Source organism: Ruminococcus sp. FMBCY1, assembly GCF_023921805.1.
In the GTDB taxonomy this organism is placed as follows: Bacteria; Bacillota; Clostridia; order Oscillospirales; family Acutalibacteraceae; genus Ruminococcoides; species Ruminococcoides intestinale_A.
Window position 1 is genome coordinate 634,382 of the sequence record NZ_CP074197.1, and the last position, 57,671, is coordinate 692,052.

53 protein-coding genes, 1 tRNA gene and 2 pseudogenes (2 of these 56 running past the window's edge) are annotated in these 57,671 nt (G+C 39.8%); 25 read left to right on the forward strand and 31 right to left on the reverse strand.

Annotated features, from left to right (window positions below; genetic code table 11):
* Both ilvA and KGF34_RS02940 read right to left on the reverse strand, forming a co-directional pair.
* Positions 1–1,124: the 5' portion of a threonine ammonia-lyase gene (gene ilvA, locus KGF34_RS02935; RefSeq protein WP_249377381.1), read on the reverse strand. 70 nt of this gene lie to the left of the window's left edge; 1,124 of the gene's 1,194 nt are visible here — the first part of the coding sequence; it begins with the start codon at positions 1,122–1,124; its stop codon lies beyond the left edge, outside the window.
* A 186-nt stretch (positions 1,125–1,310) separates the two neighbouring features.
* Positions 1,311–2,456 (reverse strand): lysylphosphatidylglycerol synthase transmembrane domain-containing protein, encoded by a 1,146-nt coding sequence (locus tag KGF34_RS02940; RefSeq protein ID WP_252559748.1) that lies wholly within the window; start codon positions 2,454–2,456, stop codon positions 1,311–1,313.
* 211 nt (positions 2,457–2,667) lie between these two features.
* On the opposite strand from KGF34_RS02940, the gene KGF34_RS02945 reads away from it, so the two are divergent.
* Complete coding sequence (locus KGF34_RS02945) at positions 2,668–3,105, forward strand: hypothetical protein (protein WP_022234262.1); 438 nt, start codon at positions 2,668–2,670, stop codon at positions 3,103–3,105.
* Positions 3,106–3,119: 14 nt separating this feature from the next.
* Positions 3,120–3,524 carry a CBS domain-containing protein gene (locus KGF34_RS02950; RefSeq protein WP_022234263.1) on the forward strand — a complete coding sequence of 135 codons (405 nt, stop codon included), beginning with the start codon at positions 3,120–3,122 and terminating at the stop codon, positions 3,522–3,524.
* Positions 3,525–3,712: 188 nt separating this feature from the next.
* Here the strand turns inward: KGF34_RS02950 and KGF34_RS02955 are convergent, their stop codons facing one another.
* Genes KGF34_RS02955 through fabF form a run of 3 tightly spaced genes read right to left on the reverse strand, consistent with a single transcriptional unit; the run spans position 3,713 to position 7,052 of the window.
* Positions 3,713–4,126, reverse strand: a complete 414-nt coding sequence (locus tag KGF34_RS02955) for a thioesterase family protein (RefSeq protein WP_252559749.1) — start codon at positions 4,124–4,126, stop codon at positions 3,713–3,715.
* An 11-nt stretch (positions 4,127–4,137) separates the two neighbouring features.
* A complete protein-coding gene (locus KGF34_RS02960; protein ID WP_252559750.1) occupies positions 4,138–5,799 on the reverse strand; it encodes an AMP-binding protein in 1,662 nt (553 codons plus the stop codon).
* A gap of 26 nt (positions 5,800–5,825) precedes the next feature.
* On the reverse strand, positions 5,826–7,052 hold the full coding sequence (gene fabF, locus KGF34_RS02965; protein WP_252559751.1) for a beta-ketoacyl-ACP synthase II: 1,227 nt from the start codon (positions 7,050–7,052) through the stop codon (positions 5,826–5,828).
* A gap of 195 nt (positions 7,053–7,247) precedes the next feature.
* Between fabF and KGF34_RS02970 the strand changes: the two genes are divergently transcribed.
* Both KGF34_RS02970 and KGF34_RS02975 read left to right on the forward strand, forming a co-directional pair.
* The gene (locus KGF34_RS02970) at positions 7,248–8,156 is read left to right on the forward strand and encodes a LysR family transcriptional regulator (protein WP_022234267.1); all 909 of its coding nucleotides are present in this window, start codon (positions 7,248–7,250) and stop codon (positions 8,154–8,156) included.
* A gap of 168 nt (positions 8,157–8,324) precedes the next feature.
* The gene (locus KGF34_RS02975) at positions 8,325–9,536 is read left to right on the forward strand and encodes an iron-containing alcohol dehydrogenase (RefSeq protein ID WP_022234268.1); all 1,212 of its coding nucleotides are present in this window, start codon (positions 8,325–8,327) and stop codon (positions 9,534–9,536) included.
* A gap of 168 nt (positions 9,537–9,704) precedes the next feature.
* Here KGF34_RS02975 and KGF34_RS02980 read toward each other — a convergent pair whose 3' ends face one another.
* Positions 9,705–11,615: a ferrous iron transporter B gene (locus KGF34_RS02980; protein WP_252559752.1), complete on the reverse strand. Its 1,911-nt coding sequence runs from the start codon at positions 11,613–11,615 to the stop codon at positions 9,705–9,707.
* A gap of 27 nt (positions 11,616–11,642) precedes the next feature.
* Positions 11,643–11,888 carry a FeoA family protein gene (locus tag KGF34_RS02985; protein ID WP_249377373.1) on the reverse strand — a complete coding sequence of 82 codons (246 nt, stop codon included), beginning with the start codon at positions 11,886–11,888 and terminating at the stop codon, positions 11,643–11,645.
* A gap of 192 nt (positions 11,889–12,080) precedes the next feature.
* Between KGF34_RS02985 and KGF34_RS02990 the strand changes: the two genes are divergently transcribed.
* The 3 genes from KGF34_RS02990 to KGF34_RS03000 are packed head-to-tail and all read left to right on the forward strand — an operon-like array spanning position 12,081 to position 14,857.
* Complete coding sequence (locus KGF34_RS02990; RefSeq protein WP_252559753.1) at positions 12,081–12,785, forward strand: N-acetylmuramoyl-L-alanine amidase; 705 nt, start codon at positions 12,081–12,083, stop codon at positions 12,783–12,785.
* A gap of 12 nt (positions 12,786–12,797) precedes the next feature.
* Positions 12,798–14,162 carry a DNA repair protein RadA gene (radA, locus tag KGF34_RS02995; protein WP_195410209.1) on the forward strand — a complete coding sequence of 455 codons (1,365 nt, stop codon included), beginning with the start codon at positions 12,798–12,800 and terminating at the stop codon, positions 14,160–14,162.
* Positions 14,159–14,857, forward strand: coding sequence for a DUF6873 family GME fold protein (locus KGF34_RS03000; protein ID WP_252559754.1), 699 nt, complete (start codon positions 14,159–14,161; stop codon positions 14,855–14,857). The genes radA and KGF34_RS03000 overlap by 4 nt, the downstream gene beginning before the upstream one ends.
* A gap of 133 nt (positions 14,858–14,990) precedes the next feature.
* Here KGF34_RS03000 and KGF34_RS03005 read toward each other — a convergent pair whose 3' ends face one another.
* Positions 14,991–15,992: a tyrosine recombinase XerC gene (locus KGF34_RS03005; protein WP_252559755.1), complete on the reverse strand. Its 1,002-nt coding sequence runs from the start codon at positions 15,990–15,992 to the stop codon at positions 14,991–14,993.
* A gap of 558 nt (positions 15,993–16,550) precedes the next feature.
* Between KGF34_RS03005 and KGF34_RS03010 the strand changes: the two are divergent.
* The 4 genes and pseudogenes from KGF34_RS03010 to KGF34_RS03025 all read left to right on the forward strand — a co-directional run.
* Positions 16,551–17,594 (forward strand): annotated as a pseudogene (locus tag KGF34_RS03010) (ABC transporter ATP-binding protein); the annotation flags it as partial.
* 374 nt (positions 17,595–17,968) lie between these two features.
* Positions 17,969–18,760 (forward strand): ABC transporter permease, encoded by a 792-nt coding sequence (locus tag KGF34_RS03015; RefSeq protein WP_252559756.1) that lies wholly within the window; start codon positions 17,969–17,971, stop codon positions 18,758–18,760.
* Complete coding sequence (locus tag KGF34_RS03020; protein ID WP_022234277.1) at positions 18,760–19,554, forward strand: ABC transporter permease; 795 nt, start codon at positions 18,760–18,762, stop codon at positions 19,552–19,554. Before KGF34_RS03015 ends, KGF34_RS03020 begins: the two co-directional genes overlap by 1 nt.
* A gap of 21 nt (positions 19,555–19,575) precedes the next feature.
* A complete protein-coding gene (locus tag KGF34_RS03025; protein WP_252559757.1) occupies positions 19,576–20,649 on the forward strand; it encodes a spermidine/putrescine ABC transporter substrate-binding protein in 1,074 nt (357 codons plus the stop codon).
* A 144-nt stretch (positions 20,650–20,793) separates the two neighbouring features.
* Here the strand turns inward: KGF34_RS03025 and aguB are convergent, their stop codons facing one another.
* The 11 genes from aguB to KGF34_RS03080 form a co-directional block, all read right to left on the reverse strand.
* Positions 20,794–21,672, reverse strand: coding sequence for an N-carbamoylputrescine amidase (gene aguB / locus KGF34_RS03030; protein WP_252559758.1), 879 nt, complete (start codon positions 21,670–21,672; stop codon positions 20,794–20,796).
* Positions 21,669–22,808 carry an agmatine deiminase gene (gene aguA / locus KGF34_RS03035; protein ID WP_252559759.1) on the reverse strand — a complete coding sequence of 380 codons (1,140 nt, stop codon included), beginning with the start codon at positions 22,806–22,808 and terminating at the stop codon, positions 21,669–21,671. Before aguA ends, aguB begins: the two co-directional genes overlap by 4 nt.
* Positions 22,809–23,936, reverse strand: coding sequence for a carboxynorspermidine decarboxylase (gene nspC, locus KGF34_RS03040; RefSeq protein ID WP_195410204.1), 1,128 nt, complete (start codon positions 23,934–23,936; stop codon positions 22,809–22,811).
* 4 nt (positions 23,937–23,940) lie between these two features.
* Positions 23,941–25,200 (reverse strand): saccharopine dehydrogenase family protein, encoded by a 1,260-nt coding sequence (locus KGF34_RS03045; protein ID WP_022234282.1) that lies wholly within the window; start codon positions 25,198–25,200, stop codon positions 23,941–23,943.
* A gap of 24 nt (positions 25,201–25,224) precedes the next feature.
* Positions 25,225–26,079: a polyamine aminopropyltransferase gene (gene speE, locus KGF34_RS03050; RefSeq protein ID WP_022234283.1), complete on the reverse strand. Its 855-nt coding sequence runs from the start codon at positions 26,077–26,079 to the stop codon at positions 25,225–25,227.
* Between the two features lie 58 nt (positions 26,080–26,137).
* A complete protein-coding gene (locus KGF34_RS03055) occupies positions 26,138–27,586 on the reverse strand; it encodes an aminotransferase class I/II-fold pyridoxal phosphate-dependent enzyme (RefSeq protein ID WP_022234284.1) in 1,449 nt (482 codons plus the stop codon).
* Between the two features lie 452 nt (positions 27,587–28,038).
* Positions 28,039–29,820 (reverse strand): bifunctional homocysteine S-methyltransferase/methylenetetrahydrofolate reductase, encoded by a 1,782-nt coding sequence (locus KGF34_RS03060; protein ID WP_252559760.1) that lies wholly within the window; start codon positions 29,818–29,820, stop codon positions 28,039–28,041.
* A gap of 19 nt (positions 29,821–29,839) precedes the next feature.
* Positions 29,840–30,598 (reverse strand): HesA/MoeB/ThiF family protein, encoded by a 759-nt coding sequence (locus tag KGF34_RS03065; protein WP_252559761.1) that lies wholly within the window; start codon positions 30,596–30,598, stop codon positions 29,840–29,842.
* Positions 30,599–30,680: 82 nt separating this feature from the next.
* A complete protein-coding gene (locus tag KGF34_RS03070) occupies positions 30,681–32,435 on the reverse strand; it encodes a 1-deoxy-D-xylulose-5-phosphate synthase (protein WP_252559762.1) in 1,755 nt (584 codons plus the stop codon).
* A gap of 126 nt (positions 32,436–32,561) precedes the next feature.
* Complete coding sequence (locus tag KGF34_RS03075) at positions 32,562–35,063, reverse strand: heavy metal translocating P-type ATPase (RefSeq protein ID WP_252559763.1); 2,502 nt, start codon at positions 35,061–35,063, stop codon at positions 32,562–32,564.
* Between the two features lie 9 nt (positions 35,064–35,072).
* Positions 35,073–35,375: a metal-sensing transcriptional repressor gene (locus KGF34_RS03080; protein ID WP_022234289.1), complete on the reverse strand. Its 303-nt coding sequence runs from the start codon at positions 35,373–35,375 to the stop codon at positions 35,073–35,075.
* Positions 35,376–35,778: 403 nt separating this feature from the next.
* Here KGF34_RS03080 and KGF34_RS03085 point away from each other — a divergent pair.
* Positions 35,779–35,863, forward strand: a tRNA-Leu gene (locus KGF34_RS03085).
* 543 nt (positions 35,864–36,406) lie between these two features.
* Here the strand turns inward: KGF34_RS03085 and KGF34_RS03090 are convergent.
* Entirely contained in the window at positions 36,407–38,089 is a 1,683-nt protein-coding gene (locus KGF34_RS03090; RefSeq protein WP_252559764.1) for a sigma-70 family RNA polymerase sigma factor, read from the reverse strand.
* Between the two features lie 449 nt (positions 38,090–38,538).
* The gene (locus KGF34_RS03095; protein ID WP_118144336.1) at positions 38,539–39,027 is read right to left on the reverse strand and encodes a DnaJ domain-containing protein; all 489 of its coding nucleotides are present in this window, start codon (positions 39,025–39,027) and stop codon (positions 38,539–38,541) included.
* 529 nt (positions 39,028–39,556) lie between these two features.
* On the opposite strand from KGF34_RS03095, the gene KGF34_RS03100 reads away from it, so the two are divergent.
* The 9 genes from KGF34_RS03100 to KGF34_RS03140 all read left to right on the forward strand — a co-directional run bounded on the left by KGF34_RS03100 (position 39,557) and on the right by KGF34_RS03140 (position 46,571).
* Positions 39,557–40,312 (forward strand): hypothetical protein, encoded by a 756-nt coding sequence (locus KGF34_RS03100; protein ID WP_252559765.1) that lies wholly within the window; start codon positions 39,557–39,559, stop codon positions 40,310–40,312.
* Positions 40,302–41,024, forward strand: a complete 723-nt coding sequence (locus KGF34_RS03105; RefSeq protein WP_252559766.1) for a DUF87 domain-containing protein — start codon at positions 40,302–40,304, stop codon at positions 41,022–41,024. Before KGF34_RS03100 ends, KGF34_RS03105 begins: the two co-directional genes overlap by 11 nt.
* A 350-nt stretch (positions 41,025–41,374) precedes the next feature.
* Positions 41,375–42,193 (forward strand): helix-turn-helix transcriptional regulator, encoded by an 819-nt coding sequence (locus KGF34_RS03110; protein ID WP_252559767.1) that lies wholly within the window; start codon positions 41,375–41,377, stop codon positions 42,191–42,193.
* A gap of 106 nt (positions 42,194–42,299) precedes the next feature.
* Positions 42,300–42,641 (forward strand): hypothetical protein, encoded by a 342-nt coding sequence (locus KGF34_RS03115; protein WP_147639990.1) that lies wholly within the window; start codon positions 42,300–42,302, stop codon positions 42,639–42,641.
* Between the two features lie 132 nt (positions 42,642–42,773).
* Positions 42,774–44,078, forward strand: a complete 1,305-nt coding sequence (locus KGF34_RS03120) for a replication initiation factor domain-containing protein (protein ID WP_252559768.1) — start codon at positions 42,774–42,776, stop codon at positions 44,076–44,078.
* Between the two features lie 142 nt (positions 44,079–44,220).
* Positions 44,221–44,679 (forward strand): hypothetical protein, encoded by a 459-nt coding sequence (locus KGF34_RS03125; protein WP_252559769.1) that lies wholly within the window; start codon positions 44,221–44,223, stop codon positions 44,677–44,679.
* Positions 44,672–45,106, forward strand: a complete 435-nt coding sequence (locus KGF34_RS03130; RefSeq protein ID WP_252559770.1) for a hypothetical protein — start codon at positions 44,672–44,674, stop codon at positions 45,104–45,106. The genes KGF34_RS03125 and KGF34_RS03130 overlap by 8 nt, the downstream gene beginning before the upstream one ends.
* Positions 45,103–45,279, forward strand: a complete 177-nt coding sequence (locus KGF34_RS03135; RefSeq protein ID WP_252559771.1) for a helix-turn-helix domain-containing protein — start codon at positions 45,103–45,105, stop codon at positions 45,277–45,279. The genes KGF34_RS03130 and KGF34_RS03135 overlap by 4 nt, the downstream gene beginning before the upstream one ends.
* Before the next feature lie 86 nt (positions 45,280–45,365).
* Complete coding sequence (locus KGF34_RS03140; RefSeq protein WP_252559772.1) at positions 45,366–46,571, forward strand: site-specific integrase; 1,206 nt, start codon at positions 45,366–45,368, stop codon at positions 46,569–46,571.
* Between the two features lie 188 nt (positions 46,572–46,759).
* Here KGF34_RS03140 and KGF34_RS11720 read toward each other — a convergent pair whose 3' ends face one another.
* From KGF34_RS11720 to KGF34_RS03180, 10 genes and pseudogenes are all read right to left on the reverse strand, one after another.
* On the reverse strand, positions 46,760–47,560 hold the full coding sequence (locus KGF34_RS11720) for a DUF4368 domain-containing protein (protein WP_337566078.1): 801 nt from the start codon (positions 47,558–47,560) through the stop codon (positions 46,760–46,762).
* A 9-nt stretch (positions 47,561–47,569) separates the two neighbouring features.
* A pseudogene (locus KGF34_RS11725) lies at positions 47,570–48,403 on the reverse strand (recombinase family protein); the annotation flags it as partial.
* Between the two features lie 132 nt (positions 48,404–48,535).
* Positions 48,536–48,697 carry a hypothetical protein gene (locus KGF34_RS03150; RefSeq protein ID WP_252559774.1) on the reverse strand — a complete coding sequence of 54 codons (162 nt, stop codon included), beginning with the start codon at positions 48,695–48,697 and terminating at the stop codon, positions 48,536–48,538.
* The gene (locus tag KGF34_RS03155; RefSeq protein ID WP_289780781.1) at positions 48,697–49,548 is read right to left on the reverse strand and encodes a ParB/RepB/Spo0J family partition protein; all 852 of its coding nucleotides are present in this window, start codon (positions 49,546–49,548) and stop codon (positions 48,697–48,699) included. The genes KGF34_RS03150 and KGF34_RS03155 overlap by 1 nt, the downstream gene beginning before the upstream one ends.
* Positions 49,545–50,939, reverse strand: a complete 1,395-nt coding sequence (locus KGF34_RS03160) for a relaxase/mobilization nuclease domain-containing protein (RefSeq protein ID WP_252559776.1) — start codon at positions 50,937–50,939, stop codon at positions 49,545–49,547. Before KGF34_RS03160 ends, KGF34_RS03155 begins: the two co-directional genes overlap by 4 nt.
* Positions 50,900–51,073: a hypothetical protein gene (locus KGF34_RS03165; RefSeq protein ID WP_252559777.1), complete on the reverse strand. Its 174-nt coding sequence runs from the start codon at positions 51,071–51,073 to the stop codon at positions 50,900–50,902. The genes KGF34_RS03160 and KGF34_RS03165 overlap by 40 nt, the downstream gene beginning before the upstream one ends.
* 282 nt (positions 51,074–51,355) lie before the next feature.
* On the reverse strand, positions 51,356–51,490 hold the full coding sequence (locus tag KGF34_RS11730) for a hypothetical protein (RefSeq protein ID WP_289780772.1): 135 nt from the start codon (positions 51,488–51,490) through the stop codon (positions 51,356–51,358).
* A gap of 7 nt (positions 51,491–51,497) precedes the next feature.
* Positions 51,498–51,806 carry a hypothetical protein gene (locus KGF34_RS03170; protein WP_252559778.1) on the reverse strand — a complete coding sequence of 103 codons (309 nt, stop codon included), beginning with the start codon at positions 51,804–51,806 and terminating at the stop codon, positions 51,498–51,500.
* A gap of 1 nt (position 51,807) precedes the next feature.
* A complete protein-coding gene (locus KGF34_RS03175; protein ID WP_252559779.1) occupies positions 51,808–52,743 on the reverse strand; it encodes a ParM/StbA family protein in 936 nt (311 codons plus the stop codon).
* Positions 52,744–52,747: 4 nt separating this feature from the next.
* Positions 52,748–52,984, reverse strand: coding sequence for a cysteine-rich VLP protein (locus KGF34_RS03180; RefSeq protein WP_227176779.1), 237 nt, complete (start codon positions 52,982–52,984; stop codon positions 52,748–52,750).
* Between the two features lie 282 nt (positions 52,985–53,266).
* Here KGF34_RS03180 and KGF34_RS03185 point away from each other — a divergent pair, with 282 nt between their 5' ends.
* The 4 genes from KGF34_RS03185 to KGF34_RS03200 all read left to right on the forward strand — a co-directional run.
* Positions 53,267–54,403: a DUF6076 domain-containing protein gene (locus tag KGF34_RS03185; protein ID WP_252559780.1), complete on the forward strand. Its 1,137-nt coding sequence runs from the start codon at positions 53,267–53,269 to the stop codon at positions 54,401–54,403.
* The gene (locus tag KGF34_RS03190; RefSeq protein WP_252559781.1) at positions 54,400–55,278 is read left to right on the forward strand and encodes a hypothetical protein; all 879 of its coding nucleotides are present in this window, start codon (positions 54,400–54,402) and stop codon (positions 55,276–55,278) included. Before KGF34_RS03185 ends, KGF34_RS03190 begins: the two co-directional genes overlap by 4 nt.
* A gap of 88 nt (positions 55,279–55,366) precedes the next feature.
* Complete coding sequence (locus KGF34_RS03195; RefSeq protein ID WP_252559782.1) at positions 55,367–55,576, forward strand: helix-turn-helix transcriptional regulator; 210 nt, start codon at positions 55,367–55,369, stop codon at positions 55,574–55,576.
* A 54-nt stretch (positions 55,577–55,630) separates the two neighbouring features.
* Positions 55,631–57,671, forward strand: the 5' portion of a protein-coding gene (locus KGF34_RS03200; protein ID WP_252559783.1) for a type I restriction-modification system subunit M. The gene runs 719 nt beyond the window's last position; 2,041 of the gene's 2,760 nt are visible here — the first part of the coding sequence; its start codon is at positions 55,631–55,633; the stop codon falls past the right edge of the window.

Here is a 57,671-nt window from a genome sequence, read left to right on the forward strand (position 1 = left end):
TCAAGTACAATTCTTAGGTAACAGCCGTTAATATCAGTACCCTCGCTTGCACGCTCGTGGTGGATAGAAATAACATTTCCGCCCTTTTCAGCGATAATATCGGCTACCTGCTTGAGCTGACCCGGTTTATCCTGAAGTTCAATGCAAAGTGTCTGTGATCTGCCCGATCTTAAAAGACCACGCTTAATTACTCTTGAAAGAATAGTAACATCAATGTTGCCGCCCGAAATTACGCAAACAACTTTTTTGCCCTTTACAGGAAGTTTGTTGAACATTACAGCTGCGAGAGGTGCAGCGCCTGCGCCCTCGGCAATCATCTTCTGTGATTCAATAAGTTTTAAAATAGCAGATGAAATTTCATCATCGGTTACGGTTACAATGTCATCGACATACTTCTGAACATACTTAAATGTGTGCTCACCCGGTTCTTTAACCTGAATACCGTCAGCAACAGTTGATACCTTGTCAAGATGAACAGGCTTACCTTGTTTGATTGACTCGTACATTGACGGAGCACCCTCTGCCTGAACACCGTAAACCTTGATGTTAGGGTTAAGGCTCTTGATTGCGCAAGCAACACCCGAGATAAGTCCACCGCCGCCGATAGCACAAACTACAGCGTCTGCGTCAGGCAATTCTTCAAGAATTTCAATACCGATTGTACCCTGACCTGCAATTACATTTTCGTCGTCAAACGGATGAATAAAAGTATAGTTATGTTCGTCACGAAGCTCACAAGCCTTATTGTAGGCATCATCATACACACCCGGTACCATACAAACCTCTGCGCCGTAGCCCTTTGTAGCCTCAACCTTAGAGATCGGAGCGCCGTCAGGCAAGCAGATAAGTGATTTAATACCGTATTTTGTTGCGGCAAGCGCAACACCTTGAGCGTGATTACCTGCCGAGCAAGCAATAACACCACGCTTCTTTTCTTCTTCTGTGAGCTGAGAAATCTTATATCCCGAGCCTCTTACCTTAAACGAACCAGTAATCTGCAAATTCTCAGGCTTAAGGTAAACTTCGCAATCATCGCTGATAGCGGTTGCCTTAACAAGCGGGGTAGGGATAACTACATCTTTAAGTACATAAGATGCGTGATAGATTTTATCAAGTGTAACCATATAAATCTCCTCTTTCACTCTTATTACTTTATAATTATAAATCAGAATTGAACCAAAAACAAGTTTTTTTGCAATATTCTTCAAAAAATATTGCATATTTCTGCCGCAATTATTGATTTGATTTACATAAAAGAAAGTTCGGCACATTATCATTGCTTTTTAATGTGCCGAACAGTAAAATTATGCTTATTCTGTTTTTATTTCTTCAAATTTGTTTTCTTCGGAAAGTTCATTTTCCTTAATGGCGTCATCTATTCTTTTGCCCTTTGTAAGGTAAGAGAACGGAGCGGAAATCAATATTGCGCCATAATATGTAATAAATCTCCACAACAGGATTGCAGGCTTAATTTTGTTTGCAAGTCCCACAACAAAGAACGGGCCAAAGTACATTGTAAACGCAAGCTCTGCGCCGCCGGATGCACCCGGCAGAGGCACAAGGTTTGAAGTAAAGAGTACAAACGACTGAATACAAATTGTATCAAGAAAATTAAGCGGAACCTGACCGTGCTCAACGGCAATGCTGTGCATATCAAAAGAAAGATATACAAAATACGGAACAGAGAGGATAGCAATTACTTGCAGTGCAACGAGAGCATAAAGCAACATCATACGCTTTTTATTTTCATAAAGCAGTTTGTTGCCTGAATGGAAAAGCTCAACCTGCTCTTTAAGCGATTTCACTTTTTTATCCGGATTTTTGATAAATTTGAATTTATGTAAAATTTTATCTATAAACTTAATAATTTTGCCTGTAATTTTCGGACTGAACGATACAACCAAAAACAAAACGGTAACAACTGTTTGGGTCAAAAAGCCGAGTACGATAAACAGGGTAGACCATATATTGGTAAAAGCCGCTTTAAAATAATCAAACTTTATTATAATGGCGAGTACGCTGAATACTCCCGTAACAATCTGATAATAAACAAATTTTTGCGTCATACACGCCGAGCCGAACCCGACTCCGACTTTCATTTTTGAAAGAAGATACAACTGCATAGGTTGTCCGCCTGTGTTGGACGGAGTGACAGCACCGAAAAAAACACCGACCAGCGCAACTTTGAGAGCGTCAATAAATCTGAAATCGGGATATTGTATTCTAATAAGTATCTGCGTTACAATACTGTCTATAACTATATTCATATCAAATGCGACTATGCCTGCAATTATCCATCCCCATATAAAACCATCAGGTGAAGAAAGCAAGTCAATCATTCCGTTTTCGGAAACGCAGAAAAAGACTATAAGATAAAAGGTAATGCCAAGAACTATTATATTAAAAATAAGCTTTCCGCTTATTCTAAAGCGTTTTCGCTTTTTCTCGGTGCTCAAGAAATCTCCTCCAAAATTTTCTATTCACAAAAATGTGTACTTTAATATAATACAATCTTTTTTCTGAAAAATCAATTTACAATTCTGTCACTTATGCACTTTTGTTGTAAAAAATATATATTTTGCGATAATTTGTAGAATAAAGCACTTGAGAATTATCAAAAACTGTGATAGAATTAATAAAAACAAACAATATATTTAGGATGATTTAATGCAATTTTTTAATTTTTACGGAATACCCGTTATTGCGGCTTTATTTATAATTTGGATGATTTTCAGATGTATTGACAAAAAGTACAAGCCGCCGAAAGACACGGTAAACAGAGGATTAAAAGCATTTGAACAAATCGGCGGTTTTGCGGTAATCTTCTGTATGGTATGCGGATTCGGAATACAGGGTAAAGGATTTTTGTCGGAAACAATGCGCAACTTTTGGATTGTTTCAACGGTATTTTTAATTTTGCTGCACATTGTAAGTTGTATAATGTTTTATCGCAGCAGAAACCACACACTGCATATGATGACGGCAATTTTTCCGAGTATAATTTTTATTCTTACAGGCTTGCTTGAGCAAGACCCGCCGCTTTTATTGTTTGCAATTATATTTGCAATAGGCAAAATATATATGACCGCCAAATCTGAAAGTTAATTCGGTGAAATAAAATGAACATTGTAATGCTATTAAAGCCAAAAGAAACAGTGGCTTATATTTATGAAGACAGCACCATAAGACAGGCACTTGAAAAAATGAAAGCGCACAGCTACACCGCAGTACCTGTTATTGACGAATACGGCAAGTATGTCGGCACAGTCAGTGAGGGCGACTTTTTATGGTACATAGTCGAAAAGCAAACGCAGGGTATGAAATCGCAGGAAAAGTATTTTGTGCGTGACCTTATCCGCACCGACTTCAACCCGTCTGTAAAAATAAGCGTTGATATGAAAGAGCTTTACGAGAGAGCCTTGAATCAGAACTTTATCCCTGTCACAGATGATTCGGGAGTATTCATAGGCATTGTAACCCGTAAAGATTTAATCAGCCACTTTGTTGACAAAAGTAAATTATAAAGTCAAATCCAACTTAAAATCCATACTGAACAACAAACCCTCTGTAAGTTTTTGCTTACAGAGGGTTGCTTATTTTATCGGTTCTGTTTTATGTCGGTGCTTTAATGAATTGTGTTTTGGCAAATTTTTATAATTACTTGACAAAGCATTACGCTAAGCAACAATTCAACAAACCTTTAATAAAGAACTTATATTAAATTTTGCAATGTTTCGTACAAGTTTGCGTCAGCTTTTTTAATAGGCATAGGTTTGTTTGAGCGGTTTACACAGCAATGTGATGTTTTGCCTACTGTTGCGAGAATGTCGGTATCAGCAAATCTGATTTCGTATTCAAATTCCATTTTTGCTGCCGACATCTTAGTAAGTTTTGTTGTGATGTAAACCTTATCGTCAAATTTCAACGGCACAATGTACTTTGCATATGCGTCAACAACGGCAATAGAAACACCTTTATCCTCAAGTGCTCTTACATCGCAGCCGATTTGCTCCATAAAGTCACATCGTGCTTCCTCAAAGAACCTGATATAATTTGAATGATGGACTATGCTCATCATATCGGTTTCATAGTAATTGATTCTTCTTGAATATGGTTTTATCTGCAAAAAATCACCCTTTATTTTTTAATAAGCAAACCGTTTTTCAAATCTTCTTTAGCCTGCTGTCTTATTTTGAAGTGCTGCTTTTTACCTGTCGCCGTATGTGGCAATTCTGTCACAAAGCGGTAATATCTCGGAGCCTGATACTTTGAAATGTCAGGGGAATTTGCGCAAAATTCAAAAAGCTCCTTGGCAGTAAGGCTTTCGTCCTCGGGAATAACATAGGCTGCAACGCTTTCGCCACGAACACTGTCAGGCACACCCGTTACTATACATTCCGAAACTTTAGGGTGCTTATTGATAGCCTCTTCGATTCTTGCAGGGTAGATATTTTCGCCCTTGCTGATAATCATATCATCTTTTCTGCCCGAAATTGTGATAAATTGATTTTCGTCCCAAGTGCCTACATCGCCTGTGTACATCCAGCCGTCGGCAAATTTATCCTTTGAGGCTTTTTCGTTGCCTACATAGCAATAGGTTGTCTTACCGGGGCACTTAATAATTATTTCGCCCTCTGTCTTGCCGTCACAAGGAACAGTATCATCGGGATTTGCTTTTCCCTCATCGTAAACATTTACGATTCTTACCTCATCATCGGTACATGAACGACCTGCAGAACCTGCCATTTCAGGTAAATCATACGGGCGTAAAAATGTATTCCAAAATGTTTCTGTTGTGCCGTAGCCGTTAAAAATATTAGGTGTAAGCACATTCTGAAAACGAATACAAGCCTCTTTTTCAAGCGGACTGCCCATAGTTATTATACCCTTTAAAGAAGAAATATTCTTAGGGTGCTTTTCCTGTCGGCTTGCAAGCAGAGTGAGAATTGACGGTACACCTGTTATAAAAGTAATCTTATTGCTCTCTACATATTCAAGGCAGGTCTTAGGGTTAAAATTACGCAGAATTACAATACATCCGCCTACATACAAAGTAGGGGTAGGGCCGCCCGAATGTAAACCGCCACGGTGGAACCACGGCGTCATATTCATTGTAATGTCGGTAGGGTTGAGCGGGAAATGCATAATTACATCGTGTGCCGAAAGCACTTCGTTTACATTGTTGAGCGGAACACCCTTTGGTGTGCCTGTTGTGCCCGAAGTCTGCAAACGAACAACCTCATCATATATATGCGGCTCAAAATCAACAGGCGGATTTTCTTCGGAGGCATTTTTTATATAGTCCTCAAAAAGAATATGTCCCTGTGGAAGTTCGATTTCTTTACCGGAGTTGTTTACGGCGATAATTACCTTTGGAGTATGAGAAGTGATTTCAAGAGCCTTTACAACTGTATCAAGGATTTCTGTGTCATACACATATACAGTAGGTTTGTTGTGACCGATGATTTCCGCCGTTTCGCCCGGAGAAAGATTAAAGTTTACGGGATTACCGATAGCTCCGAGTTTTTGCGGTGATATATATCCAAGCAAAAATTGTGTAGAGTTAAAAAGCTGCATAAATACAACATCGCCCTTTTTAACACCGTCTGCTTTCATGGCATTTGCAAACTTATTTGCAGCTGTGTTTAATTCTGTATATGTCCACTTTATGTTATGGGCAGGGTCAATAACAGCTGTTCTATTGCCAAAACGGCGAACATTTCTCATAAAGCCGTTAAGCCATGTAAATTCGCTTTCAAATGTTTTTACAAACATATCTGTATCATAAGTAAACTGCATAAATTTCTCCTTTATATCGTTAGGGATTATCCCTTGTATCTGCCTACAATAATGCTTGAATTCTGTCCGCCGAAGCCAAATGCGTTCGACATAGCATAATCTATTTCGTCTTTCTTTGCTGTGTTAGCGACAAAGTCTATTCCGCTGCACTCGGGGTCAACTTCATTTAAGTTGATTGTCGGAGGAATTACTCCTGTTTCAATAGCCTTTACACAGGTAATAACTTCTGTAATGCCGCCTGCGCCCATCATATGGCCTGTAGCGCCCTTAGTTGAACTTACATACGGAAGTTTGTCACCGAACACACTTTTGATTGATGCGGTTTCTACAGTATCGCCCTTATTTGTAGCTGTGCCGTGAGCGTTTACATAACCTATCTGTGATGCGTCGATATTTGCCTGTGCAATAGCCTGTTTCATACAAGCAATAGCACCTCTTCCTTCCGGATGCGGAGCTGTTACATGGTAAGCATCATCTGTGTTGCCGCAGCCGAGAACTTCGCCGTAAATCTTTGCGCCTCTTGCAAGCGCGTGCTCCTCGGTTTCGAGAACAAGCGCACCGCCGCCCTCTCCGATTACAAAACCGTCACGGGTAACATCAAAAGGTCTGCTTGCGGTAGCGGGGGAGTCGTTTCTGCGTGAAAGTGCCTTTGCGTTTGCAAGCGAATAAATTACGAGCGGGCAGAGAACCGACTCAGCACCGACAGCGAGCATTACATCGGCTTTGCCTGTCTGCATACACATACAAGCTGTGTTGATTGCATCGCCGCCCGATGAACAAGCTGTGCTTACGGTAAGGCTCGGACCTTGAATATTGTGGTCGATTGCTATATTTGCAGCGGCAATGTTGCCGAGAATTTTAGGAATAAATCTCGGTCCTACCTTTTTATGTGCAGCACCCGAAAGTGCGTCTTGAGTGAACGCAATTGTAGCAATGCCGTTCATAGCTGTACCCATTACAATACCTGTGCGTTCAGGTTCAATTTCAAGGTTGCTCTGCTTTAAAGCCTCCTCTGCAGCAATATATGCATACTGCATAAACGGATCTGTTTTTCTGATTAAGTCTTTCGGCATATAATCCGACGGGTTAAAATTCTTTACTTCGCCCGCAATCTGAACCGCAAGTTCAGATGCGTCAAAACTTTTGATTGTGTCTATACCGGACACGCCTGCTGTGATATTTTCCCAGTAATTATCTACACCTATGCCGATAGGTGTAACTGCGCCCATACCTGTAATAACTATTTTTTTCATAACTGCTCCTTGCCGCATAATTATTTATAGTATTTGATTATTATTTGATTTTTGCATACTATTATGCTATACTCAAATTATAGCAGAAAGGAAAGAATTGGTCAACTAAAGTTTTAATGTAATTATTTATCGATTTTGACTTATTTATTCACTTCCTGCATAACAAGATACAATTAGCGAAAGGAAACTTTATTTATGGACATAAATCAGTTAAAGTGCTTTATCTCTGTGGCACGCACACTTAATTTTTCTGAGGCTGCAAGGCGTAATTATGTTTCGCAGTCAACAGTAAGCCGATATATAATAGACCTTGAAAAAGAATTTGGGGTACAGCTTTTTATACGCTCACACCGTGATGTTCTCCTTACAAACGAGGGCAAGACTTTGTTGCCGTACGCAATAGAAATTGTAGAAACCTTGAACAAAGCCACATCTATAATAAAGCAGATGCATGACGGAGGAAAGGGAAGAATTACGGTTGCGTGCGACCAAACCTCTTTTTCGTTTCCGACAAAATGCATAAAAGAATTTCGCAATCGTTATCCCGATATTACGGTTGATGTAAAAGAACTTGACGGTTCGGAAAACGGCAATGTACTCGGCGGCGATTATGACTTTTGCTTTATGCCGAGGGATATGCTGCCCGAAAGCTCATCTGTCGAGTCTATAGTAACCCACAGCGAACAGCTTTATGTAATTGCGGACAAAACAAATACTGCGGCAAAGCAGAAAAATATTTCTATGGCTGACCTTGCAAACGAAAAACTTGTACTTCTTTCTGAAAATGTTTCTCCCATACTGTATATGGAGGTTATGGATTTATACCGCACTTTTCATATTTCACCCAAAATCACAAATACATTTGACGATGTAAAAAGTATGTATATGGCAGTGGCGGCTGGTATGGGAATTTCTATTGTTCCGAGTTCACTGCTTAATTTTTCATCGGACAAAAGCTGTTCAAGCATACCGCTAAGCGATGCTGACACAAGCATTTCTTATGTTATGGCGTGGAGTAAATCCGCTACCAATCCCGTTGCAAAGCATTTTCTTGAGCTCGTAAAAGAGTATGCAAACGATGTTGATAACATTTACGGGTTATAATGTGACTGTTCTGTGATTATATATAATAATATTTGTGATGTAATAAAAACTTTTCTATATTTTCACATAAATTTTACTTAAAAACCCTTTACTTTGGAAATAAAAGGTGTTATAATATCGTTAGTCAATGAAAAAGTGACTAATATTTCCTATTAGGGGGTCATAATAATGTACAGATTCACATTACCAAGAGATCTTTATCACGGAAAAGATGCTCTTTCAAGTTTAAAAACACTCGAAGGCAAAAAAGCAATTGTAGTAGTAGGCGGCGGCTCAATGAAGCGTAACGGTTTCCTTGACAAGGCTGTTGATTATTTAAAAGAAGCAGGAATGGAAGTTAAACTCTTTGAGGGTGTTGAGCCTGACCCATCTGTTGACACAGTTATGAAGGGCGCAGCCGTTATGAGAGAGTTTGAGCCTGACTGGATTGTAGCAATGGGCGGCGGCTCACCGATTGATGCGGCAAAGGCTATGTGGGCATTCTATGAGTATCCTGAAATCACATTTGAGGATCTTATCACACCGTTCAGCTTCCCTAAATTAAGACAGAAAGCAAAATTCTGTGCTATTCCGTCAACTTCCGGTACAGCTACAGAGGTTACGGCTTTCTCTGTAATTACCGACTACGACAAGGGTATCAAGTATCCGCTTGCCGACTTCAACATTACTCCTGATGTAGCTATTGTTGACCCGTCACTTGCTGAAACTATGCCTAAAAAGCTTACAGCACATACAGGTATGGATGCTATGACACACGCAATTGAGGCATATGTATCTACTCTTAACTGTGATTATACAGATGCTCTTGCACTTCACGCAATTAAGATGATTCACAACGACCTTAAAAAGTCATATGACGGCGATATGGACGCTCGTGATGCTATGCACAATGCACAGTGCCTTGCAGGTATGGCATTCTCAAACGCTCTTCTCGGTATTGTTCACTCAATGGCTCATAAGACAGGTGCTGCATTCTCGGGCGGTCACATTATTCACGGCTGTGCAAATGCTATGTACCTTCCAAAGGTAATTAAATATAATTCAAAAGATGCTACAGCAGCCGAGCGTTATGCACAGATTGCTAAATTCATCGACCTTAAGGGCGAAACAACAGAAGAACTCGTTGACGCACTTATCGCAGAACTTCGCTCAATGAACGATCAGCTTGACATTCCGCAGGCTATTAAGAACTACGGTCCGGGCGGCGTTAAGGCTGATGTAAGCATTATCGACGAAAAAGAGTTTATGGATAAGCTCCCCGAAACAGCTAAGAATGCTATCGCAGACGCTTGCACAGGCTCTAACCCTCGTCAGCCAAGTCAGGAAGAAATGGAAAAACTCCTTAAGGCTTGCTACTATGACCTCGAAATTGATTTCTGATTAATTTCCGATTAATTAAACAATAAATTTTTTCATTATAGTCTCCTTTTCTTTATACTTAATCTATGAATTCTAATTATAATATTGTTTTCATTTGATAACCTCAAAGCCTGCCCTTGCATAATGTAAGGGCAGGCTTTCTGTTTGGATTTTTTAAATTAAGTTGATTTACATAATATGAGAAATCAGATAGCAAAGAGCTACGCCAATCATTGTCGGCATAACTATCGAAAACATCGTCCAACCCATACTACCAGTTTCTTTTTTAATTGTAAGGCAGGTTGTGGAGCAAGGGAAGTGGAAGATGCACATTACTATTGTACAGATTGCCGTTGTAAGCGTCCAGCCGTTTTGCGTAAGCAATGCAAAAAGTTCCTCATAACTTGCAAAATCAGTCAGCGTACCCGTGGAAAGGTACGACATAATTATAATCGGTATGACAGTTTCATTTGCAGGAAAGCCGAGTACAAAAGCCATTATAATTACACCGTCAAGACCTATGGCTCTGCCGAACGGGTCAAAAAAATCCGTACAATACGAAAGCAGTGAGCTGTCAGCAATATAGATATTTGCAAGTAGCCATATCAGCGCTCCTGCCGGAATTGCTACTATAACCGCTCTGCCAAGTACAAACAAGGTACGGTCTAAAAACGAGCTGACTATAGTTTTTAGAATTCTCGGCTTGCGGTACGGCGGAAGTTCAAGCGCAAAAGCCGAACGCTCGCCGCTTAACAGCGTTACAGACAATATTTTAGACACAAACATTGTCATCATAACCGCAAAAAGTATCAGTAAAACAAGGATTAACGCTATGCTTATTGAACTTGCAAACACGCAGGCACTGCCCGAAAAGAATATTGTAATCAGCGCAATAAGCATCGGAAATCTTCCGTTGCAGGGCATAAAATTATTTGTAACTGTCGCAATCAGTCTTTCTTTAGGTGATTCTATTATGCGACAGCCCGTAACTCCGCAGGCATTACAGCCGATTCCCATTGCCATAGTCAAGCCTTGCTTGCCGTGCGCACCGCATTTTGAAAAGAATTTGTCAAGATTAAACGCTATCCTCGGTAAATAGCCAAAGTCCTCTATCAGCGCAAACAGCGGAAAAAATATCGCCATTGGCGGCAGCATTACCGCAACCACCCAACTGAGTGTCGTGTATATTCCGTTTATAAAAAAGCCTTTTATAAAATCGGGTGCATTAAAAAAATCGAATACATATACCAAACCGACTTTTATATATTCAAACAGTTCGCTCAAAAGACGGCTCGGATAATTTGCGCCGACCGCAGTTATCCAGAAAAGCAAACCGAGCAAAAGTATCATAATAGGTATTCCCGTAATTTTAGAAGTAAGTATTTTATCAAGCTTTTTAGTTTTTTCGCTTATGTTTTCACCGCATTTTTTTATACAGCGACTGCATATTTCCTTTGACCGAGCGGCAAGAAATTCAGTGTTTTCTTTGTGCTTTTCCTTATTAAAAATATCTATTCCGTCATACAGCCTTGTAACACGAAAGCATTTTGTTTTTTCGGTGCAGACATCGTAAATTTTCTCTCGTATTTTTTCAATATCGCTTTTCTTTGTAGCATTGGTGCTTATAACAGGTATGCCGAGATTAAGCGACAGCTCATCTTCATCAATAACAAAACCGTTTTTACAACATTCGTCGCTAAGATTGAGGCACAGCACCGCTTTTTTTGTTACCGAAAGAACCTGTAGGGTAAACGAAAGATTCCGTTCAAGCACGCTTGAATCAATTACAATAACCGTGCAGTCAATGTCATCTCTGACAAGAAACTGCCGTGAAACTTCTTCTTCGGGTGAAAAAGAAATCATAGAATATGTGCCGGGTAAATCGACGATGGAAAAACTTTTGTCTTTGATTTTTGTGCACCCTTTGGCATACTCAACGGTTTTGCCCGTCCAATTGCCCGTGTGCTGTTTCATACCTGTAAGAGCATTGAAAATCGTGCTTTTTCCGACATTAGGATTGCCGGCAAGTACCACATTGTAGTCTGTATTGTCGCAAATTTTTCCGTTTGCCTCTGTTTTACGGCTGTTTCTTGTCAGCAAATAAAAACCTCCCAACTTTTTAATTATTTATGCGTAATCCCGATTTAGGCGTACCGTAATTTTACTGCAATCGCTTTCTCTAAGCGCAATTACCGTTCCTTTTGACAAATACGCTGTCGGGTCGCCAAACGGACTTTTCATTATCGGCACGATTTTCTCACCCTCTGTTATGCCCATATCAAAAATTCTGTTTTTTATGCCGTTGCCGCACTCAATACTGTCTATATAAACCTCGCAATTCAGCGGAATTTTGTCAAGAGTTGTTTTTTCCATTAACTTCACCTGAATTTTCTGTACATCGCATATAGGTGTGCGCCGTACTTACATTTTGATTACTAACAGAGTATTCAGACAAAACTATATAGTTACAATTTTAGTTTTGCCTTTAAAATTTACATTGCCTATGTTATAATTGTTATAAGCAATGCACTCCGCACATAAAAATAAAACGGGGTGTTCGGCTTTATGAAATTTAAGAAAATCTTGTATTTTACAATATGTTTTATTCTTATAATCGCTTTTGTTTTCCTGATTACAACGGCTTATTTTCGCCTTAATATACTGACGAGTGAAAATAATGTCAGCGAAAACACGCATACTGTAATAATCGACGCAGGTCACGGCAGTGAGGACGGCGGCGCTGTAAATGATAACAATGTGGTGGAAAAAGACCTTAATCTGCAAATATCCGTAAAACTTGCGGATATGCTTACACTGTTCGGCTATAAAACAGAGCAAATCAGAACAGAGGACAAATCCGTATATACGCAAGGCGAAAATGTGCGACAGCGCAAAGTTTCCGATATGAAAAACCGTCTTTCTGTATTTAATTCAAATCCCGAAAATGTGGTAATCAGTATTCATCAGAATAAGTTTACCGAGAGCAAATACAGCGGAACGCAAGTTTTTTATTCACCTAACAATCCGCAGAGCGCCGATCTTGCGGAGAGTATCAGACAATCTGTAAAAACTATGCTCCAGCCTGACAATGAAAGGGAATGTAAGAAAGCGGATAAAAGCATTTATCTTTTAAAAAATGCGACTGTGCCCGCCGTAATTTGTGAATGCGGATTTATCTCTAACGAAAGCGAATGTGCAAAATTGCAGGACGATACCTATCAACAAAAAATGGCTTATGCGATAGCTGTCGGACTGATGAATGTTTATTAAAGGAAGTTTAATATGGCAAAAATTAAAAGTGTATATATATGCTCGCAGTGCGGCTACGAATCACCGAAATGGTACGGAAAATGTCCGACCTGCGGCGAATGGAACACAATGGAAGAAGAAATCAAAGAAAGCGTGAAAGCTGCGCCTGCCGTAAAAAGAAAGGTAGCTTCTGCGGTTTCTTCTCCTTATTCAATTACGGAAATCACCACAGAAAACGAGCACCGCTACGATACGGGCTGCGGCGAACTTAACCGTGTGCTTGGCGGCGGCATTGTAAAGGGCAGTCTTATTTTGCTCGGAGGTGATCCGGGTATCGGCAAATCAACCGTGTTACTGCAAATCTGTCAATATCTCGGCAACTCAATGAAAGTGCTTTATGTGTCTGGCGAAGAATCGCAAAGACAGCTTAAGTTAAGGGCAAACCGACTCGGTGTAAATTCTCCGAATCTTTTTGTAATGACCGAAACCGATGTAGAAGTAGTGTGCGAACAAATCCGTGCTGAAAAGCCCGATATAGTAATGATCGACTCAATTCAGACAATGAATCTTACAGAATTAAGCTCCTCACCGGGCAGTGTAACGCAGGTCAGAGAATCGACAAACTGCCTTATGCGCACGGCAAAGTCGCTTGATATTCCAATGTTTGTGGTAGGTCATGTAAACAAAGAGGGTTCCATTGCGGGTCCGAAAGTGCTTGAGCACATCGTTGATACCGTACTGCACTTTGAAGGTGACAAGCAGATGTCATGCAGAATTTTAAGAGCAGTCAAAAACAGATACGGTTCTACAAACGAAATCGGCGTGTTTGAAATGACCGACACGGGACTTGTGGAAGTGCCCAATCCGTCTGTAATGTTGCTGTCGGGCAGACCGAAAGGCGTATCGGGTACTTGCGTAACCTGTACAATTGAGGGTTCTCGTCCTATTCTTGCGGAAGTTCAGGGACTTGCAACGCAAAGCGGCTACGGCAACGCTCGAAGAATGGCAACGGGCTTTGACTACAACCGACTTTCGCTTTTGCTTGCCGTGCTTGAAAAAAGAGCGGGATATTATTTTTCAAACAATGACGCTTATATAAACATTGTCGGCGGTCTTAGAATTGACGAACCTGCCATTGACCTTGCGGTCGCAATGGCGCTTATCAGCAGTCTGAAAGATGTTCCGATTGACGAGAATGTTGTAGTGTTCGGCGAAATCGGTCTTGCCGGCGAAATCAGGGCGGTTTCTCAAGCTCAATTAAGAGTAAACGAGGCTGTAAGGCTTGGATTTACAAAAATCATTCTTCCGTATCACAATCTGAAAGCCGTAAAATGTGACGGTGCAGAGCTTATCGGAGTTAAAAATATAAGACAGGCCTTTGAGGCAGTCAGCATATGAGCGCCTTTGTAATGTCCGACGAGTACCCGAAACTTTGCAAAGCAATTGAAAATTTTGGGTACGATATTATACCGTCGGATAAAATTTTACAATTTAATATACCCGAGCAGCGGCACATTGATATGCAAATGCTAAAAATCAACAACGATATTTTTCTGCTTAACGAATGTAATAATTTAAAAAGACTTCTTGAAAACAAAGATTATAATATAATTCTTTGCAAGAATAATATTAACGGTAAATATCCGCATTGCGTGGCACTTAATTGCCTGTATATCAGCGGAAAATTATACGGCAGGGAAGAGGCTATAGATGTTTCAGTCAAAAATTACTGCAAGGAAAACGGCATTGAGATAGTCGATGTAAAACAAGGTTACACACGCTGTTCAACTGCGGTTATCGGTAAAAACAGCGCCATAACCGCCGACAGCACAATCTATAATGCGCTTACCAAAAACGGAATTGATGTTCTGAAAATCGACAGCGGAAGCATAAGACTTGACGGATACGATTACGGATTTATCGGCGGTGCGTGCACAATGATTGATGACGGTACTGTAGCGTTTTTCGGTGATATAAAAACTCACCCGAACTTCCGAAAAATCGAAAGATTTTGTATAATTCATAATGTAAAAATAATTAATTTAGCAGAAAATAAACCGCTTACAGATGTAGGCGGCGCAGTAAAGATATGACAAGCCCCGGCTTTGGAAAAATCAAAGTCGGGGCTGTTTTTTTATTAGCGTCTTTATCAAAAGTTGTGGTAAATTATGGTTTAGATTAAATAATTTTAAAATTTAGGTCAACATTATAACTCGTAATAAATTTTTATTGCTTTTCATCAGATTTTTTATTGGATTTTTGCTTTACCTTAGACAAAGGATTTTTCTCGGCGGCATTTTTCATCTGCTCGGAACTTAAGTGGGTGTAAATCTCGGTTGTGCCGAGGTTTTCGTGACCGAGCACATCTTTTAGCACTCGTATGTCAACTCCGCCGTACTGATACATCAGTGTTGCCGCAGTGTGCCTTAGCTTATGACAGGAGTAGCCCTGTGCATTCAGACCGATTTTTTCAAGATATTTGTACACCATAGCCTGTATGGTTTTTACGCTCATTCTGCGGTGATTCCGGCTGATAAACAGCGCATATTTGTCCTTAACGCCGTCAACAGGCCGCACCCGCATATAATTTTCGATTGCGGAAACGCAGGCGGAATTAAGGTAAATAATTCGTTCTTTGTTGCCCTTGCCGACAACACGCATAGTGTCATCCTGATGAATGTCCGTGTAATTCAAAGACGCCATTTCAGACACACGCAAGCCGCAATTTAAAAACAGCGTGAGAATACAGTAATCACGCTCCTTATAATCACCGTCGACTGCATTCAGCAATTCAAGACTTTGCTCAAGCGTAAGATACTTTGGCAAAGATTTTTTCTTTTTGGGAACTTCAAGCTGTTCAACAGGATTGCTGTCAAGCACGCATTTTTTTGTTGCGAGATAGTTAAAATAACCCTTAAGGCTCGAACATTTACGGGCACGGGTAACATTTTGATTTTTGCGCTCACGCTGAATATAATTCATAAATTCATATGCGTCATTCAATGTGACGGTTTTCACAAGTTCAAGGTCAACATCAGAAATCGAAATGTTCTCAAATTCAGAATCATTCGGAACAAGTCCACGCTGTAATTTTATAAATCTGAAAAATGTACGCAAATCTATGTAGTACTCATCAACGGTTTTCTGTGATTTTCCTTTGACCGTCTGCATATAAAACAAGTAATCCTTGATTATCTGCGGCGCTTCATCTATGAAAGAAATACTCATTTAAATGCTTCACCTTTCCCCTCAATTATACAAAACATTGATTTTGTATAATTAGCTATATTTTTATACAAGGGTAGAAAACCTGTAATTTGATTACAGATTGCAGGTCTTCTACCCACTTTACTTACACATTATTATATCATATGACATATAAAAAGCAAAGCGTTTTCTCAATTGCATTTTACATATCTTCTGCGTTGTAAATAGATGCGACCATCTGTACTTTTTCTCCCGGTACCGTCAGTTCCGGATATATGCGAATTGCCTTCTTCTTACACTTGACAAACTATATCCGTATTTTCTGCTTCTCTTTTTTATTGGTTCACATCATTTTAACACACACAATAAAAGCGGTATTTGCAAAAATATAATAATTGACTTTTACTGCAAAAAAGACTATAATTTACTGGTATGCTTTTGTCTTTACAATATTGCTACAGTAAATTGTAGGGGCGGACAGTGTTCGCTTGGTCAAAGCTTTTGCCAATTGTCACTCTCCGTCCTTTAGTTATGCAATAAATACAGCATATTAGATTTTTTATGAACAGGGGTGCGTGAATGGAGCAGTCAGGAAAAAATACCATTATATCTTTAAGGGATATATTCGTCCGATTTGACGGAGAGGTAATATTAAACCATATAAATCTTGACTTTAAAGACAAGGAATTTATTACTATTCTCGGGCCGAGCGGCTGCGGAAAAACCACTACCCTAAGAATTATCGGCGGTTTTGTCGAACCTGAAAGCGGAGATGTTCTCTTTGACGGTAAAAGAATCAACGGCACACCGCCAAACAAAAGAAATGTTAATACGGTCTTTCAAAAATATTCGCTTTTCCCACATCTTAATGTGTTTGACAATGTCGCTTTCGGTTTAAAACTGAAAAAACTACCGAAAAACGAAATTAAAGAGCGTGTTTCAAAAATGCTTGCGGTTGTTGACCTTAAAGGATATGAAAAGCGAGCTATCACAAAACTTTCGGGCGGTCAGCAGCAGCGTGTTGCCATTGCAAGGGCTTTGGTGTGTGACCCGGAAGTTATTTTGCTTGACGAACCGCTCGGTGCGCTTGACCTTAAGCTAAGAAAGAGTATGCAGATTGAATTAAAAGAAATTCAGCAAAACTCTCAAAAAACTTTTATATATGTAACACACGATCAGGAAGAGGCTCTTACAATGAGCGATACCGTTATTGTAATGAACAACGGTGTTGTTGAGCAGGTTGGCTCACCTGAAGATATTTACAACGAACCCGTAAATGCGTTTGTTGCGGATTTTATCGGCGAGGCAAATATTCTTAACGGCACAATGCTCGGCGACTGCCGTGTAGAAATTCTCGGCAAACAACTTGAATGTGTTGACAAGGGCTTTGGCGAAAACACACCTGTCGATGTTGTAATCCGTCCCGAGGATATTGAAATTACAACTCCCGAAAAAGGTCAGCTTGCAGGCACTGTAGTAAAATCAACATTTAAGGGTGTTCACTACGAAATGAGCGTAATGTGCGGCAAGTGTGAAATTCTTATTCACTCTACCACATCAGCCGAAATCGGCAGTCAGATCGGTATGCAGGTAATTCCGTTTAATATTCAGATTATGAATAAACTCCTGCCGTTCTATAATAATGAAATCGAAGTAACGGTTTCTTCCGCAAACGAAGACGAAAATACATTCAGCTTTGAGTTTGAAGACGAAACCATTGAAGTGCCAAATCATTATTTTAAGGAAGGCACAAAGTTAAAAATCATTCTTCCGCCGGACGCACTTTCACTTGCGGGTGACGGCAACGGTGACCTTACGGATTTATATATTGAATCTGTTATTTATAAGGGCGAACATAATGAGATTATCCTTGAGTCGGACACACGAAAATGGCTTATGCTAAGCGACACTGACGAACAGGTGGCCACTTATGTACCGCTCTCGTTTGATTTTGATAAAGCGAAATTTGAAGTTTTATCCGATAAGGAGGGCTAAAGATGAAATCACGCAAGCCCTCTATTCCCTATATAATTTGGATGGCAGTATTTACAATGATACCGATGATAATGGTCGGTATTACAGCTTTTACAGGCAAGAACGGCGGATTTTCGTTTGAGGCTTTTGAAAAGGCTTTCTTTTATAAAGAAGTATTTTTAAGGTCGCTTTGGATTGCATTAATATCAACCGCAATCTGTTTGCTTATTGCTTATCCGCTTGCTTATATGCTTACAAAAATGAAACCGTCAACGCAGAATTTTGTAAATATGCTTTTGATGATTCCTATGTGGATGAACTTTTTGCTTAGAATATACGCATGGGTTACGATTTTACAGTCAAACGGTCCGCTCGATACAATTTTATCATTCTTCGGAATACACGGTACATACCTCGGAAATTCGGGTGCGGTTGTGCTCGGTATGGTTTATGAGTATCTTCCGTTTATGATTCTTCCGATTTACACCGTAATGAGCAAAATAGACAACGGTCTTATTGAGGCGGCTCAAGACCTCGGTTCAAACGGATTTCATGTGTTCAGCAAAGTTGTGCTTCCGCTTAGTATCCCCGGTGTTATTTCGGGTGTAACACTTGTTTTTGTTCCGTCGGCAAGTACATTCCTTGTAGCGCAGTACCTCGGCGGCACAAACGATATTATGATCGGTGACATTATAGACAAGGTGTTCTGGACAGACCAAAGTACGGGTTCAGCGATTTCGCTGATACTGATGGTATTTATCCTTGTGTTCCTTGTGCTTATGAATTTCTTTGGAGATGAGGAGGCGATTGCATAATGAAAAACAAGCATATTGCCTCAAAGATATATACAACGCTTGTGATGTTGTTTTTATATCTTCCGATTTTTGTACTCATTATATTTTCGTTCAACGAGGGTAAAACTACTGTATGGAAAGGCTTTTCGTTCAAATGGTATGAAGAACTTTTCAGAGATGATAAAATTATAAACGCTCTCGGCAATTCACTTATAATTGCCGTACTCGCATCAATTTTCGCAACCGTACTCGGCACTGCCGCCGCTATAGGAATAAGCAATTTCAAAGGTAAAAAAAGACTGCTTATACAAAGTGCGTCTAACATTCCGATTATCAGTCCTGACATTGTAATGGGCGTATCGCTTATGCTTTTATTTACATTTTTAGGTGTTTTATTTAACTTTGAAATGGGTTTTGTTACCGTGCTTATTGCTCATATATGTTTTTGCGTTCCTTTTGTAGTGCTTAATGTTATGCCAAGAATACACAAGATGGACCAAAGCATTTATGATGCGGCGCTCGACCTCGGTTGTAATCAATGGCAGGCTTTTTACAAGGTGGTAATTCACGAGCTGATGCCGGGTATTTTCTCCGGACTTTTAATGAGCTTTACTTACTCTCTTGACGATTTTATAATCACATATTTTACAAGAGGCGCAAAGTTTCAAAACTTATCAATTGAGATCTACTCAATGACACACAGAAGAATATCACCGAAAATCAATGCACTTTCCGCACTTTTGTTTTTAGCGGTACTTATCGTTATGATACTTATAAATATTCGTGACAAACACGAGGAAAAGGTGAAAAAATAAACTTAATAAGGGAGATTGAAAATGAAAAAATTTGGCTGTGTTGTTCTTTCTTTACTCATCGGTACAGCGGCTTGCAGTGCAATGGCAGGCTGCGGCAAAAGCTATGATGGTGAAGTTAATGTATATAACTGGGGCGACTACATTGCAAACGGCGAGGACGGTACGCTTGATGTAATTGACGAATTTGAAAAAGAGTACAACATCAAGGTAAACTACACCACTTACGAAACCAACGAAGAACTTTACAATATGCTTAAAAACAGCAATGTAAGTTACGATGTTATTATTCCGTCAGATTATATGATAAGCAAGCTCATAAGCGAAAATATGTTGCAGGAACTTGATTACAGCAACATTCCTAACAAAGATAACCTTATGGAACGCTTTAAAAATCTTTCCTGCGACCCTGAGGGTAAATACACTGTTTGCTACACCTGGGGCGTTACATCAATGGTTTATGACAAAACAAAAGTGGCAACAAAACCAACTTCATGGGAATCACTTTGGGATAAATCGTTAAGCGGCGACATTCTTATGTTTAACAACAGCCGTGACGCTATGGCAATTGCAATGCAGCTTTGCGGCATTAATCCTGCCGAATGCACAAAAGAAGATGTTGACAAGGCGGCGACAAAGCTTTCCGAACAAAAGCCTTTGCTTAAGAAATATGTAATGGATCAGGTTTTCACAGAAATGGAAAACAGTCAGTCGGCAATCGCACCGTACTACGCAGGCGATATCGTTATGATGATGGAAAATAACGAAGATTTGGACTATGCAATGCCCGAAAACGGCTCTAACCTTTTCTATGACGCAATGTGTATTCCTACTTGCAGTAAAAACAAAGAGAATGCCGAAAAATTCATTAACTTTATGCAGTCACCTGAAATTGCGGCAGCTAACTTTGAATATCTCTACTACGCAACACCTAATCAGAAAGCATATGACGAGTATCTTGACGAGGATATAAAGAATAACGAACTTATCTTCCCGAGTGACGAATATCTCGACAAATGTTATGTATTTACGAATGTACCCGACGATGTTTACAGCTATATGCAGGAACAGTTCGTAAAAATTCAGGCGGATAAATAATCAAAATCAAAGCAAACAGAGCAGACTTAAAATTACAGTCTGCTCTGTTTTTATGTTTGTATGATTTTGTTATGTATCAAAAATTAAATCAGCATTTTACTTTTTAATATTCTGTCGCATATCAAGCACATATTTTTCTCCTAATCACTTTTCGGTTATTACCTTATAGCAATCCGGGCGTCTGTCACGGAATATTCCCCAGCCGAGTCTGTTTTGAAAAACCTCATCAAGGTCAAACTCTGCTGTAAGCACGGTTTCTTCATCTCTTGACGCAGATTTAATAATCTCTCCCGTTTCGTTTGTAATGAAAGATGAGCCGTAAAAAACAAGTGAGGAGGTCTGATTGCCGTTTTCGTCACAAGGGGTTACATCTTCCCTGCCTATGCGGTTTGCCGCAATTACGGGAATTACATTCGCCGCAGAATGTCCCTGCATACATCTTCTCCAATGCGGCATACTGTCACACTCAAGTATAGGTTCTGAACCGATAGCAGTCGGATAGAAAATCAATTCAGCGCCGTTTAACGCAAGCGCTCTTGCGGTTTCGGGGAACCATTGATCCCAGCAAATGCCTACACCGATTGTACCGAACTTAGTTTTAAAAGTTTTGAACCCCGTATCACCAGGAATAAAGTAAAATTTTTCCTGATAATAATGGTCGTCGGGAATGTGAGTCTTACGGTATAAACCCAGAATTTCGCCGTCCGCATCAATTACCGCAGCACTGTTAAAAAGGCGGTTTTCGTCACGCTCATAAAAGCTGACAGGAATAACAATTTCAAGTTCTTTCGCAAGTTTTGCAAAATGTTTTACAGCATCGTTTTCAAGGGTAGGCTTAGCAAAATTGTAGTAGTCATATCGTCTTTCCTGACAAAAATACTGTCTTTCAAACAGTTCGGGGAGTAAAACAATATTTGCGCCGTCTTTTTTTGCCTGTCGCACAAATTTTTCGGCATTTGCTATATTCTCCCAAACATCGGTTGTACATTTCATCTGAACCGCCGATACCTTAACTTTTCTCATATTTTACCTCCCTTATCGGTAAACGGAATTTGTTGTGTAATGCAATGAATATTGCCTCCGCCGACAATAATATCTCTTGCATAAATCGGAATAATTTTTCTGCCTTTGCAAACTCTTTCAAGAATTTCTGCGGCAACTCTGTCGCTTTCGGCATTTTCACCGCCGAATTGAGGCAAAATCACAGCGCCGTTGCAAAAATAAAAATTAACATACGATGCCGCAAGCCTTTCTCCGACTTCTCTTGTGTCCTCTCCGTCCTCGAATATATATCCTTTTATATCGTTTTCGGTAACTGTCACGGGAATTTTCGGAACAGGCAGTTTATGAACCTTAATCTTTCTTCCTTTATTGTCGGTTGAATTTTCAAGAATATCAAGGCACGCTTTTGATATTGCATATTGCGGGTCATTTTCATCATCACACCACGCAAGTACAACCTCGGCGGGAGCGACAAATGCGCATATGTTATCTATATGCCCGTTGGTTTCGTCATTATAAATACCCTTTGGCAGCCAGATCGTTTTATTTATACCGAGGTATTTATTTAGCTTTTCTTCAATCTCGGTTTTTGTCAGCTGCGGATTTCTGCCTTTGCTTAACAGACATTCTTCTGTTGTAATGAGCGTGCCCTCTCCGTCAGTATGAATTGAGCCGCCCTCAAGCACAAACGGATGTGCGTCATACAACGGAACGCCAAGCGTTTTGCAAAGTTCATATGGAATTTTATCGTCATTCTCCCAATTTGCATACAGACCGTCATATTCGCCGCCCCATGCGTTGAATTGCCAGTCGATGGCACGAATTTCGCCGTTATTGTTTACAACAAAAGTCGGGGCGGTATCCCTTGCCCATGCATCATCGGAATTTATATTCAAAACTTCCGCATTTTTAACACCTTCAAGGCAAGCCTTTGCGTGAGCAAATTTTTTGTCGCTTGCAAGCACAAATACCTTTTCAAACTCCGCAATTTTTCCTATAATTTCCGCAAAAACCTTTTCGGCAAATTTTGCCTCATAGCACCAACTTCCGGGTCTTTCGGGCCAAATCATAACGGTGGCGGAATGTTTTGAAAATTCAGCAGGCATAAAAAAGCCATCGTCAGTCGGAAATTTGTTTTTTATATACTCAAAGCTCATTTATGAAAGCCTCTCTTTAAAATCGTTGTACGAAAATTCTTTTATAACCTCGCAGTTATCTTCATTATGCATAAGCACAATTGACGGCAGCGGCATACCGTTAAAGGTATTGTTCTTTACCATTGAGTAAATCGCCATATCCTCAAAAATCAGTCTGTCGCCGATTTTAACTTCACTGTCAAAGCTGTAATCGCCGATTACATCGCCTGCAAGGCATGTACAAGATGACAAACGATAAGTAAACGCTTTTTCATTAGGCTTACCGCTGTTTTTGAGCGGCGGCCTGTACGGCATTTCAAGAACATCAGGCATATGACAGGCGGCAGATGCGTCAAGAATCAGAATATCAAGTCCGTTGTGAACAATGTCCATAACCTCTGTAATAAGATAGCCTGCATTCAGTGCCGCTGCCTCACCGGGTTCAAGATAAACTTCAACATCGTATTTATTTTGAACATACTTTATAAGGTCAACAAGCGCCTTTGTATCGTAATCATCTCGTGTAATATGATGTCCGCCGCCAAAGTTGAGCCATTTTGCGTTATAAAAATACTTGCCGAACTTTTCTTCAACTGCCTTAAAAGTAGACACCAAATCATCTGAATTTTGCTCGCACAATGTGTGAAAGTGAAAGCCCTCAACTCCGTCAAGCAAATCTTCTCTGAAATTTGCCTTTGTAACCCCAAGTCTTGAACCGTAAGCGCACGGGTCATAGATTTCGTGCCCCTCTTGTGTGGAAAATTCGGGGTTAAGTCGTATGCCTACGCTTACATCTGCATTTTGCCATTTATCCCTGTATTTTTCAAGTTGAGAAAATGAGTTAAAAACAATATGACCGCAGATTTTTAAAATCTCTTCAAAATCATTCTCCTTAAAAGCAGGTGCGAAAATGTGCGTTTCTTTTCCGAAACATTCGTGACCGAGTTTAGCCTCATAAAGCCCGCTTGCGGTTGTTCCCGACAGATATTTGCTCATAAGCGGATACACGCAAAATGCCGAAAAAGCCTTTTGAGCAAGCAGGATTTTACAGCCTGTTCTGTCTTGAACGCTTTTTAATATTTCAAGGTTTTTTATCAGCTTTTGCTCATCTATAACATAGCAAGGTGTTTTTAATTCTGTAAATTTCATCGGCTTACTCAACTGTTACGGGATTTTCGTCAACAACCCAAGGAAGACCGAATTTATTAAGTGCCTCCATATACGGATCTGGGTCAAACTCCTCAACATTATAAACACCAGGCTTTTTCCACTGACCGCTAAGAACAAGCGACGCACCGATCATAGCCGGCACACCTGTTGTGTATGATACAGCTTGCGAGCCGACCTCTTTATAGCACTCCTGATGGTCGCACATATTGTAGATGTAAATTGTCTTTTCTTTGCCGTCCTTAACGCCTGTAAAGATACAGCCGATATTTGTCTTGCCCTTAGTGCGTGGACCGAGAGATGCAGGGTCAGGCAAAAGAGCCTTTAAGAACTGAATCGGTACAATTTCTCTGCCCTCATACATAACAGGCTCGGTAGATAGCATACCGACATTCTCAAGGCACTGCATATGTGTAAGGTAGCTCTGTCCGAATGTCATAAAGAAGCGAATACGCTTTACATTCGGAATATTTTTTGCGAGTGACTCGATTTCCTCGTGGTGAAGCAGGTACATATCCTTTTCGCCCACACCGTCAAAGTTATACACTCTCTTAATCTCCATAGGTTTGGTTTCAATCCACTTGCCGTCTTCCCAATACGAGCCGTTTGCGGATACCTCACGAAGATTGATTTCAGGGTTAAAGTTTGTTGCAAACGGATAGCCGTGGTCGCCGCCGTTGCAGTCGAGAATATCTATATAATGGATTTCATCAAAATAATGCTTGAGCGCATATGCTGTAAATACGCTTGTAACACCCGGGTCAAAGCCTGTACCCAAAAGTGCTGTGATACCTGCTTTTTCAAACTTTTCTTTATATGCCCACTGCCACGAATAATCAAAGTAAGCGGTAAAGCCAAGGTCTTTGCAGCGTTTTTCATAAACAGCTTTCCATTCGGGGTCTGTTGTGTCCTCCGGTTCATAGTTTGCCGTATCAATGTAGTCTGTTTTGGTTTCAAGGCAGGCGTCCATAATTGTTAAATCCTGATACGGAAGTGCGAGGTTTAATACCGCATCGGGCTTGTATGAATTAATAAGAGCCACAAGTTCATCCTTACTGTCGGCATTTACCTGTGCGGTTGTAATAACCGTTTTTGTTGTGTTTTCAAGTTTTGCTTTTATAGCGTCACACTTTGATTTTGTCCTGCTTGCAATGCAAATTTCTGTAAAAACATCGCTGTTCTGACAACACTTGTGAATTGCAACACCTGCAACACCGCCACAACCGATAATTAAAAGTCTGCTCATTCTGTTTTCCTCCAATATATAAAATTATTTTTCTTCTTCTGCAAGTAAATCTTCAACATATTTCGGCAGCATAAATGCACCTCGATGAAGATTGGTCGTATAATACCAAGTTTTTATGCCACGCTTGTTCCATCTTTTAGCGTCAAGGTCTTTGAGCGGATGATACTTTTTAGATGCAAAGCCAAACAGCCAATAACCTGCGGCACAGGTAGGAATATGTGCCTGATACACACGGCTTATCGGAAATGAGTTGTACACTCTCTTGTGCATAGCCTTACAAGCACCCTCGTCCTCATCATAGAACGGACTGCCGTGCTGATATACCATAATTCCGTCATCCTTAAGTGCCTTGTAGCAGCTGCCGTAAAACTCTTTTGTAAAAAGTCCCTCAGTGTGTCCGAACGGGTCTGTAGCGTCATTTATAATTAAATCATATTCGTTATGACTTGTTCTTAAAAACCTTAAACCGTCCTGATAATATATATTTACTCTTTTATCTTCAAGACCCTTTGAGTTGTCGGGGAAATATTCCTTGCACACCTCAACAAACATCTCGTCAGGCTCAACAACATCTATAACTTCAATCTCTTCATAATGTGAAAGCTCTCTGGCAACACCGCCGTCGCCGCCGCCGATTACAAGCACCTTTTTTACATTCGGATGAACCGCCATAGGCACATGAACAATCATCTCGTCGTAGGTGAACTCGTCTTTCTCACTGAAAATCACATTACCGTCTGAAGTAAGAAATCTGCCAAACTCCACAGAATCAAAAACATCGATTCGCTGAAAATCGCTCTGACCGCTGAATAGCTGTTTTTCAACTCTTATAGAAAGCTCAACATTATCGGTATGTCTTTCAGAAAACCAAAATTCCATATAAACACTCCTTTGGTTTGTTTTTTACAAAACGCATTATTAGTAACCTTAAAAAACTTTATTTCAATACATTAAGTTTTTCAATATACGGGTCTTCCGTACCCTGCATTGAGCAGCCTTTTGCTTTTGCATAATTAATATACTCTATAATTTCATCTGTAATCATTTCACCCGGGGAAAGAATCGGTATTCCGGGCGGATAGCACATAACAAATTCACTGCAAATTCTTCCTGCCGTCTGTTCAATCGGCAACATTTCTTTGTCTGCATAAAACGCATCTCTCGGTGTTGCCGATACAATAGGCGGAATGTACTCCATACTAAGCATTTTTGCATTGTCCTTTGAATAAAGCCTTTTAATATCGGCAAGCGCACCTACAAGTCTTTCAATGTCCTGTATTCTGTCGCCGATTGAAATATAGGCAAGTATGTTGCCTATATCGCCGAATTCTATCTGAATATCGTATTCGTCACGCAGTAAGTCGTAAACTTCAATTCCGGCAAGCCCTATATCTCTTGTGTAAACTGAAAGTTTGGTTACATCGTAATCAAACACGCTGCTGCCATTGTTAAGCTCTCTGCCGTAAGCGTAGTAACCGCCGATTTCGTTTATCTCGTTTCGGGCATATTCAGCCATTTTCATTACTTTACCGAACGACTCTTTTCCTCTCAAGGCAAGGTTCCTTCTTGAAATATCAAGACTTGACATAAGCAGATAGCTTGCACTTGTGGTTTGAGTAAGATTTATAATTTGAGCCACATACTCCCAGCGTACATTTTTGTTTGTAAGCAGCAATGAGCTTTGCGTAAGACTTCCGCCGGATTTATGCATAGACACCGCCGCAATATCTGCACCTGCCGCCATAGCCGATACAGGCAAATCTTCACCGAAATAGAAATGTGTGCCATGAGCCTCGTCTGCAAGCACTTTCATACCGTGAGCATGCGCAAGTTTTACAATTGCTTTTAAATCGGACGCAATACCGTAGTAGGTCGGATTATTTACAAGAATAGCAACGGCATCGGGATTTTCTTTGATTGCGTTTTCAACTTGAGAAAGTTCCATACCGAGCGCTATTCCGATTTTTTTGTCAACATCGGGATTTACATATGCAGGCACCGCACCGCAGAGCACAAGAGCATTAATAACGCTTTTGTGCACATTTCTCGGCAAAATAATTTTATCGCCTGCTTTGCATACAGACCAAATCATACTCTGCACTGCGGAAGTTGTACCTCCGACCATAAAAAATGCATGACCTGCGCCGAATGCATCCGCCGCAAGCTGTTCCGCCTCCAAAATTACCGATACGGGGTGACAGAGATTATCAAGCGGCTTCATTGAATTTACATCAAGACCTACGCATTTTTCGCCGAGAAGTTCAACGAGTTCGTGATTTCCTCTTCCTCTTTTATGTCCCGGCACATCAAAGGGTACTACCCTTTGTTTGCGGAATTTTTGCAGAGCCTCATACAAGGGGGCTTTCTTTTGTGTGTTTATATCCATTTACATTACCCTTTCGGCTTATCAAAAATAATGCAACAAAAAACAGGCGGCACAATGCACCACCTGTTTGATTAACGGATATATGATTTATTTTCTGTAGCTTATGCTGACAGTTAATAGAAGAATTCCGTTTTCAGAGCTAATGTAGCAAATATACCGTTCTGCTCTTATTGACCGTTTCACAAGTGATGTGCTGTTGCACTGATGATAAGTAATCGACTTATAAAATTTGAGCTTTTAACTCAATCAATAATGTGGCTTGCGCCACGCTCGGCAGCTGACCCGCCTGTCCGTATGGGCTTAACTTACATATGCAAGTGGTCATATATTTGCATGAAAACAGAAATCTTTTTCACGCTAAATTAAGTAAGATATACTCTTACAACAAATTTATAATAAACCAAAACTAATATTTTGTCAAGAAATTTATAGGGTTTTACATAAATTTTATCTTAGAGTTCCTCTATAATTCTTTTGAGCAAATATGTTCGGTTAAACGGGAAAGAAAAATAATAACCGTCCGCAAAATCTCTTGTAGCCGCAATCATTTCTTTTGCAAGTTCAACACCTACATTTTCGCCGTCTTCACGGTCGGCATTTTCGGGATAACGATCAATAACTTCATCCGTAACATTAACTCCCGAAATTTCGTTTTTCATAAAAAGAGCATTTTTTCGGCTGACCAACGGCATAATTCCGCACAAAATTCTTGCACCCGTTTCTTCTTTTACTCTGCGCAAACGCTCGGCATCTTCTGCTGTAAATACAGGTTGAGTAAGAAAAAATTCTGCGCCTGCCTCCATTTTCTTTTGCACACGCTTAATTTCCGATTCTATTCTTCGTCTGCTCTGATTTATAGCGCCGCCGTAAGTGAGCGGACTGTCTTTTAATGCCTCGCTGTTCATTTCATCGGCAATGCGCATAAGACCCACGGAGTCGAAATTAAACACAGACTTTACTACTTGTCTTGCCATAACGGGGATAGGGTCACCTGTTATGATAAGAAAATTATTAATGTCGTTTATACTTGCGCCAAGAAAAGTTGAGCGCATGGCAATGGCGTTTTTGTCACGGCAACAGATGTGCGGCATAACTTCAAAACCCGTTACATTCTTGACTTTCTGCGCCATAAGCACAGAGTCGATTCTTGTTCTGCCCGAAGGAGAATCGGGAAATGTAAGTACATCTACTCCAAGACCTTTGAGCATATGTGCTGCCTCAAGCAGTTTTTTATCATCTGCGCCGAAAGGCGGAGCAAGTTCTACCGCAATAAGTTTTTTATCTTTAATTGTACCGTCGGCATTTCTGAAAAAGCTCTTTTTTATAACAGGCTTTTCGTTTTCGTTGTTTGCGGAAGTTTCATCCGATTTTACGGTAGGTGTAAGGTCAATGGTTTTTGCAACTTCTCTTATGTAATCAGGTGTTGTACCACAGCAACCGCCTATAATATCCGCTCCGAGCAAAGCCATACCATTTACCTTAGACGCAAAATATATCGGATTATCAGCATATTTTACACGGTTGCGCACAAGTAAAGGATAACCGGCATTTGGCATAGCCGTGACAAAACAATTGTTGTTAAGATTAATTCTTGACAATATCTGCTGCATATGGGCAGGGCCTACACCGCAGTTAAGACCTACGGCGTCAACGCATTTTGAAAATGCAGTTTCACTAACAAGCCTTTCCGCGCTTTCGCCCGCCTCACTGTAACCGTACTGATTCACGCAGAACTGCACAATTATAAACGGATTACATTCCTCTTTAATTCTCTTTATTGCAGGCATAATATGTTCGGACTGTGTAAAGGTTTCAAAACATAAAATATCTGCGCCTTCATCTATAAAAGTTTTCGCAATCTGATAGTATTCTTCTTCCACAGCCTCAAAATCAGGCTGAAAAACTGCGGGAAGAGGACCGATATTGCCTGCGATAAATATTTCTTTTCCGCTCTGCTCAACCGCTTCTTTTGCAATTTTGTAAGCCGCTTTTATATTTTCCTTAACCTGTTCGATTGAGCAGTCAAGAGAGTATGTATTGCTCGCAAAAGTGTTGGTTCTGATAAGTTTTGCACCGCTGTTTATATACTCGGTATGAATTTCCGATATTCTCTGCGAAGCGGTAATATTTGCATATTCGGGAATATCGACCGTTTTATATTTTTGGGAATAGTATGTGCCGAAAGAGCCATCTGCAATCAGCTTGCTCTTTTTAAGGTATTCTCTGATATTCATAATTTCTCCTATATTTTTATTATGCCTGCTTTGCGCAAGCCTTGCAATTCGGGTTTTGTTTCGGGAGTTTTATTTTGCGAAAAGACGCATTTAAAGCATTGTAAATAAGCATATAACCGCATAAAAGTTCACCCTTTGAGAGTAAAAACTTTATTGCCTCCATTGCCTGCAAACTGCCTGTTACTCCGCAAGCCGCACTTATAACTCCTACCTCCTTTGGAAGAGGTACATCGCCCGCTTTCGGTTCTTCTTCAAAAACACACCGGTAGCACGGGGATTTGTGCGGAATATATGTCATAAGCTGACCCTCAAAGCCCACAACTCCTGCATGACAAAACGGCTTTTCTGCCTTTACACAGTAATCGTTTATCAAAAATTTACTGCTGAAATTGTCGGTACAGTCAAGCACAAAATCATAGTCTGAGATAAGCTCGGCTATATTTTCACTGTTCACATATGTTTTGTAGGTTTTGACATTAACATCGGGATTCAACTTATTTATTTTTTCCTTAGCCGATTCAACTTTTGCTTTGCCTATATCGGCACAGTTATGTATAACCTGTCTTTGCAGATTAGACACATCAACTTCGTCGGCGTCTGCAATGCCAATTGTGCCTACTCCTGCGCTTGCAAGATACATAAGCGCAGGTGAGCCAAGACCGCCCGCACCGATTACAAGTACGCTTGAAGAAAGCAACTTTTTCTGTCCGCTCTCCCCTATCTCTTTCATTACAAGCTGTCTTGAATAGCGTTTGTTTTGTTCGTAGGTTAAATTCATAAAAACTCCTAAAATAAAAATCAGGGCAGAAAAACTCTGCCCTAATATTTTAATACTATTTAATTGCAATTGTCAACTTAAATCAGATAAAATCTTTAATATCCTCGCAAATCTGCTCTTTGGTGAGATGATTTTCGGCAAGAACTTCATTATAGTCATATCTGTCGAGAAACTCTTTCTTTAAGCCGTAGTTAAATACTTTGACATCCGATTTACCGTAAAATCTTGCAATTTTTTCTCCGAAACCGCCGTTAAGAATACCGTCCTCAAGTGTAATTACAACATCGTGAGTTTTTGCAAGTTCTGCAAGCAAGTCTTCGTCCGTACCTGTAATGTAAACAGGATTTACAACGGTAGCGTCAATACCGTACTGCTTTTTAATTTCATCGGCAACACTTTCACCGAGCTGATAGAATGTGCCGAGTCCGAGAATTGCAACCTTGCCGCCTTCTTTGGTGACGCTGTATTTGTTAAGGTTGTCAAAGTCAATCGGTTTGTAATTCGGATTTGAAACAACTCCGTTGCCCGGTACTCTGATTGCAACAGGGTACTTTCTCTGCGACATACTCCATTCAACCATAGCAAGATATTCTTCCTTGCAAGTAGGTGCAAGATATACAAGGTTCGGAATATTTGAAAGCATTGCAATATCGTAGATACCGAGGTGAGTTACATCGTTCATACCGAATACTGTCGCAGCAAAAACAATAATTGTAACAGGGTTTGAATTAATACATAAATCCTGTGAAATCTGGTCATATGTTCTCTGTATAAATGAACTGTAAACACCGTAAACAGGTTTAGCGCCGTTTTTTGCCATACCCGAAGCAAGAGCAACTGCGTGCTCCTCGGCAATGCCTACATCAATAAACTGCTTGCCTGCAATGTCACGCTTGTCCTTTGTAAAGCCTGCAACTGTAGGTGTGCCCGAAGTAATAACAGCAACGCTCTTATCGTTCTTCATCTTATTAAGAAGATAATTTACCGTAATATCATCATAGCTTTCGCCGTCAAATTCAAATTTAGATCTGCCTGTTTCAATGTCAAACGGCATACACCAGTGCCAATTCTCTTTGTCCTTTTCGGCAGGAGCATAACCCTTACCTTTTTGTGTGCAAATATGAACGACTACAGGGTGGTCAATATCTTTTACGCTTTCAAAAGCTGAAATAAGCTGTTCAATATCGTTGCCGTCCTTGACAAATACATAGTCAAGTCCCATTGCCTTAAAGAGGTTACATTCGGCTTTACCGCCCGTATCTCTTAAAAGTTTGAGATTTTTATAAAGTCCGCCGTGATTTTCGGCGATAGACATATCGTTATCGTTTACAACAATAATAAAGTTGCCGTCAAACTCGCCTGCATAGTCAAGGCCCTCAAGAGCCTCACCGCCGCTTAACGAACCGTCGCCGATTACGGCAATTACATTTTCCTTGCCGCCGTTTAAATCTCTTGCCTTTGCAAGACCCGACGCAAGGCTGACAGATGTTGAGGTGTGACCGATATTAAATAAATCGTGCTCGCTTTCGTCAGAATTTGTATAGCCTGAAACATCGTCATACTTATCTTCAAAAATGAATGCGTCTTTTCTGCCTGTAAGAATTTTGTGGCAGTAACTCTGATGCGATACATCAAAGACAAACTTGTCAACAGGTGAATTAAACACATAATGCAATGCTATAATAGCCTCCGCCATACCGAGGTTAGGTCCGAAATGGCCGCCATGAATACTAAGCTTTTTTATGAGGACAGTACGCATTTCCTGTGCAAGCTGTTTCATTTCTTCCGTATTGAGTGCTTTTACATCTTGAGGTGAATTAATTTTTTCAATATACATAATAACATCTCCTGTAAATTTTATAAAGATATTATAACTGTTAAAGCTGACTTTAAGTCAATAGTTTTTTTAAATTTTTTGCAAAAAATTTGCAGATGCCGTTTAAATCGACATCTGCAAATAAAATTATGAAATTGAAATTACATTGTATCCCTGGTCTTCGACAGTTTTCTTGAGTACATCGTTTGAAACTTCTGCGGTAAGTGTTACAACAGCTGTGCCTTTTTCGTGGCTTACTTCTGCCTGACTTACCTGTGTAAGTCCCTCAAGACTTTGTTTTACTCTGCCCTCGCAGTGTGAACACATCATACCGTCAATTTTCATTGTCTTTGTCATAGCATTATCATCCTTTTTTGATTTATATTTTATTTTTCTGTCTTTCTTTGGATTTGTAATGTCAAAGAAATTCAGCCTTAGAGCATTGGTTACAACGCAGAAACTCGACAGGCTCATTGCCGCTGCACCGAACATCGGATTAAGCTGCCAGCCGAGCAACGGAATCCAAACGCCTGCCGCAAGCGGAATACCGATAACATTATAGATAAATGCCCAGAAAAGATTTTCGTGGATATTTCTTAATGTTTTGCGGCTAAGTCTTACCGCTGCGGGAACATCCGTAAGTTTGCTCTTCATAAAAACAACATCGGCGGCATCAATTGCAATGTCCGTACCCGAACCGATTGCCATACCTATATCCGCTCTTGTAAGCGCAGGTGCGTCATTTATACCGTCGCCGACCATAAGAACCTTGCCCTGCTTTTTGAGTTCGGCAACAACTTTTTCTTTAACGTCAGGCATAACGCCTGCAATAACTTCGTCAACACCTGCAAGTTTTCCTACAGCCTTAGCTGTTCTCTCATTATCGCCCGTGAGCATTACAACCTTAATGCCCATATTTTGTAATTGTTTAATAGCCTTTGGACTTTCCTCTTTTATTACATCGGCAACGGCTATTATTCCTAAAAGCTTGTTATCGAGCATAAAGAACAGCGGTGTTTTGCCCTCTTCGGAAAGTTTGTCGGCTTTGCTTAATATATCGTTTGAAATACCGATAATTGAAGAAATATATTTCTTACTGCCGCCGATAATCCTTTTACCGTTGTATTCGGCAGACAATCCGTTACCCGATTCAGCCTTAAAATCTGTAACTTCATACGGATTTAAAGAAAGTTCCACCGCTTTTACGATTATCGCTTTTGCAAGCGGATGTTCACTTTTGGCTTCGATTGAATATGCATATTTTAAAAGTTCATTTTCTGTGATTTCAAACGGAATAATATCGGTAACCTTTGGTTCGCCCTTAGTGATAGTACCTGTCTTGTCAAGTACGGCAATTTGAGTTTTACCTGCCTCTTCAAGAGATGCTGCGGTTTTAAAGAGAATACCTTTTCTTGCGCCCATTCCGTTGCCGACCATAATAGCAACAGGTGTGGCAAGTCCGAGTGCGCACGGGCAACTGATTACAAGAACCGATATACCTCTTGCAAGCGCATAACCTACAGTCTGACCGCACAAAAGCCAAACCGCAATGGTAATAAGGGCTATCACGATTACTGCAGGAACGAATACACCCGAAACCTTATCGGCAATTTTAGCTACGGGAGCTTTGGTTGCTGCAGCGTCGCTTACCATTTTAATAATTTGAGAAAGCGCAGTGTCTTCTCCTACAGCCGTTGCACTGCATTTAATAAAGCCTGATTTATTGATAGTACCTGCCGAAACAGTGTCACCGACAACTTTATCGACAGGAATACTCTCTCCTGTAAGAGCCGACTCGTCAACAGCTGTACTGCCGTCTGTGATTTCAGCGTCAACAGGAATACTCTCACCCGGACGAACAACGAATACATCGCCTTTTTTCACCTTATCAACAGTTACTTCGGTTTCTTTGCCGTCAATCAACAAGGTTGCTTTTTTAGGTGCAAGGTTCAAAAGTGCCTTGAGCGCATTTGTCGTCTTACCTTTTGAGTGAGCCTCAAGCATTTTGCCCACCGTAATCAGCGTAAGAATCATTGCCGCCGACTCAAAATAGAACTCGTGCATATAACTCATAACAAGTTCAGCATTGCCTTTTACCTGTGCATCGGTCATTGCAAAAAGTGCATATACACTGTACACAAACGATGCACCCGAGCCAAGCGCAACAAGCGTGTCCATATTCGGTGAACGGTGAATCAGGCCTTTAAATCCGTTTATAAAAAATTTCCGGTTTATAACCATTATTATAACGCAGAGCAAAAGCTGAGCAAGTCCCATTGCGATATGATTATCCGCAAAAAACGCAGGCAACGGCCAACCCCACATCATATGCCCCATTGAAATATACATCAATACGACAAGAAAGCCGACAGAGGCAATAAGTCTGTGCATAAGTACAGGAGTGTCTTTATCTTTCAATTGATCGGTTTCGGCAGACTGTTTTTTCTCTGCGCCTGCCACACTCGCACCGTAGCCTGCTTTTTCAACGGCTGCGATTATGCTCTCGTCACTTGCACTGCCCTCTACTCCCATAGAATTTGTAAGCAGGCTTACCGAGCAGGACTGTACGCCCTCAACCTTTGAAACCGCTTTTTCAACACGGGAACTGCAAGCAGCACAACTCATTCCCGTAACATTAAATTTTTTCATCAAAAGCACCTACCTCATAAGCTTTTGCAAGGTTGCGACAAGGTCGTCAATTGTTTCGTCCTTACCGTTGCGAATATCCTCCGCCACACAGGTTTTGATATGATTTGCAAGCAGCTCTTTATTAAATGAATTGAGCGCCGCATTAACGGCAGAAACCTGAACCAGAATATCGGTGCAATAGGCATTTTTCTCAAGCATACCTTTAATACCCCTTATCTGCCCCTCTATGCGGTTAAGACGATTGATGAGAGCCTTGTACTCTTTCTCGCTTCTTTGCTTTGTTTTATTACTGTGACAATTTTCACATGCCATAAAATCAGTCCTTTATACTTTCATACCCCATAAGGGTATATTTATTATATACCCCCGTATGGTATATTGTCAATACTAAGATATTGATTCCAAAAATTTTATAGATATACTTATAGCAAAAAGCATTATATTCACCTTAAAACCTGTCACATACTTTTTCGTACGAAATTCGTGCAAAATGAAATTTAAAATTCTCTTGATTTTTAAAAATAAATCTGTTATAATAATCACATTGCGGATTAAGCGATTAGCTCCGCCTCGGTTTGCTATGCCGTGTAAAAATTAAGAGCACCTATGCGGGTGTGGTGGAATTGGCAGACACGTAAGATTTTGGTCACACTACCTCGGTGAAACAATTTAATATTTTGATTTTCGCAAGTTTATCTTGTTGAAATACACACGTGCGGGCGTGGCGGAATTGGCAGACGCGCTAGATTTAGGTTCTAGTGTCAACCGATGTGCAGGTTCAAGTCCTGTCGCCCGCACCAGTAAAGGTGGTTTTTTAACCACCTTTTTCTTTTTGCCAAAATTACTTAAAATGCCTTAAAAGTGGCTTAAACACTGGGTTTTTGAGATTTTAAAAATTCAGTTGAGTAATTTTGAATTAAGTTAAAACAAGATAAAATGCAGTCAAACTTACTGTCAAACTTACTGTCATTTTAGTTTGCCTGCCGATTTTGAGAAACAAGATAATATATTTTTAAATTTTATTACACCGTAACACAAAAGATTTTTCTATTATTAAAACAACAAAGAGGTTAAGCAATTTTTTCTAATGCTTAACCTCTTTTTTTATTTTGTTGATTACAGAGCATTCCCATACCATAACTACCCTCTTCAGGGTTATAACTACTCATATAAATATCTCCTTTAATATGTTTATATTATAACATATATTATAACTAAGTTAAATACTTTCTTTAGTATAATATTTATTTTTAACATAGAAAAAGAGGGTTCATAAAGAACCCTCTCTTCCCAATAATTTTCTTTAAGGATTTATACTTACTGTCGAATTAATACCAACACACTTAGTTGATAGGAACTTTTTTATCCCAGTGATCATTTTCAGATACTTCCTCGTCATAAGCTGGGGTGATTGTTTCGGTCCAAGCCTTAGAAACAACCTCTGTGTATGCTTCTTTCCAATAACCATCTTCTACTGTTTTTGTGCCTACCTGAATCTGTCGCTTTTCAGCATGATATGCACCTGCACCGTTTGTTTCCAATTCCCAAGTAAGATGCTGTTTTTCTTCATTAGCATCTTTCATTACCATACCGCAATTATTACAAACATTTACCCAGTCGTAATCATATACTGGTTCCTCGTGAGTACCAGTTACAATCCACTCTCTGTCATGCTTTTTTGTCACTGCAGGGTGATATTTTGTCACAGCATCGTGATGCTTGTAGTACTTATATTTCTTAGATGTCGTTTCAGCCTTTGATGACTCACTTGGCTTCGCTGGCTTCTGATTATTACTTGAAGAGTTGCTCGGCTTAGACGCTGGCTTCTTGTTGTTATCAGATGTATTTGTCTTTGAAGTATTGTCTTTCTTTGAAGATGTATCTTCTTTCTTTTCGGTGTTACCCTTGTTGCTGTTATTGTTGTTAGATACTGTAGTTTTTACATCGTCAACCTTAACTGTAACTGTCTTACCGTCATCGGTTTTTACTTCTACTTTGCCGTCTTTTACTTCGACTTTCTTACCATTCTTATCAGTGATGTTGCCGTCTTTGTCGACCTTGATTTCACCCTTGTCTACCAAATCTTTAACTGCCTTTGGTACTGTAGTTTTCGGTACAGTTGTTGGAACAGTTGATGTCTGTACGGTTGAAGATATTACTGACGGTTCTGTCGGTTCTTTCTCAGCGTTACAGCCTGCAAGAATGCTTATGCCGACTGCTGATATGCCTGCAAGTATTGTAGCACCGCAGACAACGGCAATTACCTTGGTTTTTACTGTCGCAGTTGCTGTTGCCTTTACGATAGATGAAACTGTTGACTTTGCACCTGTTGCAATGCCTTTTGTTGCAGAGGTTGCAAGTGTCTGTCCGTTCGGGAGCTTGATTGTAATGTTCGGTACTGCAAGGCTCTTTGCTTCTTCCTTGAAAATAGTTGTAAAGAAAGGTACAACAACAACGCCGTGAAGCTTGTCACCGCTCTTTTTTTCGTAATCTTCAATTGCAGTTTTCATCTTTGCTCTTGAAGAGTTAAGGCGAGATTTTACCGTTCCCTCTGAAATTTCAAGTCCCTGTGCAATTTCAGAAATTGACATTTCATCAAAATAAAACATTAAAACAGTCTGATACTGATTGAATGAAAGTGTGTCTTCCATAATCTGTAACAGCACTTTTCTTTTTTCGGCTTTGGTTATGTACTCCTCGGGGAGCATTAACTCATCTGTTTCAGTTTCCACAATCAGAACTTCATCGTCAATCTGATATTCCACCTTTCCTTTCAATTTGTTTTTGCATTTGTTTACGGCTATTGATGTAATCCAACCGCAAAACTTTTGTTCATCATTGAGGGTGTCGAGCTTCAAAAAAGCTGTAATGTAGGTTTCCTGCATTATGTCTTTTGCGTTTTCTTCATCTTTGAGCAAAGAAAGGCAGTTGTACCACACATCATTATGTGTAAGCTCATACAGCTTATCAAATGCTTTTTTATTGCCGTTTTTAGCACTCAATACAAGCTCTTTGATTGTTTTCATAATATTTCCTCCTTTATAATTTTTTTGCGTTTCTATATATTAGACAACCCAGAACGCTAAAAGGTTCATTTTTTTAAAAAAATTTTTGAAAATTTTTAAAAAAAGTTTAAAAACTTTAAAAAAATTTTAAAATTCACCGTTTTTCTAATAAAAAAGGTGCATAGACAAGCTACGCACCCGAAAAACACATAGCCCTTTTGTCGCCAAACAAATTCAACGCTTACTACAAGTATGCTGAAATAGAGCCTGCATTTTTTACCGAAATAAAAAATACACACTTGTGTAAGCATTATAATTAAATTTGTTTGGCATTTTTATTTTAGCATACAATATGTGAAAATTCAATATTTTTGTAAAATAACCTTCAAAAATTATATGAATGAAACTGTAAAATTTGAAGTAATTTCAATTTTAGGGGGGAACAACTTTTCAGCTGTTCCCCTTTTTTGTCAACTGTGTAATGTTGGAGTTTTGTTTTCGCTTTGATTATACTTTTCAGAACCGAACATATCACGGATTTCATCAAGCGTTAATTCTCGTTTGCTTTTCTTGCGGTATGGCTCTGTGTGGTAATACCAAGCCTGTTTTTTGTGAGCGTATCGGAATTTTAATTCTTTCAACACTTCTTTGTGTGCTTTGGTGTTTCCCGATACCCACAACCAAGTACCGCAAATTTCAACCTCAATGTCCGAAAGGCTTGTAAGCACATTGATTATATTTATAAATTCCTGCGGTGTTTCCGTTGTTTCTTTGGTGTAGGTTTCGCCCTCTGAATTTGTATGTATATTTTTCAGGCGTTCCCACAAAATCTCATATTCGTTTTGCATTACCTTAAATTCTTCTGTATCACCGCCTAAATCGGGGTGAAGCTGTTTAGCTAATCTTCTGTATTCCTTTTTGAGGTCTTCTGCTGTGTTACAGTTTGTAAAGTATTTCATAATGGTTTCTCCTTTGAAAGTTAATTTCAATTAAAATTTATATTCGGTAATTCTGAATTGGTGGGCTTTTAATAAGTCCGATTTAGATATTCACGCTGTATTTTTCACTCCTTTCTGATTTTTTTATATTCGTTTAAATCGTCATCGTCTGGGCTTTTTGAGCATTAAAAGCGTAGTGAAATTTCATAAGTCAAGAAGCAAGTTTACGATACGCCGTAGGGCAATTCTTTACTTATAAAATAAGCGGAGCAAAATGTGAAATTAAAGCCTACGGTGACGATTTGAATATAGAAAACAGTTAAGGCTTATGAGCGTGAATATCGGCAAAAATCGGACAAAAAAATAACGCTATGGCTTTAACCATTGCGAACCTTATAAAATAAACAAACCGCAGAAAATATAAAATTTCCTGCGGTTTCGTTATGATTAGTTACAAATATCCCAAAATTCGCAACTCCATGTGTTTTTATATAATCAAGAACTTCAAAGATTGCTTTAGAGGTTCAAAAAATATGAAGGAGGATTTTTTATGAATAAAAAATCTTTTAGGGTGGTACTGCTCACCTATTTTGCAGTAGCTTTTTTCGTAATTATGGCTTTCGGCTCTGAATATCTTTCAGAGTGCAACAAACTCGGAATACCGTTTTCTTTGTCAGGAGCAGTAAGTTATTTGCTGACAGGGTTTATCTGCCTAATTGCAATGACTGTTTTGGTTGTGGTTTTCTTGTTGGTATTGGAATTGAGCGACAGAAAATCTATCAAATCTGCTCTTCGCTTAACAGCTAATTTTGCTTCAAACAAAGCAAGAATGAAAGTTGTAAATAGCGTTTATCCGAACTTACTTTACTTTTTGTATGATGTATTACAGAGCAACAACGAGTTTTTAAAACTTCCGCTTGGTAAAGATTGCAGTTCTCTCTTAAAAGAGGGGTACAATCCACTATGTGTTGACAACTGTATTTTTTACACCTTTCAGATTATTATGCCAAAAAAATCATATGACTTTGATGAAGATACATTAAAGCAAATTATCCAATCGTATATTGAAGCTCAATTGCTTAATTACGGCATGGTTAATTTACCCTCATACTACAACAGCAAATCCTACGGTATGATACCGAGCGTATATATTGAAAAGGTTGTATATAACGAGGAACAGCATTTACTAAAATTTGCCGTGATGTATATTAGCTGTGAAGATGATGTAAGGCATTATATTAAGTCCAAAAAGAGAGATGAACAGCTGAATATAACAACAGATAAGGTGTATGACGATGAGGTTTGATAGCAGTAAATTAACTGTCGGTGTAGATTTATCTATTCTTTCTCAGGGTGTAAAAGTGCCTGTTACGGTGGACTTTTCCTCTGTACCTCATATGCTGATTGTAGCACCAAGCGGAAGCGGTAAAACTTATCTTCTAACATACATATTAGTTCAAATAGCAAAGAAGTCTGTCAAATTGATTTTGGCAGACTTTAAAGGCATTGATTTTATTGAATTTAATGACTGTCGGAATTACTATAAGCATAATTCTGTCGGTGAAGCTGTTGATTGTGTTTTTGATGAATTACAAAACAGAATGGCAAATGCAAGTGTAAATTCAGAATATGAACCGATTTATTTATGTATTGATGAGTGGTCGGGTTTCCTCAGTTCTTTAGCCGTAAAGAAAGAGCAGGATAACTACAAGCAAAAACTTGCCAACATTCTTATGTTAGGTCGAGGTGCAAATATTTTTATCATTATGTCACTACAAAGAGCCGATTCAACATATATCACAGGGCGTGATAATTTCGGAAATGTAGTAGGTTTAGGTACTCTCAGCAAAGAGAGTATAGCAATGGTATTTAATGATAATAAGGAGATGATAGAACCAAAATCAAGGGGCAAAGGATATCTGCAAACTGACGGAAAGCCTTTGAGAGAAATAGTTGTGCCTATGTTACGAAACATAAACGATACAAAAGCCATTATAAAAACAGCTTTATCCCGATAATTATTTATACAGCAAATTGAATATTTATGCACAAGAATAGCTCAATCATTACTCTGATTGGGCTATTTTTTATGCCTTAAAATAAATTGTCGTTTCTTGTGGTTTATGGCAATGTTTTATGGTCGATAAAATAGCGTTTTTTACTATTAGCCAAAATTGCACTATACCCTATAACACATTTCTTTGTACCCTAACACTTTCAAAATCTAAAACCATACCTTTTTTGTCGTGATTGATACATCTGAACCTTGGTTGAGTATCAATTCTTCCCTGCGTTTCTAACATAAGCACTTATAGAGTGTGTCCTGCACTCTGTGTAAATTCATGGCACAAGAAAGTTGTCAATAATTATGCAAAGAAATGCATACAAGAAGGCTATTGGAGAAAGAATACAGCAGTTGAGAAAGGGGCTTAGAAAAGAAGGCTTTAACGGTCAGCCTAAGACTGTAAATGAGTTTCTTGAGTTTTTAAACCCGAAAATTGATGATGATTATGATAATTACGGTGACTATTCGCTTACTGACATTGAATTTAGCTATAAAAAGGATTATGTCAGTAAGGTTGAACACGGAATCATTTTTCCGTCCACTGATTTTTTATTTCTCATTCATCTGCGTTTTAATGTTTCTTTAGATTATTTGGTTTTCGGTCATAATTTACCCGAAATTGAAGAATTAAGGAAAATTTGTAAACATTCAGGTAAAAGCAAGATTAACGATTTTTGCTTTAATTGCTTTAATTTATTAGAGGGTAATTCAAAATATATCGAAGATTTTGATGATGAAGATGAAGATTTTTTTCTTGATTATAGAGCTCGATTAGATGAGGTACGCAAGTATTTTTGTAATCATCAACAAAGGAAATTGACACAAAAACAGTTCAGCGAATTGTTAGGTGTATCTAAAAACACAATGGACAAGTATCATTCAAAGAAAAGTGATGTTCAGAGCAAAAAGTACACAGACATAAGAAATACTGCTCTTGAGTATCTGATTAGATTTTCGCTCACTACAAAATGTTCGTTAGATTACTTATTGTATGGTACATATCTCTTAGAGGGCTTTCCCAGTGAACTTATGGAATTGCTTCGTAATTATGACTATGCAAAGCAAACGCAAATCTTGAAGTTGTGGCTTGAAGAAACAAAAAAATTTTTTAAAAATTCTTAAAAAGGGGTATTTCCTATCCAAAGTATCCCAAAATTCGCAACTCCATGTGTTTTTATATAATCAAGAACTTCAAATGAAGTTCAAAATAAACAGAAAGGAGATAGCTATGGATATTAAAAATGCAAAAATTGATGTACTGGGTTCTGTTGGCAGTAAGTTATTGTTGATAGATGTTATACCGTCATATGCCTATGTGGATGGACGCCGAACAAGCACGGTTACAGGATATAAGTATATCGTTATTCTTGAGGAAAATAAGTTTGATAGGCTTAGCGTTCGTATTGACGGTGATAAACAGATTGACAATCCTATTGACGGCAACAGCCGTATTTATGTACGCTTTGATAATCTTGAATTATCGCTGTATTGGACAAGTGCAGGACATCAGATTGCGGCAAAGGCAAGTGCTATTCATTTAGTTAATGAGAGTCTTAAACCGCAAAAGTAATTGCTTTGCCGTGGGCGGTAGCACCGTCAAGGTGCGAACCGCCTGACGGCAAGTCAATCCCCTCACTTTTAATGAAGGGGATAATATAATTTTATCGAATATGCGTTCGATATTATAGGAGTGATTATATGAATGGATAAAGAATTGAAAGTCGGTGTAGATGAATTTTCTTTAGTTTTCTTTTATCCGATTGACGATGTTTGTAACGATTGGCAAAGTACAGCTTATTCAATGATACAGGAATTTATCTATAAGGCAGACATAGAACTGTTGCTCGGTAAAGTTGTAGAAATGCGTGATAAAAAGCCGCAGGCATATTCACAAGCATTTACTATTGAGAACGCTCCATATTACTTCACTATAGCGTTACACGAAACTTTTGTGCATATGGGAATATTAGTTCGTTTCTCTGCTCACTCTTGGGCAGTATATCAAAAGCGGTATTTTGATTTCTACGGTGAGAATATAAATATCGGAAAATTTTTAAGCAACATTGAAAGTCCGTTATACAGATACAGATTGAGCAGAATTGATTTAACCGCTGACTACAAAAATTATGATTTATCACCGCATAGCATATACAGCAGGTTAAAGGACGAAAGTTTACAGGTGCTTGACTGTAATTATAGACACAGTAAAAGAAAGATTTCTTCTGTCGAAAGAGATTTGGTTACTGAGTCATTCTATATCGGTTCAAGGGCTGAAAACTCACAGTCACTACTTCGGGTTTATGATAAAAAATCGGAACAAATTAGCAACAACGGTTTTCGCCTTGATGAAGCATTGCAGTGCGACAGTTGGGTTAGATTTGAGGCTTCATACAGAGGAAACTATGCTCATCAAATAACCGAGCAATTGGAACATATAACAGATGATGTTTCTGTATCGCAGTTCATTGCAAGCAAAATATGTGACAGATACCGTTTTTATGACCCTCTTAACAGCTGTTTTACTGATTTTACAAACGACCTGCTTAAAATAATTGAATGCAGTAATTTTCACGCTTTGCGTTGTGAAAGTCCTGCTAACAATAGTTTGAATAAAAGCATTCAGCATATTATTTACGGTAGCGGTTTGTTCCCTTTGATATACAAAATCAGCGTTATATGGGGTGAAAAAGCTGTTGCTGAATTTTGGAGTATTCTGTATGAAATATACAAGAAATACCATAAGAAAAAACTTGAAATTAACCCTCAGATAAGGGCTTGGCTTAGAAAGAATTTTCTTAGCTTATCACAGCAAAGTTTATCAGATTGCTTTGTCAGTGTTGACCTTACAAAGATTGATGTTGCCGAGATTGTAAATAAGATCTCCGAAAGTGACAATCCATTTACGCTTACTGCAATAAATACAAGCAGTAACAAAAACATTGTAGATACTCAGATAGTATCAGACGAAGAATTTGAACGCTCGTTCTATTCAAAGGATATGGAGTAAAACATTTAAAACCGAGAAACCTATTTCCTAAAAACTAACTAATTTAAATAAATATAAAACCGAAAAACCGAGAAACCGAAATACTTAAATATTTTAACTCAATATTCTTTTTATATTTATAATTCAGAAAGGAGTTTTCACTATGTATGGAAATTTAAGTGAAAAGTGGCATAGAAGCCACAAAGTGAAAGTATGTGTATACTCTTTTTATTACAATAGCGTGGTATACAAAAGTTTGAAGTTATCAGAGAAAGCGTTAAGCTACATATTATACTTAGCCTTTTTCGGTAACGCACAGCATTGGGTAGAAGCAACTCGGTATGTGGGTAATGCCAAAGGCACTGACGATATATTATTTCCGATTGCCGAGGGTGGAGATGTCCATATTTATACCCGAAACGGAGAGCAATATGCCTTAGATTTAGAGCGCTTTTTAAGAGGTATTTATATTGCATTTGCAAATAAGATAGCTTTTCGTCAAGAATATGACTTCGATAATTTTATTATTAACCCAGTTGTTGCAGACGAGATTTTGCAATATGCCCTCTTTGAAGGTATCAAGTATCCTCATTGCGAAGTGGAAGGTGATGTATATGATTGAAGAAAAGAATATGTGTGATGAAGATGATTCCGATGAAATTCTCGAATATACAGGCGGTAGCGAGCTTAGCGATTTAACTTTCATCACGACATATGATTATTATTCCAGTTGGCGTATTAAGGAAGTGTTTCGAGAAGCTGGGTATGAATTAAAGCCGGTGTTCTTGGGTTATAAGGCATTACGGTACAGAGCGTGTCAGAGATATTGGATAATCGACATGAGTAACGGTCAAAAAATGGGTACATCTTATAACGGCTACAGTTTTGAAGACTTGCGATACTTTTTAGGTAAATTAGGAATACCTCTTCACGGAGATAACTACCGCTCTAAAAGACCTTCAAAAGATGAAAACGGCAGGCGTTATGCTTGTGAAGAGTTTCTAAAACTTGCAGAAAGCCTTCCTGATGAAAAGGAGGACTTAATATGAGTGCAGAGATTAAATTCATCGGTACTAAAGAGGTTGCCGAAGCACTTGGTTGTTCCTTGCCTACTGCACGCAATATTATGTTGAGAGCAGATTTCCCTTTAATACGGGTAGGTAAAAATCTTAAAGTTGAGCTAAATGCTTTTCTTAACTGGTCGCAGAAAAGAAGGGTATGAGTATTTAAAGCATTTACATAATATTTAAGCAACCGTATTGACACAAAAGATTTAAGGCTATACAATACTGATATAGTAAAAATCTTTTGTGCTTTACGGTTGGGAAAGGAACGATTTTTATTAACACAAAAAGCACAAAACCAAAGTCAAAATGTAAGAAACTTGATTATGGTGACGGTTCAATTTATTATGTTGAAAGCAGAAAATGCTATGCAGGGCAAATTACTCTTGATATTAGCGGAAAGAAAAAGCGTAAGACCGCCTATGGCAAAACAGAACGCATTGTAAAAAACAAATTGCTTGAGTACCGTATTCAAGCAAAAGCAGGCTTGTTTGATGAAGTAGATAACACTACAATATATGAGCTTGCAGAGAAGTTAATTGAAGAGCAATTCGCTCTTAATGAGATTAAGCAAACATCATATGACCGCAAGAACGAAACTTTAAAAACACTTAGCCCTATTTATGATATTGCATTGCGTGAGATTACAGAGGACGAAATAAAGCGTTTTTTCATTTCTAAAATATCTTACTCACAATCCTATTTAGATAAGGTGTATCAGCTTTTAAAGGTAGTTTTCAATGAGGGTATGCGAAAGAAGATTATTTTGGAAAACCCTATGCAGAATATCAGAAAGCCAAAGTCAAAACAGGAGCTTGTAAAAGTAAGAGCATTGACTGTTGATGAACAGAAAAAGCTGATAGATGTTCTCAAAAGCGAGGATATATGCTATTCGGAACAAATGCTTTTGTCAATGTTTACAGGTATGCGTATGGGTGAAATCAACGCTTTAGAAGTCAAAGATATTAACTTTAATGACCGTACAATAAAGATTTGTAAGACTGTCAGCAGAGGTCTTAACGGCAAAACATATATAAGCGGCTCAACAAAGACTAAAGCAGGTATGCGTACAATCTATTTTAATGATGATATGGCTGATTTTTTAAAACAGTGTATCGGAGATAAAAAAGACGGTCTTATATTTGCTTCAAGTGTGGATAAACTTGTCACAACTAATCAGGTAAATTATCAATACGCAAACACGCTGAAAAAGTATAATATACTTGATAAGAGTGTTTACGGAAAGGTTGATTTACATTCACTTCGTCACACATATGCAACAAGATGTATCGAATCAGGTATGCCTGCAAAGGTACTGCAAAATCTTCTCGGTCATACCGACATAAGAATTACACTTGATACATACTGTGATGTGTTTCAAAAATACAGTAGTGAAAATCTTGCTATTGCCGATTCTTATATGAAGAAGAATAACATAACAATAGTATGACGATACCAAAAACTTACTGTCAAACTTGCTGTCATATGCCGTTTGTTCAGTATTCAAGCCACTTGTCACGGTCGCCCGCACCAGTATGAGTGTTCATAACGGATTTATGTTATGGACACTCATTCTTTTATTCAATTTCATCCGGTTTGTATGTGGTGAGCAGGTTTTGTGCCTGCTCACCTTTTGTCTTATGCGGATTTCACTGTGGGAATATACTCCACATCTACGCCCTTCCGGGTGTTGGCTTTGTAGTTTTCGTCATCTGATGACGGTAGTTCTAAGTAACCGACAAAACGATAATAGATCACAATGCGTTGAGTGTAGTTCTTTTTGCCGCCTTCTTTTTCGTACACATCAATGTGGTCAATAAGTTCCCGGAGCATTGGTGCGGTTAAGGATTCCATCTCCATAAACTTTCTGACAGCTTTAAGAAAGTCATCTTTGTTTTGCTCCATTTCACTGATTTTGGCAAGGCGCTCCTTGTACTCAAAAATCTTTGTTTTCAGTTCAAAACGTTCAACCTCGTATTTATTGGATAGCTCCATATACATCTCATCGCTCAACTTGCCCGATACATTGTCCTCATAGGTTTTGGCGAAAAGCGAAGTGAGCATTTCATTTCGGGCGGTTGCCCGATTTAGCTCTGTTTCCAAGGTTTTCTGCTCCGCCAACATATCGGCATTGGTTTTTTCGGCGAGGAGCTTTGCAAATTCTTCCTCGTGGGATTCCAAATACTTTGCTAATCTCTTTAATTCAAGCATAACGATCTGCTCGATAGCGTCGGCACGGATATAATGGCGGGTTTCGCAATTCCCACGGGTATCCTTCTTATAGTTGGAACAGCTGAAATAATGGATTTCCTTGTTGGTAGTATTCGTGTGATACCATAACTTGCTGCCGCAATCGGCACAGTAAAGAAAATCGCAAAACATATTCTTCTCGCCGTTTTCCTGTTTAGGAGCACGGCGCTTTGTCTTTACGACAAGCATCTGCACCAGCTCAAAATCATCACGGCTGATAATCGGCTCGTGAACATCCTTGAAAATAACCCAGTTTTCTTTAGGATTGTCGTAGCGTTTCTTATTCTTGTATGATTTGGAATACGTCTTGAAGTTGATGATATCGCCGCAATACTCCTGCTGGGTAAGAATCTTTGTAACGGTAGTTTTGCACCATTTATATTTGTTAGGCTGTGTGACCTTACCGCCTTTACGAATACCCTTTTCTTGCCAATACGCTATAGGAATCAGCACCTTGCGCTCCTGCAATATACGGGCAATCGTTTCGTTGCTCTTACCTTCAAGCGCCATTTTGAAGATGTCACGAACGACCTGTGCCGCTTCGGGATCAATAACCCACTTCTTAGGATTATCGGGAGATTTGATATATCCATATGGCGGCGGAGCTAACGGCTCGCCTGTGCTACCCCTGATACGATAGGATGATCGACATTTTTTGCTAATGTCCCTTGCGTAAAACTCGTTCAACACATTTTTGAACGGCGCAATTTCACTTTCACCTTCGTCGCTGTCGATATTGTCGTTAACGGCGATGAACCGAACATCTCTGTCGGGAAAATAGGTGTCCATATAATATCCGACCATATCGTATCGCCGTCCGAGACGGGATAGGTCTTTGACTATAACTGTTGAGATATATCCGAGGTCAATGTCCTCAATCATCTTCTGAAAACCGGGACGCTCAAAATTTGTACCGGTATAGCCATCATCAACATAGTATCGGGTATTGGTTAGCCCATTTTCCTTTGCAAAACGTTTTAACAATTTCTTTTGATTGGCGACCGAGTTACTGTCACCTTCCACGCCGTCATCACGGGAAAGGCGTCAGTACAAGGCGGTAATGCCAGCCTTATCCTGTTTCTTTTTCGACTGCAATGTTGTCCTCCTTTCCGGCAGCCGAACACACATTTTCTGCTACCATAGTATCATTTCCCTCGGTGATTATCAAATGTGCGAAATCACTTGTAAGGATTTTTTTACACAGGTCGGAAAAGAGGTGTTGTCCTCTTTCCGTCCTGTGTGCTTGAACGCCGCTGAAACAATGTAGGTAGCGCCGTTGACTTTGTATTCGTGTTCTTCGCCGTAAAGTGATTGTATAATACTCATTATCTTTCCTCCCTGTTTTTGTTTCGCTGACGGCTACGATAGTCGTCCTCAATCAGCTTGATTATTTTACGTTCGATATCTCTCGGGGTGTAACTTTTCGGAAAGAATTTAGTCAGCTTTTCAATTTGAAAACTGATTTTCTCACGCTGATTCGGTTTTTCCTCAGATATGATTTTTGATATGGTATCGCTGTCAAGTTTGCCTGACTGAGAGAGCTTTTTCATTTGGATTGTTTGTGAGAGCGAGGGCGTTTTGTCCTCCAGCTCTATTGCTTCAAACAAATCCTGCTGTTCGTATTCGGTTAGATAGGATAGCTCCACGCCTACAGAAAATGCAATACGCTGTTCATCGACCATTTTGAGAATATCGGGGATAAGCTTAGTCAGACGGATATATCTTCTGACTTGCTCCCGACTTTCTCCGTTTTGTTCACCGACAATCTCGCTTGTGCGAAACTTTGACACAACTTGTGTAGAAGTTAAGTCTGAGCGTTCACCTTGCCTTTTCATAGCTTCAAGTTTCATCTTGTAAGCAAACGCCTTTTCCGACGGCAGAAGATGCTCCCTGTGGAGATTGCTGTCCACCACCATAATCGCTGCTTCGTCACGGCTAACGGGACGAATAAAGGCAGGTACTTCTGCAAGTCCTGCCTTCTGTGTCGTACAGAAACGGCGGTGTCCGGATATGATTTCATACTCATCTGTAGTACCTTCAAGCGGTCGGATAATCAGCGGCGTCATAATGCCCTGCTGTTGAACGCTCTCGATTAAGCTGTTCATTCCTTCGTTGTCGAGCACCTGATAAGGGTGATCTCTGAATTCGTGTAATTTGTTGATTGATATATTGGTTATCGTTCATAACTCCTTTGTTTCGTTTTATTTTGGTGATAATATTTGTACTTGTATCTGCCTTGCTCCAGCTGCTTTTCCTGTTCGATCAAAGCACGGAGTCGAGGCACTTTGTTTTCAATGCGCCCGCAGATAATGAGCTGCTTGTGCAAGGGTGTCAGCTTCTTTGTGATTTCTCTGCATTGTTCTTTTAGAGAATAATCTTCTTCGGGTGTTTTCGCTCTGCGGATTCGGTTGCGGATATGCTGCCGCTCGGTTTCATAGGTTTTGATTTGCTCGGCGATTTCCTTTCGGCAAGATACAAAATCCTCTGCGCATTCCACATTATGGTCACGGAGAAAATGGTATTCCTCAAGCGTTCGGTCGAGATTCTGTATTTCCAATCTCAATTCGGGAGATACGGGACGATAATCTCGCTTTTGCACGTTGTTGCCTGTGATGAGCTTTGCGATAGTGATGATAAGCTCAAACAGCGCCGTGATAACATCAGGCTCTGTTCTTTTCTCAAAATCTCTGATTCTCACTATCAGCGGTTGGCGCTGATAATACGATTTCGGTGTATAGAAATCCACAAAGTATTTATCCTCACGCTGAGATTGAAGCCGCCTAAGTATCGCTTCTCTGGTGTAATCCTTGCCGAGACTGCTTAATCTGACAGGTTTCCGCCAGTCTGGAGCGATCACTGACGGATGCTGATATTTGAAATTCCGCACAAACTGATAGCCGAGCGAGCGAAGATAAAATTCAAAATCAAACGGTTTGATCGTACAGGCTAAGGCTTCATCAACATCGTGCCGCAGCATATCTTTGTGTGGTACTCGTCCGCTCTTGCGTACCCAATATGCCTTGTCGCCGCCGTAGAACGGAGCGTTTTCTATTACAGATTTTCCATATTCACGACAGATCTCGTCGGAAATCTCACGCAGCTTGTAATGGTCGGAAATGTGATTTTCAAACTTCCGTCCGGTGCGGAACGATACACTATTTACGACGATATGATTGTGTAGGTTTGCCGTATTCAGATGTGTCGTCACAACTATCTCATAGTCATCGCCCCACATACGACGTACGGTTTCAATGCCGATACGGTGTGCTTCTTCGGGTGTGACCTCTCCTGACTGAAAGCTCTGATAACCGTGATACGCCACATTTCCGCCGAGTTTACCGAAACGCCGCTTTGTGGTCATCATCTGCTCATAGGCTTGCTTCTTCGTGCAGTTGATACCGCTGACGTACATTGTCTGGTCGGTTTTGTCACTGTTCTCAACGTAATTGAGTGTAGCGGCTAAATCGTCATCAAGAAATCTTCTGTCTGTTGTCTTATCGGGATTCTGAGCGTAGTTGATAACATCCTTTAACCGTCCTTTGACGGGCCAGAAGCCTGTTGTTGCCACGTCATCATCTCCTTGCGAATCTGTGCCATTGTGGATTTCTCCGGCAGAAGTAGGCGCTGTTGAATTTCGTCTACGACTTCAAGCAGCTTTCGTTCGGTTTCAGGTGATACCTTATCGGCAACCTCGTCACACAAACGGCAGAACGTTTGGTAGAAATCAAAAAAGACATCAGGTTGCACCGTCCTCGGCGCATAGCCCAATGTCCTTTGTCTGATATATTCGGATTGAGATAAGCCGCAGTTCTCGGCGAGCCGGGCTATCTTCTTTTTCTCGGACTGCGTAACTCGCAGCTCGATTCTTGCATTTATATCGTTCAAAAATATACCTTCTTTCTTCGGGTGTTAGGGTTTCCCTAAAGATTTACAACAGCTTTGGAGCTGTTGTATTTGGAATTTGCCGTACAAATTCCCTGCTTGCTATAGTATAAGACACAGCCATGGAGTGTTAATTCCAACCGTTCTTCTGTGCCTTATGCTGTTGATTAAAATACTATCTTGATATGACGGCATTTTGCCGTCAATTTTAATATCGGTCTTGAAATTTGCCGTCATCGTGCCGTCAATCAAATAGTTTGAGGTCGTCCAAAATATCCTGCTCGGCTTCCGCCTGTTGATCTGCACTTAAAGCAGGATTTACAGCCTGCGGAGCGAAGTTTGCTTCTGCAAAGCAAGCCCGCATTTCCTCACGAATGATATTTCGGATATCCTCCTCGTGCTGTTCACGGGTGATCGACTGCAAATCCACATAGTCTGCGATCGCATCTAACACAAACTGATTGCGGGATTGATACTTCTTCACATCCAGCGTCTGCATATACTCTGCAAGATAACGCTCTCGGGCGTCGGTTAGGTCAAAGCGTACTGTCATTTTATACACGTCCTTCATTCTTCGCCTCGGCTCTCAGATAAACGTCTGCAAGATATTCATAGCCTTTAGCTGCGGCACAGATGTCGTTAATGAACTTTACACGGTCGAGATTGCCGTGATAAAAATTCTTGATCAGACAACCGCCACCGCCGCAGACGCAGAGCGTCATCGTACTTTCATCATAGCCGTGCTCACGCAAGCGACGGAAGATCTCAGCGACATATTCCTCGGCAATAGCGGTGATGATCTCCAAATCGGAAGCAAGAATATCTGCCGTGCCTGTCTGCAACACCTCGTCGATGATATAGTCGTTCAGCTCTCGGCGTGTCTTGCGCATAAAGACTTCACGAATAGCGAGGGTGCATTGATAAGTGCCGAACTTCTCGGTGAACATCTTACCGCTTTGCGGCTTGCCGTTGACAAGATAAAGTGTGTTCATCGTACCGTTACCGATATCGGCTACCATACTCAATCCTTTGAGCGTAGACTTGATAGGTACAACCGCAGAATAACCCTGCGGATAGATTTTTACATCACAAATTCGGATATGATAATCTACATTCCGAAAAGTGAACGCTACCTCTTTGCTCTTTGACAGATAAGCGGCAAAATCCGCTTTCTGTCCGCTTGTCCAAGTTAAAGGCAAGCCTGCGGCAATAATCACATCCGCTTCGGTCAGCCCTTTGTCCGAAAGCTCGGTTGAGATAGCAGCGAGTGTGAGGACATAGTAATCCTCATCATTCTGCTTTTCGGGCAGAAACTCTTTGTGTCCTTCGCCTATCAGATAATACTTGCCGTTGTAGGTTAGCATATCCTTTGTGAACAGCGGTTCGCTGTCGTGGGCAGTGATACCCGTCTTGAAACAATGGTTAGCGGTTTTGATGTTGCCGTAACCGTGGTCGATATCGATAATCTTAAAATTATTTAGTGTTTTCATAAAATCATCCTTTCAGTTTTTCGTTGTAGGCGAGTATGTCGCCGTAGAGTTTTGGAAAAGCAGGCAATATGCATTTCAAAAGATAGTTGCAGTAAATGCCGTACTTGCTGATCAGCTGCACGCAGCTGTGTTCTTCGCCGTAGTCGAGTAACAGGCAGTTGTCGTCAATGCAGTTGCAGCACGAATGACGGACAATGCGGTTTACTCTGTCGGACAGCTCTTCGGTAATTTTCAGCACCATAGCTTGTTCCTCCTTTCGTGTATTTTGGAGGGCTTTTCGTCCCTCTACTGTATTAAATACACGAAAATCCGAAAACTTAGGGTTTTAAGAAAACATAGTGAAAATCAAAAAGAAAACACTAAAAAACGGCTTGAATACTGAACGATCAGAATTCAAGCCGATAATTTTATATTACGGAAAACAATAATTCAAAATTTTTTCAAAAATTTCTTCTAAAGCGGAGCAAAGGGAGTTTTATGGGACACCTGTTTTGGTAGACTTGATAGTGAGGAGGTGTTGATTTTGGAAAAAATCAGCTTTTTCAGCGCCGATTTTCGTGACGGAAGAATACGGATCAGCAACAAAATTTACCCTGCCGGTACGTTCGCTACGCACCTTTTGAATCAATACTATAAGGACGATACGGCGGCTCGGTTGGCTGTATACAAACAATACAGCTGGCATTTATACGATACGATCTCTGCCGGTTATCTTGATAACAATGATGTTTTACGATCTGGGTGGGAGATCCACCAAATCTTAAAAACCTTGCCTAAACTACAACCGTTCACTAAGCTGGATGTTGAAGCAGAGTGTATTAGAATAGCTGAACTTTTCACAGAGAACAACGCTGACTTTATCCGAGAGTATTTCAATGCAAAGGCTCAAATATTAGCTATGGGAATCAATAAATCTGCTTTGGATTTGCTCCCGATTGGAATAGATAAAGTTCAGCAAAAAACAGCGGACAACCTACTTAATGATATGATGACAACACTGGCTTTCTATGATCGTATCAGCAACGATATGAGAGAAGCATTTGAGGGCTTAACCGAGTTCTGCGACAGGCTTAATGAAGCAGAACGCTTCGATGAGGCACACCTATTACCTATTGCGCTGGACATATTCGGCAATGAAAAACTTGATGTAACATCCGAGTATGTCGCTATGCGCAAGACAGCAAAGAGCAAAACGATGGTTACAGCGAGAAGAATGTATTTTGATAATTACTATAGCTTTGTGCTGACGGATTTTTTTGAGGGCTTGTACTACGGTCATTATCCGAGAAGGTGTCCGATCTGCAAGCGCTATTTCCTGATGACTTCTGCAAGGCGGCAGGTGTATTGCAACGGTATTGCGTCCTATATGCTGAAAGGAAAAACAATTACCTGCCGAAAATATGCGGCGAGGATGAAGGAAAAGGAGCTTTCCGAAGGTAACCCTATCAATCCAATTTACAAGAGCCGTTGCTCTGCAATTCGTGTAGAACAAAAAAGAAGCACCATTACAGCAGAGTTTGCTGCAATGGCGCTGAAAGTCGCTAAAGAGTATTGGCAAAAAGCAAAGTATGATGACAACTACGCTAACGGTCAATTTAAAATGGATATGAAGCGTGAGAATATATATATAGAAACGGACAGGAGAATCAAGCAAAAGTGAGCCATATCGAGAAAAAAGAATTTGAAATATACCGCATTAATCCGCCACCGCCTGAATGGGATTTGCAGGAGTATATTCGGCAGTATATCCAGACCGGCGATGACAATTATTTCTATTGGTTCCTACACTATTACGAGCCGTCGTTAAATGAAAAGGCGAAGTTTTTTAGGAATAAATACTCAATGGAAGAACATTTTGCCGATATAAAGCAAAGCATTGTAACAGGCTTATGTAAGGCTCTGATGAAATACGATATTTCCATAGCTCCTTTTCTGCCGTATGCTCAGAGGTATATGGAGCGTGAGGCGCATACCTATATCCGCACAATGCGGACGGGCTATTCCGTGCAGAGCGAATTTGAATATGCCCGACTTCGTAAAGTGATGGATATTTTCAATCATTCAGGCGGTGAATTTACGGAGGAAACCGTTTCTCAGGTTGCAGCGCAAATCGGTGAAAGCTATGATAAAACAAAGTCTATCATTGAAGGCGGTATTCTTACTGAAAACTATGTAGATGTTCAGAGTAACGATGAGGACGACGAACAGACAACAGATTTTCTTCTTCCCGATTCCTCACTCAATCCTGAAAATATCTATTTCAAGCAGGAGCTTTATAACAAACTGTATGAAGCCTATGACAGCTTGGAATACACAGAAAAAATAATGCTCGCCCAGCACCTCGGCTTTTGCCCTGAGTGTTTCAGTAATCACTATGCCGACAAAACCGATTTAGACGAAAATGGCAAACCGAAGGAAAAGCTCATCAAACCGCTGCCTTATACCGACATCGCCACCGATCACGGATTTAGCGATGCCGATACTGCAAAGAGAATTTGTAGAACAGCCTTTAAAAAAATCAAATTTCTTATATGAAAATCATCAAATTTGATTGAGCTTTGCAAAGATTTATGCTATAATTTTCATATATTTATATGAGTTTTCTATCAAGGAGGTTGTAATTATGGCTGTTAGTTATAAAAAGCTTTGGAAATTGCTCATTGATAAAGATATGAATAAAAGCGATCTTGAGCGTGAAGCAAAAATCACTCATTATTCATTGAGTAAGCTTTCACAGGGCAAGGATGTTTCTACTGAAGTCTTAGGCAAAATTTGCGAAACGCTGGATTGCACGATAGACGACATTATGGAGTTCGTACCGGAAGAAAAATAAAAGTTTCAACACAAAGAATCACCTAACTTTGGTACGATAAAAAGGAGTTAAAAAATGAACAAACAGCAATTAGCGTCATTAATTTGGGATACCTGCAACGATATGCGTGGATCAATTTCTGCCGTTGAGTACAAGGATATTATATTAGGTTTTATCTTCTACCGTTTTGTTTCCGAAAATGAAGTTTCTTACCTAAAGAAACAGGATTGGACTATGGAGATAATGGCAGAGGAACTGACGGAAGAAGATAGTGAAACCGTTCAGCAGTGCAAAGATCACCTTGGATATTTTATTGCCTATAAAAACCTTTTCTCTACTTGGAAGGATCACACAGCAACTTTTACGGTGTCTGATGTAACTGACGCCCTAAATGCATTTGTCAGAAATATTGGCAGCAATCCCGATCATCAAAAGCTTTTCAATGAGATTTTCAAATCCTTGTCTGAAAAACTGAGCAAAATGGGATCCATCAGCAACCAGACTTCTCATATCAAGAACATCATAAAGATAGTCAGCCGTATTCCTATGGACGAAAATCAGGGCTACGATGTACTCGGATTTATTTATGAGTTCCTGCTGAAGAACTTTGCGTCCAACAGTAAGAAGGACGGAGAATTTTACACGCCGCACGAGATTTCGATATTGATGTCTGAAATTGTAGCCCATCATTTGCGTGACCGTGAGCAAATTAATATTCTCGATCCAACCAGCGGATCGGGTTCTCTGCTTATCAACATCGGTCAGAGCGTGCAAAAGTATTTGCAGGACAGCGGCAATATCACTTATTATGCGCAGGAGCTGATTCAGGAAACCTTCAACCTGACGCGAATGAATCTTGTTATGCGCGGTATCAATCCGTCCAATATCAAGGTGCGTCGTGGTGATACATTAGCAAACGACTGGCCATATTTTGATGATAATGATGAAAACAGCTACGAGTATGTCCCTGTTGATTGTGTGGTTTCTAATCCGCCGTATTCACATAAATGGGATGCAGATAACTACACAAACGATCCTCGTTACAAAGAATATGGTATCGCTCCTGCTTCAAAGGCTGATTACGCTTTTCTATTGCACGATTTATACCACCTAAAAGATAACGGCATTATGTGTATCGTTATGCCTCACGGCGTTTTGTTCAGAGGTGGTTCCGAAAAAGACATCCGCACTCAGTTGGTAGAAAACAATAATATAGAAACTATTATCGGACTTCCTTCAAACTGCTTTTACGGCACCGGTATATCAACCATTATTATGGTACTGAAAAAACACCGTGGAGCCAGTGATATTTTAATTGTTGACGCTTCAAAGGAGTTCTTTAAGGACGGCAACAAAAACCGCCTGTCCGGTCATCATATCAAAAAGATAGTTGACGCTGTTTTGAACAGAGAGAACATTCCGCATTTTGCTTCTCTTGTTTCTAAACAAACGATTAAAGATAACGACTACAACCTCAACATCCCCCGATATGTTGAATCGGAGGAAAAAGTTCCTGTTGATTTACACGCAACCGTATTTGGAGGAATCCCGAATTATGAGGTTGAGCATCTCAAAAAATATTGGGAAGCTTTTCCGTCACTATGCGATGAGCTGTTTACACGCATTAATGAACACACCTCAGAATTATCCTGCGATTCAGTTATTGATGCTATCAAACAAAATGCTGATGTTATTGCATTTGAAGCGAATTACAAAGAAACTTTCCAAGCGCTTGAAGATCAGCTCTATGAGCTTTTGATCGACAATCAGGTAAAAAACGTTGCTGCTCTGAAAGAAGAAATCACCAATCGTATTTTTGAACTATGTCAGCAGTTTGACATTGTGGACAAGTATCTTGTATATAAAGCCTTTGACGATGTTTGGAAACAAATCAGCCTTGATTTGGAAGCAATCTGCTTGCAGGGATTTGACGCTGCACGTAGTGTAGAAGATATTGAAGTATATGATAAGAAGGAGAAAAAGGCTGTCAAAAAAGGAGAAGAAGGCAGAGTTATACCCTTCGCTTTGATTCAAAACCATCTATTTGCTGATGAATTCACACAAATGGATGGTTTGAATAAAGATCTGTCCGGCGCAACATCGGAATATGAATCTT

Coding starts and splice junctions, on each gene's coding strand:
- fabF (WP_252559751.1), bottom strand. CDS start 7,052: ATGAAAAAAATAGTTATTACAGGTATGGGCGCAGTTACACCTATCGGC.
- KGF34_RS03080 (WP_022234289.1), bottom strand. CDS start 35,375: ATGGCATGTGAAAATTGTCACAGTAATAAAACAAAGCAAAGAAGCGAG.
- KGF34_RS03170 (WP_252559778.1), bottom strand. CDS start 51,806: ATGACAGTACGCTTTGACCTAACCGACGCCCGAGAGCGTTATCTTGCA.
- KGF34_RS03065 (WP_252559761.1), bottom strand. CDS start 30,598: ATGAATTTAACCTACGAACAAAACAAACGCTATTCAAGACAGCTTGTA.
- KGF34_RS11730 (WP_289780772.1), bottom strand. CDS start 51,490: ATGACGGCAAATTTCAAGACCGATATTAAAATTGACGGCAAAATGCCG.
- KGF34_RS03180 (WP_227176779.1), bottom strand. CDS start 52,984: ATGGTGCTGAAAATTACCGAAGAGCTGTCCGACAGAGTAAACCGCATT.
- KGF34_RS03150 (WP_252559774.1), bottom strand. CDS start 48,697: ATGAGTATTATACAATCACTTTACGGCGAAGAACACGAATACAAAGTC.
- KGF34_RS03095 (WP_118144336.1), bottom strand. CDS start 39,027: ATGAAATACTTTACAAACTGTAACACAGCAGAAGACCTCAAAAAGGAA.
- KGF34_RS03125 (WP_252559769.1), top strand. CDS start 44,221: ATGTATGGAAATTTAAGTGAAAAGTGGCATAGAAGCCACAAAGTGAAA.
- KGF34_RS03015 (WP_252559756.1), top strand. CDS start 17,969: ATGAAATCACGCAAGCCCTCTATTCCCTATATAATTTGGATGGCAGTA.
- KGF34_RS11720 (WP_337566078.1), bottom strand. CDS start 47,560: ATGCTTGTCGTAAAGACAAAGCGCCGTGCTCCTAAACAGGAAAACGGC.
- KGF34_RS03175 (WP_252559779.1), bottom strand. CDS start 52,743: ATGAAAACACTAAATAATTTTAAGATTATCGATATCGACCACGGTTAC.
- KGF34_RS03005 (WP_252559755.1), bottom strand. CDS start 15,992: ATGAGTATTTCTTTCATAGATGAAGCGCCGCAGATAATCAAGGATTAC.
- KGF34_RS02950 (WP_022234263.1), top strand. CDS start 3,120: ATGAACATTGTAATGCTATTAAAGCCAAAAGAAACAGTGGCTTATATT.
- KGF34_RS02945 (WP_022234262.1), top strand. CDS start 2,668: ATGCAATTTTTTAATTTTTACGGAATACCCGTTATTGCGGCTTTATTT.
- KGF34_RS03025 (WP_252559757.1), top strand. CDS start 19,576: ATGAAAAAATTTGGCTGTGTTGTTCTTTCTTTACTCATCGGTACAGCG.
- aguA (WP_252559759.1), bottom strand. CDS start 22,808: ATGAGCTTTGAGTATATAAAAAACAAATTTCCGACTGACGATGGCTTT.
- KGF34_RS02960 (WP_252559750.1), bottom strand. CDS start 5,799: ATGCAGTTTACTTATGATACAGATATGTTTGTAAAAACATTTGAAAGC.
- KGF34_RS03195 (WP_252559782.1), top strand. CDS start 55,367: ATGGCTGTTAGTTATAAAAAGCTTTGGAAATTGCTCATTGATAAAGAT.
- KGF34_RS03000 (WP_252559754.1), top strand. CDS start 14,159: ATGAGCGCCTTTGTAATGTCCGACGAGTACCCGAAACTTTGCAAAGCA.
- aguB (WP_252559758.1), bottom strand. CDS start 21,672: ATGAGAAAAGTTAAGGTATCGGCGGTTCAGATGAAATGTACAACCGAT.
- nspC (WP_195410204.1), bottom strand. CDS start 23,936: ATGAAATTTACAGAATTAAAAACACCTTGCTATGTTATAGATGAGCAA.
- KGF34_RS03055 (WP_022234284.1), bottom strand. CDS start 27,586: ATGGATATAAACACACAAAAGAAAGCCCCCTTGTATGAGGCTCTGCAA.
- KGF34_RS02975 (WP_022234268.1), top strand. CDS start 8,325: ATGTACAGATTCACATTACCAAGAGATCTTTATCACGGAAAAGATGCT.
- KGF34_RS03020 (WP_022234277.1), top strand. CDS start 18,760: ATGAAAAACAAGCATATTGCCTCAAAGATATATACAACGCTTGTGATG.
- KGF34_RS02985 (WP_249377373.1), bottom strand. CDS start 11,888: ATGGAAAAAACAACTCTTGACAAAATTCCGCTGAATTGCGAGGTTTAT.
- KGF34_RS03090 (WP_252559764.1), bottom strand. CDS start 38,089: ATGAAAACAATCAAAGAGCTTGTATTGAGTGCTAAAAACGGCAATAAA.
- KGF34_RS02970 (WP_022234267.1), top strand. CDS start 7,248: ATGGACATAAATCAGTTAAAGTGCTTTATCTCTGTGGCACGCACACTT.
- KGF34_RS03075 (WP_252559763.1), bottom strand. CDS start 35,063: ATGAAAAAATTTAATGTTACGGGAATGAGTTGTGCTGCTTGCAGTTCC.
- KGF34_RS03110 (WP_252559767.1), top strand. CDS start 41,375: ATGCAAAGAAATGCATACAAGAAGGCTATTGGAGAAAGAATACAGCAG.
- KGF34_RS03045 (WP_022234282.1), bottom strand. CDS start 25,200: ATGAGCAGACTTTTAATTATCGGTTGTGGCGGTGTTGCAGGTGTTGCA.
- KGF34_RS03130 (WP_252559770.1), top strand. CDS start 44,672: ATGATTGAAGAAAAGAATATGTGTGATGAAGATGATTCCGATGAAATT.
- KGF34_RS03070 (WP_252559762.1), bottom strand. CDS start 32,435: ATGTATATTGAAAAAATTAATTCACCTCAAGATGTAAAAGCACTCAAT.
- radA (WP_195410209.1), top strand. CDS start 12,798: ATGGCAAAAATTAAAAGTGTATATATATGCTCGCAGTGCGGCTACGAA.
- KGF34_RS03105 (WP_252559766.1), top strand. CDS start 40,302: ATGAGGTTTGATAGCAGTAAATTAACTGTCGGTGTAGATTTATCTATT.
- KGF34_RS03060 (WP_252559760.1), bottom strand. CDS start 29,820: ATGAATATCAGAGAATACCTTAAAAAGAGCAAGCTGATTGCAGATGGC.
- KGF34_RS02990 (WP_252559753.1), top strand. CDS start 12,081: ATGAAATTTAAGAAAATCTTGTATTTTACAATATGTTTTATTCTTATA.
- KGF34_RS03115 (WP_147639990.1), top strand. CDS start 42,300: ATGGATATTAAAAATGCAAAAATTGATGTACTGGGTTCTGTTGGCAGT.
- KGF34_RS03135 (WP_252559771.1), top strand. CDS start 45,103: ATGAGTGCAGAGATTAAATTCATCGGTACTAAAGAGGTTGCCGAAGCA.
- speE (WP_022234283.1), bottom strand. CDS start 26,079: ATGGAATTTTGGTTTTCTGAAAGACATACCGATAATGTTGAGCTTTCT.
- KGF34_RS03120 (WP_252559768.1), top strand. CDS start 42,774: ATGGATAAAGAATTGAAAGTCGGTGTAGATGAATTTTCTTTAGTTTTC.
- KGF34_RS03100 (WP_252559765.1), top strand. CDS start 39,557: ATGAATAAAAAATCTTTTAGGGTGGTACTGCTCACCTATTTTGCAGTA.